The organism is Vibrio sp. 10N.247.310.24, from assembly GCF_041467175.1.
GTDB lineage: Bacteria > Pseudomonadota > Gammaproteobacteria > Enterobacterales > Vibrionaceae > Vibrio > Vibrio tasmaniensis_A.
This window is the reverse complement of the sequence record NZ_JBFSUD010000033.1, coordinates 1-52701: the sequence shown is the minus strand read 5'-3', so window position 1 is coordinate 52701 and position 52701 is coordinate 1. Positions and strand designations below refer to the sequence as shown.

The window sequence follows — 52701 nt, the reverse complement described above, 5'->3', positions numbered from 1 at the left end:
TGGTTATCCCCCACATCAAGGCAATTTCCTAGGCATTACTCACCCGTCCGCCGCTCGACGCCCATTAACGCACCCGAAGGATTGTTAGTGTCGTTTCCGCTCGACTTGCATGTGTTAGGCCTGCCGCCAGCGTTCAATCTGAGCCATGATCAAACTCTTCAATTTAAAGTTTTGATTACCTAAATTAATAGGTGTGACTCAACGAATACTGACTTCAAAACTATTCTTTATAAATAAAGAGTGTAATTTTAAAGCTATTACCATTCCAACAGAATGGTAATGAATTGACTGTGCCAAAATTAAGTAAACTTAATTTTGTATTGGTCACTCAGTTCATTGAAATCAAGTTTGTTACCGAAGTAACTGCCATTCCTAAGAATGACGTTTTGATATTCATCAACGAGTGCCCACACAGATTGATAGGTTTAAATTGTTAAAGAGCTTCTCTTCGTTGTGACTTACATCACTTCGGAAGAGGCGGCCATTCTAGCGTTTTAATTCTCAGTGTCAAACACTTTTGAAAATTAATTTCTACTTTCTAAAAGTAGAAGCGAATTATCGCTTAAAGCTAGTTGCCTTACTAACATTCTTCGCTGAAGCCTTGTGGCGTCTACCGTGTCAGTGAGGCGGCATTATAGAGATGTTCCTCACATTGGCAAGTGTTTATTAAAGAAAAATGTAAAAATAACGGTTAGATGACGAATAAACACTCAAAGCCTTATTTGTGCAAGTTTAACTACAAAGTACCTACAGAATAACCACAGACTTATCCACAATTGCTCTAATTTTCACCCTAGAAAACAAAAAACTGCCTTATGGCAGCTTTTTAAATGGCAATGAGTCTAAATCCCAGAGCCATATTGCTCTCCATCGTCTTCATGGAGACCACATTCTCGTTTTAGACCATTAAAACGGGTTTCTTCTTCAGTCATACCCGGTTCCCATTTCTTAGTAGTATGAGTATCTCCAACAGAAAGGTACCCCTGATCGCGAAGTGGGTGGTAACTGAGACCATGCTCCTCTAAGTAATAATGAACATCTTTATTTGTCCAATCAATTACTGGCAAGAACTTAAACACACCATTTTGGATAGATAAGATAGGTAAGTTTGCACGCGATTGAGATTGCTCTCTTCTCAACCCAGAAAACCAAGTGCCTGCCTCTAGTTCATCCAACGCTCTTCTCATCGGTTCAACTTTATTAAGCTTGTTGTACTTCTCTATCCCTTCTATACCTTGATCCCAAAGTTTGCCATATTGCGCTTCTTGCCAATTAGGGCTCTGCTGAGAACGAAAAACTTGAAGGTTTAGAGTCAACTTCTGACTTAACTCATCGATAAATCGATACGTTTCCGGGAATAGATACCCAGTGTCCGTAAGAATAACCGGAATATCTGGTTTTGCTTGAGTCACTAAGTGCAGCATCAACGCCGCTTGGATTCCGAAACTAGAAGACACCACATGTGTTCCTTCTAAGTTTTCCAGAGCCCACTTCACTCTTTCTAATGCGGTTAGCTGCTCTAACTCAGCATTAATTTGTCCAAGACGAAGTATCTGCTCCGTCTTAGTCAATGCGAGTAGCTCTGCTAACTTCAGTTTTGAAGCGACAGAATTATGCATGCAGATCCCTCTTTGAAATGATCACCTCTTCGATGATGCCAGCTCGGATTGTAAAATCACCGAACCCTTCATTATCCGTTCGTTCTGTAGCCCAACGTCCCACCAGCGAATCAATCTCTTCTAAAATCTGAGCTGACGCGATGTTCTCTTTATACATCTTCGGGATACGAGTTCCGGCTTTGTTGCCACCTAAGTGCATGTTGTAACGCCCCGGAGCCTTGCCGACTAAACCCAGTTCAGCCAACATTGCACGACCACAGCCGTTTGGACAGCCTGTAATACGAAGGATGATGTTATCTTCTTCTGGTAACCCGTGTTTCTTCAGAATGTCTTCAACATCCGTTACAAACTCAGGAAGAAAACGTTCGGCTTCTGCCATTGCTAACGGACATGTTGGGAATGCCACACACGCCATTGAGTTCTTGCGCTGTTCTGAAACGGCATCATCCATCAGACCGTATTGACGTGCCAGCTTTTCAATTTGTGCCTTTTGGCTCTTAGGTACACCTGCAACAATGAGATTTTGGTTCGCTGTCATGCGGAAGTCACCTTTGTGGATCTTCGCTATTTCAGCAACACCTGTTTTCAGCGCTTTACCCGGAAAATCAAGTAAACGACCATTTTCGATGAATAACGCTAAGTGGTGCTTACCATCAATGCCTTCCGCCCAACCGATACGGTCGCCACGGCCAGTAAACTCATAAGGACGACTTTCAGAAAACTCAACGCCTGCACGTTTTTCTACTTCTGCTTTGAATACATCAATACCAACACGATCGAGTGTGTATTTGGTTTTGGCATTCTTACGGTTTGAACGGTTACCCCAATCACGCTGAGTCGTTACCACCGCAGCGGCGACATCTAACGTTTTCTCTAATGGCACAAAACCGAAATCGTCAGCTTTACGTGCATAAGTAGAAGTATCGCCGTGCGTCATAGCAAGACCACCGCCCACTAATACGTTAAAGCCCACCAGCTTTCCGTCTTTAGCAATCGCGATAAAGTTAAGATCGTTAGCATGAACATCTACGTCATTTTGTGGAGGAATTACAACCGTCGTCTTGAACTTACGCGGTAAGTAATTACTACCTAAGATAGGTTCTTCATCTGTTGTTGCGAGCTTTTCACCATCTAACCAGATCTCAGCATAAGCACGTGTCTTAGGTAATAGGTGTTCACTGATCTTTTTCGCCCACTCATAAGCTTCTTGGTGTAGCTCGGACTCTACCGGGTTTGTGGTACACAAAACATTTCGGTTTACGTCACCCGCAGTAGCGATTGAATCTATACCAATACTGTTTAGTGTTTGGTGCATTAACTTAATGTTTGGCTTCAACACACCGTGGAACTGGAAAGTTTGACGTGTTGTTAGACGAATTGAACCGTAAGAGGTACTTTCATCTGCGAATTTATCAATCGCCAACCACTGCTTAGGAGTGATGATGCCGCCAGGCATACGCGCACGTAGCATTACATTATGTAAAGGTTCTAACTTTTGCTTGGTACGTTCGTTACGAATATCACGGTCGTCTTGTTGATACATACCGTGGAAACGGATCAGTTGAAAGTTATCTGCGGTAAAACCACCAGTGATACGGTCTTGAAGATCTTGTTCAATCGTACCGCGAAGGTTTTTACTTTCACGCTTCAGACGTTCATTGTCAGCCAAAGGTCCCAGTACTTGACCTAGCACTTCTTGCTCTATTACTTGCTTGCTCATTAGTACACATCCCTTTGGTAACGTTTCGCTTTGCGTAAATCATTAATATATTGTTCAGCTTGTTCGCGGCTCTGGTTGCCATGTTTTTCCGCTATCGTAACTAACGCTTCATGGACATCTTTTGCCATTCGAGTTGCATCGCCACATACATAGAGGTACGCGCCCTCTTGAAGCCATTGCCAAACCTGCTCTGCCTGCTCAATTAATCGGTCTTGAACATAAACCTTTTCTTTTTGATCACGACTAAACGCAACATCAAGCTTGGTTAATGCACCAGATTTAAGATACCTCTGCCATTCAACTTGATATAAGAAATCTTGAGTAAAGGTACGGTCACCAAAGAACAACCAGCTTTTACCTTCAGCGTCATTGTTTTCACGCTCTTGAACAAAACTACGGAAAGGTGCGATACCTGTACCCGGGCCAACCATGATGATTGGTGTGTTGTCGTCTTGCGGCAGTTTGAAGTTATTGTTGTTCTCTACAAACACCTTCACTTCACCACCTTCTTCAAGGCGTTGAGCTAAGAAACTTGAAGCGCCACCCAGACGAGATTCATCGCCCTTTTGGTATTCAACCAGACCAACCGTCAAGTGAACTTCTTCATCTACTTCTGCTTGGCTTGACGCAATAGAGTAGAGACGTGGAGTTAACTTACGTAGTAGGCCAATCAATTCATCAGCCGATAGCTTGGTTTTCTTCTCAGCTAAAACATCGACAACTTGAGTATTACCCGCGTATTCACGAAGCTTGTCTTTATCTTCCACCAGCTTGATTAACTTCTTGCTGCCCGAAAGCTCAGCAAACTTAGTCACTAGCTGAGGGTTTGAAGAGGTAATCTCAAATTTGCTGACGAGTGCGCTATGCACAGACAAGTTATCACCATCGACATCGACACTTTCGATACCAGACAGCCCAACCTTAGAAAGAATTTGATTTGCGAGTTCTGAACTGTTTTCAAACCATACGCCTAGCGCATCACCCGGTTGGTAAGTAATACCCGACTCATCAAGATCAATCTCGATATGACGAACATCTTTGCCCGAATCACGACCGGTGATCTTTTGGCTCGTTAATAGTGTCGCGGTGTATGGGTTTTGCTTGGTGTATTGCGAATGACCGGCAGCCGCTTGACCGACGGGCAACTGAACTACATCGGCTTCAGTGCCTGTCGATAGCGTCTCTTTTACTTGCTCTAATGCTTTAGCGCGCCATTCCGTTGCTGACTCTTCGTAATCAACATCACAATCAAGACGGTCGACAAACGATTTAGCACCAAGCTTAGTGAGGAAATTATCGAAGTCTTTAGCCGTTTGGCAGAAGAACTCATAGCTTGAGTCACCTAAACCGATCACACCGTATTGTAGGTTTGATAATTTTGGCGCTTTCTTCGATTGAAGGAATTCATGCAACTCAATAGCGTTATCAGGGGCTTCGCCCTCACCATTGGTTGAAGCCACAAAAATGACGTGTGTCTCTTTGGCTAGGTTCTTACCTTTATAATCACTTGCATCGAAAAGCTCGACAGCAATCCCTAAGGCTTTCGCTTCTGCCTCAAGCGATTCGGCGACACCTTTCGCATTACCGGTTTGGGATGCGAAGATAATGCTGAGCTTACCCGCAGGTTTTGCGGCTACTGCAGCGGCTGCTTGAGCGATTGGCGCGGCGGCACCCACAGGCTGAGTTTGGCTCACACCCCAAAGGTAACCACTGACCCATGCCAGTTGTTGAGAAGATAATTCAGAAACAGTTTGCTGAAGATGACCCAATTGTTGGTCATTAAGTGGTGCTGCTAGCCCAGGTAACTCATTAGCCCCAGACTGTGCATTATTATTTTGTGAAGACTCTTTCTTATTTAAAGACATGGTCACGACATCCCTAATCATTGCGTGACGATAGATTAACCACTCCTTTTAATAACAAGAAAGAATAGAAAAGTATGTTTTATAACTTTTTGGAAGTAAAAACCGATTGAAACGTCAATTGAGTTACTGGTTTTCAATACGAACTTGTTGAAAGCCAACCGCCATTGCCGACTTAGATGCTAGGTCTAAATCCGCGTAATGACACTCTTCACCATGAACATCAGTAAGCAAAACAAAGCCACCGCCCATATGGCGAAACTCCACAACCCAAGACCCCTCTTGAATTGAGGGCTCTATGATCGCTTCAACCAACAGATTTTCTCGATATAAATTTCGTAATTCATTGAGTGTCATATTCCATCCCTTGCTTTGACCTCACAACATAGACCTTATAAGAATAGACGCTAATTAGGTCTCTGTATTAAGGATGGTCGAAAGTGATGAATGTGCTAACTAATTCCAGAAAAGTATATACCCAAGTAACTTCAAGATGCTTGGGTATAACCAATAGATATAAAAAAACGCCACTTCATAAAGTGACGTTCTTAAATTTCGTTCTAGATTCGTTTTAATTGCCTAAAAGCGTACTTCTACGCCAGCAAACCAACCATCAACCATAACAAACGATTTAGGTGGCCCTGGCTTTGGGTCATCTAACGGATCCGGTTCTTTGTCTGTCTCAAGAGGTTTGTTCAGCTCTGAAGAGAAGAATTTGTCCGAATCAAGGTCGATCACACGATAGCCACCACGAAGTGCTATTTCAGTATCTGCCACTGGAATACGGTACTGAACTCCCGCCATCAAATCGGTACTCTTAATACCATTGCTATCACCAAATTCCATCGTACCAATGATATCAAGGTGAGTATTAGGGACATTGATTTCTGCGTTACCGTAGAAGCTCCAAGTAAACTCATCAAAACTTGTCGTTTTCGAACTGTACGGATCTTTGTAATGTGAGTTTGCATACTGAGTAAATGTCACACCCGCATCGAAGTTCATCAACTTGTGATCCAACATTGTGTAGTAGAACGTGTAGTCATACTTATCAAACGCTAACAATGTTGTATCAACAGTAGAGTAGCGGAAACTCGCATTTGGCAGCTTAGGGGCATTATGCTCAAATGCGAAATACAACGAAGGTGAGTTTGAGTCACTCGACCTAGCTTCATTCAGCTTTGTACTTCCCCACCACATATCAGCACCGCTCTTAGTCGTGTAAGAAAACTCTTCTTCAGCGGACACTGCCGAGCTTAAAGAAAGCATTCCCACTAAAGCAATTAATGGCATTTTATTCATTTGAGATAGCTCCAATTCCATATCGTTGTGCTAATTGTATGCACATTCATAGATTATTGGGGAAAATTCTACCACACATCTTAAATTCTAAAACGATAAACCGCTGACGAGTAAAGATTTGACGACACGATGACCTTAATAACGTCTTTGGTTAGAGCTGTGTACATAGTTTTTGAAAAACCACACACCCACTGCAATCACGATCAGCCAAGGCAGCAGTTTAAACACAACCCCCATCATACCTAAGACCAGCATGACCGCTAACGCGATTCCGGTTGCCGCTAGTACCGTCATAAACGTAATACCAGTAACGAGTAAAGTTGCGACGAAAATAAGAACAAAGATTAATTCAAACATAATGGTCTCCCTAATGAGTTCATGACCTATCTTTCCTACTTTCTAACATTGCAGCTTCCATACCAAGTTAGATACAACCATAAACTCCTTATTTATCAGACAAATAAAAAGCCACACATCTTCATGCGTGGCTTTTCGGAAACTCACAATGGTAAATTTAGCCTCTAATGGCGAATTTAGCCTTGTTCTTTAAGCTTTTAACTTTTAGTTCTTGGCTTTTGCTTTAACCTTGAGGGTGTCTATACGTTTAGCTCTTTAGGGATCTTAGCCAATGCCGTCTGAATCACCTCAATGCCCGCGCCTTTCTTATGTGCATTCTCACTGATGTAACGACGCCATTGTCTTGCACCCGGCATGCTTTGGAACAAACCCAGCATATGACGAGAGATATGACCAAGGCTCGCTCCATTCGAAAGCTGACGCTCAATGTACGGGTACATCTCTTCAACTACTTGTGAACGCTTCTTGATTGGCGTGTCTAAACCAAAGATCTGCTGATCAACTTCAGCCAAGATAAACGGGCTATGGTATGCCTCACGACCAATCATCACACCATCAAGGTGCTGCAAGTGCTCTTTAGTTTGTTCTAATGTAGTAATGCCACCATTTACCGCAATCACTAGATCTGAGAAGTCTTTCTTGATTTGGTATGCACGATCGTAATCTAGCGGTGGGATCTCACGGTTCTCTTTCGGGCTAAGGCCACTCAACCACGCCTTACGCGCATGGATAGTAAATTGCTCACAACCGCCCTTTTCAGAAACAGTAGAAACAAACTTAGTCAGAAACTCGTAAGAATCTTGGTCGTCGATACCAATACGCGTTTTTACCGTAATTGGAATATCTGTGACTTCTTTCATCGCTGACACACAGTCTGCCACCAGCTCGGGCTCAGCCATTAGGCAAGCGCCAAAGCGACCATTCTGAACTCGGTCTGAAGGACAACCTACATTGAGGTTCACTTCATCATAACCACGCTCACCAGCAAGCTTGGCACAAGCCGCCAAATCAACCGGGTTTGAACCACCAAGTTGAAGTGCTAATGGGTGTTCTTGCTCGTTATACTCTAGAAAGTCGCCCTTACCATGTAAGATCGCACCAGTTGTGACCATTTCCGTGTACAGAAGCGTCTGCTGAGATAGCAAACGGTGAAAGTAACGACAGTGGCGGTCAGTCCAATCCAACATCGGAGCAACGCTAAAACGGTTAGCCTTAAACTCATTGGGATTCGTTGATTTGTCTTGGTTCATAAAGGATTTACTCAAACTTTGTTTTACTGCGCTTTGCGTTAAATTGCTTAGCTTTGCCGTTCGTGGTACACCTATAGTACACCTTTAATTCACCTAGTCGGTACGCCTTTACAGGGATAACTATGGCTTCTTTTAGCATTCAAACTCGGACGCTCACCAGTGGCGAGAAGCGATATAAAGCGACAATTACTGTCAAAAATAATGGGCGAATTGTACACCGATTTGCCAAAACACATAAGAAAAAAGCGATAGCTACTGCTTGGGCAAAGAATCAAGTTAGTGAGATAGAGGCCAAAGGCTTTAAATCTCAACGTGCTACGACTATTTCGGAGCTGCTTGACTTATTTATCGCTGAGCGTGATTTGTGGGACAACACAGGGCGCACTAAGCAATACGTCATAAAAATGCTTCGTGATTGCAATATCGCAAATGTGCAAACCAACAGCTTAACGACTGCCGATCTCATTAAACACTGTAAAGATAGAAAAGGTGCAGGCGCTAAGCCAGTAACCATTTATCATGATATTGCTTATCTACGTTCAGTGATGAAAAAGGCGAACCCTGTTTTTAACATCGAGGCGAACTACGCTGTCTTTGAAGAGGCGGTGCCAGTGCTTATTGATATGAAGTTAGTCGGCAAATCGGACAGGCGTACCAGAAGGCCAACCGAAGGCGAACTTGAGAAGTTAAAGCAAGGGTTGCTTGAGCGTGAGGGCTATCGCAGTAATGGGCCAACCCGTATTCCATTTACCGACATTCTAGACTTTAGCGTATTAACCTGTATGCGAATTGGTGAAGTTTGCGCTATTCGATGGGAAGACTTAAACGAAGAGAATAAAACCGTCATCGTTCGCAATCGTAAAGACCCACGAAAGAAAGAAGGCAACCACATGATTGTTCCTTTACTTGGTGAGTCTATGGATATTGTTTTACGCCAAGAACGACGAGGCGAACTGATATTCCCGTATAACCCTAGAAGTGTTTCGGCAGGGTTTCAGCGAGTACGTAATAGTTTAGGAATAGAAGATTTGCGCTACCACGATTTAAGACGTGAAGGAGCAAGCAGGCTTTTTGAATTGGGTTACTCGATAGAAGAAGTCGCTCAAGTAACTGGTCACCGAAACCTAAACATACTTTGGCAAGTTTATACGCAGTTATTTCCACATAAGTTGCACAGTAAACAGATTGTCACTACATAGTTGACTAGCTTGCTAGAACGCAATTTAAAGTAGAATTTCGCGTAATTACTGGACATATTGCACAAAATGATACCATTATATCATTGTAGCCTGCTGGCTAGTCTGATAGCATCTTCGCCCCAGACTAAACGGCTATCCCTAAAGCGCTCAATGGAAACGCTAAGGAGGGGGATATGAAATGGAGTCTTACTATGGGTAATATTTTAAGAATGATTTTGGGCCTACCTAAAGCCAAAGTGGAAGGAAAAACTCAAAACTATAGCATCCGTCCAAAGATGCGAAGCCATGATCTTGTCGTAATGGATTACAAATCATTCAGATCAAGCAGCAAGGTTCAAGCTCAAGTTAAAGCTGCAAAGACTTCTGTGCGAACTTAAGGTTCATTGACTCATTATACGAGAGGTGCTTTAGCACCTCTTTTTGTATGTGTTAAATAGGGAAATTTACGTGCCTAAACCAACTTCATTATTATTTATTTTAGTACTGTGTATAGCTGGGTACTATCTACTAAATAAGGTACACCGCTTCCACTACTCTCTAAAGAGAAGCAACGGCTATCATACTTTCCTGAGTTCAGCTACTGCTGGCTTAACCGTTTGTGGTTTTGCTGTAGCTGTCTATGCAATCACCGATCTTATAATGAGTGGAATCGGTTGGTATTTCTCTCTAGGCGACATCGTTCTAAACAATATATTGAGCTACGATGCAACGAGCAATAGTGTTGCCTTATTTGATCTATGTACTATTACCATTGCAATGTGCCTAATTTTCCCAGTAGTGCTATATCACTTCAGCTTAGAACGACAATATTATTGCTTTCTTGAAGAGTTCGCACAGGATGGAGAGAGCCCAGAATTTACTCAGCTTTTTTTTAGGTCTTACGAATTCGGATTACCGATATTATTTACAATGTCTGATCGAAAAGTCTACATTGGCTACGTAACAGAAATTCATTCAAAGCCGTTTAATGACGTGCACATAATCCCAATAGTGAGTGGATATAGAGACAGTTCTGATCTAAGACTTGTTCCTGTAACACCTTACCAGGACATTATTCACGATGTAGAAAACGATGATGAAAAAGAACTGGATTTCGAAGCGTTTACCGTCACTCTACCATTGAGAGAAATTGTTTACGCCCATCTACATGACTTTGAAAAATACGAAGAATTCAAACAAGCAGAGAAGCAACTAGATTTCAGTCAAGGCAACTCATATAAGTTCAATAATAAGTTGCTAGATTTCAAAAACTAAAAAAGGAGCCGATTGGCTCCTTTTTTACAAGTATATTGCTGCAATCTACAGTCCTTCTTCATTCTGAGCGGCGATCATCATGGGTAATCAATCCCCCCGAACGGCTGTTTACAGCGACCTATTCTTTTAAAGGCCATTCGCCAACCTTTAAGAAAGCCGAATTTTTGTAACGCTAAAATCGCATACTCAGAACATGTAGGCTTATACAAACAAGCCCCTCTTAAGCGATGAGGGGCAATCAATCGATAGAGACCAATTAGCTTTATGGATAAGTAAACTAGCATCAAACCTCTTTGCGGAAAGAAATTACATAGTAACTAGCGTTCTCCATTTTTCTTCCCTTAAGTGCATCCATACAACCAGGCTGAATCTGAACACCAATAGTGTCAACACGATGAAACTCCCAGCCTTCTCTCGCATACTGGTTAACAACATTCTCCAAATACCTTGCTGCGTCATCCCCTTGAGAGTCTTTCATATCAACAGCAATGTTAGGTGGAATTTGAACCATCTTATATTCGTACATACCTTTCTCTTTATATTTTTATCAATACCAACAAAAAAAGGCATCCTTTCGGATGCCTTTGCTTTTCTAAATTACCGCCTTCATGACGGTGGTGACTACTTTTCCTATTACTGCGAACTCTTCGAGTTTTTCTCCGTTCACAATAAAGGGTGAATATTCATCTTTGTTGTCTGAAATGACTTCGTAGCCTTCTGCCATGATGTCGTACTTCAAACGCTTTATATAAACATGCTTACCAATACGTACTACATACACACCATGATTTACTGGGTGTTCAAGTTCTCTGATATCGACAAGCACTTCATCACCGTTACTCAATGTGTCTTCCATCGAGTCACCGTGACAAATAACAATTCGTGCGGTGCTTTCTGTTAAGCCATGCTGATTCAAGCGTGAACATGGCAACAGTTCTGTTCTTAATTGGTATTCCGCATCGTTCTGAGCGCCAAAACCGCAAGACGCATAAACGTTATAAACAGGTACAGCGCACAAGTCATCTGCCTGATAAAACGATTTTACGGCCTTTACATTTGAGAGCTCGGTCACATTATCAGGTATTACTTCAGAGCCGAACTTTTCTCGTAGTTCTGCTAGATCTTCCTCGTTAAAACTGGAGATGTGGTATTCAAGCCCACGCGACATTCCCCTTGCTTTACGGGACTTCCAGTCCTCTCTTCTAGCACGACTAGACACGCCAGCTCTGGTGCTTGGCATACCAGGTAAGTCCATTAAATCCGAACTCTGAAACCATTCTTTCATAAAAAGCTCACAAACCCTCATTGACAACCAGTGGCAACGAACGAAAAATAAAGTAAATCAACGAAACATAACGACAACCCAAGAAGTTCAGTGTCAATTAACTTGCTTTAGGTTGCAGTAAATTACTTTACCACGCTTTTCGGCGTGTCTCTATATGAGGTGATGTATGAATATCAAATATGCGCTCCATGCAACTTATGGCAAACCAATCATTCCTGTTAGTGAAATCTGTGAAGAGTTCTTTGGCTTACGTATTAAAACAGCTAACGAGCGAATCCGTGCACATACCTTTCCTATCCCTGCCTTTAGTCTTACTGGTAAGAAAAACGGCGACTACTTCATCAATGTTGATGAACTGGCTGCTCATATTGAAAAGCAACAAGCCAAGGCAAAAGAAGAGTGGGATGAAGTGCATTCTACGCACTAATTCCATTCATTCCGTTTCTCTTCCTACAGGGTAAGTATTAGATATGAGTGCGAATAGTTCAATGTGTACATTTTTAGCTAACACACAAGAAGAGTACAACGAGGCCTGCGCCATATTCCGAGCAAGGCACAAAGTCAGTGTTATTGCTCAAGCTGCTGGCCTATGCCCTAAGCTGCTACGCAATAAGCTAAACAAAGAACAGCCACATGTTCTTTCTGTACCAGAAATGATGGCTATTTCTAAAGCTGCGAATGATTACGTGATTTTAGAAGTGGTACTTCGTCGACTGGGGCTAGCGACAGCCAACATACCAGAAGGGAAGGAAGAGTCATTTATCAAGCGAGCTTTAGACAATTCAATTGTGGCAGGTGAAATATCTCAACTTGCATTAGACAACGCGAGTAAAAGAGCCCTGCCTCTATCCGAACGCAGTTCAATTATTAAAACAGCCCAAGCAGGTATTAGTAACTTGGTGCTGCTCATTAATGACCTAGAAAACCGCACTACTGGCGCAACCCCGTTCTTGAGTATGGGTGTCGATTTTATTGCCAACGGTGCACCAATCCCCGGCTTAAGTTAGAGGAATTTTGTATGTCAGTTGCAACAGTAGAACATTCAAGCGTAGCGATACCACCATTAGAAAACCCATGCCCAGATTTGCCGTGTTGGTCTTTGAACCGCGAGCAAAAGGAACGCGGCCTAACGTTTTTGGAGCGAACAAGGAAAGAGCTTGGCGAACGCCAATTGCAGCCACTTCGTTCACGTAGAGCAAAGCTACAAGCTCAATACACCAAGAGTGATTGCAACGCAGAACGAAAGCGCCTTTCACGTGAGATTAACCGAATTGATGCCAACGCGCAGGATGTACTTTCGCGCTGGTCATAACCGAGTTACACCCAAGCCAACCTAGCCACTAGGCATTTTGCCTACACCCCTTATCCCTCTTTGATTTAAAGAGGGAGGGTTTTTTATATCCAAAATCTGAGGAATTGATGATGAAAACACACGTAATGCTCGATCTAGAAACAATGGGAAATGGTAGCAATGCTGCGATTGTTTCTATTGGCGCCGTCGTTTTTAACCCTAGCAATGGTCAGCTAGGTGCTGAGTTTGAAGAGGTGATTAACCTTAATAGCGCGGCCTATTACAGTGATATTGATGCACCGACCGTAACTTGGTGGTTATCACAAGGTGATGAAGCTCGTGCAATCTTCCTAAAAGAAACGCCAAAGTCTTCACTTAAAGATGCCTTGCTTGAGTTTAACCAATGGTTAGCTGATTTAGGTGAATCAAAAGATATCTGTTTATGGGGCAATGGCGCAGGCTTTGACAATGTGATCCTAATGAACTCTTTCAAAGCGACTCGCATTCGTCCTAATTTCATTCATTGGAATGACCTTGATGTGCGAACCATTGTGAGAATGGGCCGTGACATTTTAGGTATCAACCCCAAAGAAACGTTAGTTCGTGAAGGTGTTCATCATTCTGCGCTAGATGATGCGAAGTTTCAGGCTAAGTATGTTTCTGAAATTTGGGGCACGTTTTATATGGTGGCGAGCTATGCCGCTGATACACAAGCTGCCTTAGAAGCTGAGGTGACAGAATGAGTTACCAAAATGCCCACAACCATATGTTCAACCAATCATGTGAACAAATCGTTGAGCGCTTTAAAAGTGCTAACCAAGAGCAGCAAGAAAACATTCTGATTCAACTCGATGCTATCGCAAAGAAGCAAGAACCTATCGCAACCCACCGAGCACAAGAAGATGTTTTGGCCGATATCAAAGAAGCAATGACTGGTGATCGTGCTCGTGTGTTCTTTGGTCATTCATTCCCAAGCTGGTATCGCAACGGTTCAATTGAGCAGGTTTCACAACTTCACCATTGGGCGAACTTAGATATGAGTAACCGCTACCTGTTCCTTGAAATGCTTGGCCTCCGTGACTTAGGCCACTTTGATGATGAAGCGTTATATCAATTTGAGCAGTACTGCTTAGAAGTCATTGGTAAGTAAGGGGCAGCGCAATGTTATTACATCTAGTACCGAAAATTATGAATCGTTATTCGAATGTTGAGTTGGAATTAATCGACGTTCAGATTCCAGAGCTAAATGTGACTCTAACGGAGGGGAAAGACCTTGTAGTTAGAAAGCCATTTCCAAACAAATCCTACCATGTTGCATGTCGAAAGGTGGGACGCAAAGCAATGCATGGTCTGTACTTGGAAGTTGATAAGCAACTAACGAATTTCTCAGTGATTACGCACTGGAAAGCTAAGTGTGCCAATTGGGCAGATGAACAAGAGAAGACACTTACTCATAGAGTTAATTACACCGTTGCTGATACTGATTTTGATGCAATCAGTGACGATCATACATTGCAATATGGGCAGTTTGGGTTTGAAAGTCGTTGGCTTACAGATTTTAGAATTAACCCACCAGTAAAAACACAACCTCGCATGGATGTTCTTATATGTGAGTACCACAAGCGTGGTGAAAACATTTCAATAGAAGATGAATATCAAGATGTTGTGATGGTTAACAGAGTTGAAGAAATCACCCTACCAACGGTCGAGAAAGAAAGACTAATAAAGAGCGCAGCCCATAACGACCGTTTACCTACTTTAGAACAGCGATTCATTGTGGAAAGTTCAGAGGTGGAAGCATGAGCATCATTACCGTATTCCGAAAAGATTTAGAGCACGGTCTTCATGGTGAAGGCTTTACTTCTCGCAAAATTGAGCAGTTCATTCGCGTTTTCAATGACGTAGATTCTAGCCAAGGCGTAATGCTTCAACTTGATTCTACTCGTGCCATGTTGGTGAACGTGAACGGCACTGAGCAAGGGCTATGTCTTGAAGACTTCATCACTGCTTGGTGGGTTTTCTGGGTTGTGGTTTACAACACAGCCAATGACTTATCTGCCGAGCTTCAAGCTTTAGGCGCAATCCGTGCACTCTTCTTCGTTTCTGCCTGTACCAAAAGCACTAGCCAAAACGCAACTATGCAAATGTGGTGGCGTGACTGTGAGCCTATTCACGGCTACCCAACTGTGGAGGCTGGCTGATGCTGAGTTATGTAGCAGTTGCACTTAATAACGGTGGCGGTGTTGTTCGCCATAATGAAACCAACGAAGTGAAGAACGTGTTGCTAGGTGAGTTTGAATCACTAGAGCCTGCGATTAATACGGCTTGCGAGCTGTTCAAATGCCATCACGTTTTGAAAGGCGTGATTATCAAAGGTAATCACACTGGCGGTCATATGATTATGGATACGCAGGAGCTAGCAGGGTTATGACACACCAATGTGAATACCAAGGCTGTAAAGGCGTGAAAGCCATTGCTGAAATGTTCGGTGTTAACTACTCCACTTTATTGAAGCGTTTACAGCGAGGCTTTGATATTGAACAAGCAGTAACAATGCCTCGTTGCGCTCAGCTTGCTCAAGTCAAATATGAGTACAAAGGGCAAAAGGGGATTCGAGCTATTTCTAAGTCGGTTGGAATTTCGGAGGCTACTTTATACGGTCGCTTGTCTGAAGGGATGACTTTAAAAGAAGCCATTGAAATGCCTAAACAGAAAACAGGCATGAGCGAAGAGCATCGAAAAGCAAATCAAGTCGGTATTAAAAAGCCTGATGCTATGTCTAGTCACTGGGCTTCAGTGTTGGGAGTTCAGCTATGAGTGAAGCTCTGAAAGTTGCGGCTGAAGCACCTGATTATATTGAAACCCTATTAGTAGAAATGCTCGAAGGTGATCACTCGGATAATGAAGTGCTGTTGGGTACTTTGCTCTCTGGTGATGAATCTATTCAAGTTCAATTAAAAATCACACGCAACCCTGCTGATTTTATGGATGACTGTTAGTGACTTACTATCAACCTGTTAAACCATTAAATCGCTTTTGGTTATGCCCTTTACCTGCCATAGATGAAGGGCTTGCTTGCGTACCTAGCGGATATCAACCACCTCACGTAGAGCCAGAAAATCAAACACTAATAGAGCGCATGCTTTATTCGGTAAATAAAACCCCAGAGGATGCCGAGTGGCTGTCTGAGTATTTTGCCGACCTCCCAAGTTACTTAACTAAGTATTTTGCTAAGCGCTATATCGAGACTCATAAAGAGCAAGGCGCTCAAGCGGCTAATTCATACATTCGCGAAAAGATGCGCCCAGCAAGTGAGCGCGTGAAGCTTGTTATGGATAGCTATAAACACCTACCGGATTCGAAAAAAGTTGCTTCCCTTAGAAAAAGACTCGACGAATTAGACGACGAAGAACAGTTCAATTCTAACGTAAGCATCTTTACATCTAATAAATATCAATTGGGCTTTGATTTTGATTTATCAGAAAAGCAAAAGACTAAGCAAAAAAAGCAGGTCAAAGTTCGAATCCTTGCTGAATTAGAACTCGATGAGCTGCGTGATATGGCTTTCACTATTTCTAATATCATGAATAAACGTGCGCAGTTAATTGGAGTTCAACATGGTAAAGAAACCGAAGAGCAATTAGACGAAGCTCTTCCCTCGATTTATGAAGATGTTGCAACGTTAGTTCGTGAGCTTGGCATTACCCCACCGCGTAAATATAAAGAGCAAACTGCAGAAAGCGCAATCACTGACATATCAAGGATGGTTTGCGAAAAGTGGTGGTTTGGCCGCCTTAAATCTATTCGTAAGATCATGCGTGAACACCTAGCCATTGCCATGGGGCAAGTGTCGGCTAAGGCTTCACCTTATGCGTCATGGGATTGCATTCGAGAACATCAAGAGACACAAAAGAAAAACTGGGAAGTACTTCAACAGCGTTTATTGAAAGATGAAGAAACGGGTGAAGAAGCTGAACTGTCTGACACGGTTTTAAAAAGCGTATCTAACCCTGCTATTCGCCGTCATGAGCTAATGACTCGATGCCGTGGCTGTGAAGATGTCGGCAATATGCTTGAGCTTCAAGGCTTGTTTTTAACCCTTACCACTCCCTCCGTTTTTCACAATCACTACAAGAAAGGCAGTTTTATTCCGCATTGGAACGGGGCTAGCCCTCGTGGTGCTCAAGAGTATTTGAATAATGTTTGGCAACGAATTCGCGCCAAGCTAGGCCGTGATGAAATTCGTTGGTTCGGTATTCGTGTAGCCGAGCCACATCATGATGGTACGCCACACTGGCATTTGTTGATTTGGGTTCAACCTGAACATGTAGCGAAAGTGCGTGACGTGTTTATTAGCTATGCGATTAAGGAAGATAAAGAAGAGCTTTACCCTTTCTTTGATCGCAATGAAAAACGTGCAGCCAAGAAGCGATCTATTCAAGGTCCTTTTAATTATCGTCCTCGCTGTGACTTTGGGCTGATAGACCCAGAGAAAGGTACAGCAACAGGCTATATCGCTAAATACATATCTAAAAATATTGATGGTTTTGCAATGGATGGGGAAGTTTCAGACGAAACGGGTAAGTCTGTTCAAGCTATGGCCAAAAACGTTAACGCTTGGAAGAGCCGTTGGGGTATTCGTCAATTCCAATTCTTTGGTGGTGCTCCCGTTACCACTTATCGTGAATTGCGCCGCTTCGCTAATCAGAACAAAAAAGCGTTTATGGAATACGTTTTTGAGCAAGAGCGTAGCAACTTAATCACTATTTACTTAGAGGCTTACCGTGATTTAGTTGGCCCATTCAAACCTGCTGATGTAATGAAAAACGCAGAATTGCTTAAGGCTATTGCTGACAATTATCAGCCATGTATGGAAACAGATAACACTTCTGTGACCGACACAATGAAAGCCGCTGATAACGGCCATTGGAAAGGATACATCATGGGACAAGGTGGCCCATTCGTTAAGCGTGAAGATTTACTTATTACTAACTCTTATGAAGTGTTGCCGTTTGCCTCTCCGCACGGTGAAGACGTTCGTAAAATTGAAGGTTTTGTCGCTTCTGGTGATCTAGTTAAAACACGTTTAAGAACCTGGACTATCACAAAGAAAACTAAGAAGAACACCGAAACAGTTTACGAGTTTGATAAGCCAAGCGAAAACCCGATTACATGGAGGTTAAAAGGTAAAAAAGTTACTTCCAAGGAAACGATAGAAGCTGAAGCGGGGGCTCCTGCTCTTGATCTTGCTCTTTCTGGAATCTTTGATTCCTCTCGGAGTTCTGTCAATAACTGTACGCCATCGCAGAAAGTACAGGTCAGCGATCAGCTTAAGCGATTATTAGAACCTTACTCAGTAGGTGGTGGTTTACCGCCAAATATTGATGATTCAGCCCTAATCGCGCTGCAACAAGGTAGTTCAATTCGAATAGATGATGAAACGAGCATAAGAATCCGCCCTGCGGAGCACCTACCCTGCGGCAAGGTTCGCCCTGCCCAGCTCGTTGAAGAGTACCAACCCACGCCAGATTTAAGCTGGTTAGATGATTTCGAGGCTAAACAGCCTGAACCTCTAACCGGAGAAGATAAAGACCACCAATACCAACAGCCAAATCTATCTGACATCACTGTAAGTAAGCGCCCGAGTAAATCGTGGGCCGATTACTTAGAAATCGTTGAGTCTGATGAGTGGCCTATTTTTGAGGAATGATGAAATGAGCGAAAGAAAACTAACGTTAAATATTCAAGTTGAAATTAGCAATAAAGATGGTTGGCTTGGCCTTGAAGATTATCAAGATGCTTATGGAACGAGTGATCTGGCTTCGACAGTTCAAGCCATCATTGATGATGAATTCCAAGGTAACGCAATTCAATACGTGGATGAGGTTATGTCTCGTGGTAATCGTTCACGTTTAGTCAGTGCTAGTGAACTTAGTATTGTTAATTTAGCGATTGAAGGAATAAAAGTAGGTGTCGTTAATTCTGAAATAGGTGTGTTTCAAATGAATGCTGCCAGCTATTCATTCGGTGAAAGAGCAATGATTTTAGCGAAACTGGGAAAAGAGGGATATTACGCTGTAGGTAGTGAGCATTACATCACTTGTAATAAAAATGGTGGTTCAAAATGATTAAACAGCTAAATCAATATTTAGTGTTCGCCTTCGTTCTTGGCTTTGCATTCGAATTTGGTGGTCAGCTTGCTTGGATATTCATGGACGGTGTGAAAATGCTTTTTAACTGGCCTTTGGGTTAAACGTATCGAGTGTAGTTATTTATGACTATGTGGTACCAGAAAGCAAGAGCCTTAATTTGCTCGAGCATAGTCATTTATAACTACGTTGGCCACACGATGAGAATTTTAGGTGAAGTGGGATTTATGGGGTATTTAGGTTCAAAAGGTGGAAGTGGTGTTTATCAAACCATTATTAATTTGATGCCACCGCATGACACTTACATTGAAGCGTTCTTAGGGACCGGAGTTGTCTTAAAGAGAAAAGCGCCAGCCGCTAACCAAATTGGTATTGATATTAACTCAACATGTATCGATGGGTTCAATTCTTCTTCAGCAATAGACGAATCTGACTTTACTGCAGCTGATGTTTTTCAAGCTGATGCATTCGACTTTCTAAGCTCGTTTGATTTTTCCCAAAGTGGAAGATCCGTTGTCTACTGTGATCCACCATATGTGCATTCAACCAGAACCAGTTCAGCTAGATATGAAAATGAATTGACCGATGATGATCATAGACGATTACTTGAAATGCTCGATTCACTACCCTGCTTTGTGATGGTTTCTGGTTATAGAAATGAAATATACGATGACCTATTAGCAGATTGGTGGAGTGTGGATTTTCAAGCTATGACGCGTGGCGGCGTAAGAACCGAAACAGTGTGGTGTAACTTCACGCCAGGTGATGTTCATTACCACTGTTTTGCAGGTAAAGACTCCACTGACCGCCAACGTATTCAAAGAAAAGCTAAGCGATGGGCGAAGAACTTTGAGGCTTTACCTAGTGGAGAAAAACAAGCCGTGTTTAGTGCAATGCTTATGACGATGGAGAATAACTAAAATGACAAGCAAACAAAAACTTCAGGTCATCGTAGCTAAAATAATCCAAGAATTAAAACACCAAAATGACAACGCAATCATCATACTTGACCGTGGTCTGATGCATGAAGAACAGTGGCTTAATAATCAACTTAACAAGAACATTGATGGTAAAATATTGAGAGAGGGTTGGGTGTGTAAAAACGAACGGCTAATTGGAGTTCGTCATGAATTGGATAATACATTTGCAGGGTTTAGTGGTCACAATTTTACCATTTCAAATGGTGTAGTAAGCCAAGAATTAGAACAACTGGCGGAAGGTATATCCATTTTAGAAAAACATAACGTTTGCCACTACTCGCTTGAATGTATGGCAAAAATGAATGCGCCGGAAGTTTCTGCGCTGCAATGACATGAAAGGATTAATACAATGCTCGTAACCTGCCCGAAATGTGAAACTAAAACGCGTATCGCAACCTCTCGTGCTATCAGTTCTGAAACGAGAGAGCTGTATTGCCAGTGTTTAAACCTGAATTGCGGAAGTGTGTTTGTTGCTCATACGTCGTTCTCGCACTTCATTGAGCCGACAGGTCAGAAGCCAAGCTCAGAGTTACAACCGGAGCTCTGCAAAGGTGACATCAACCAAATCGATATATTCGGGCAGATGGAACAACCAAGCGCTTAAACCAGAAGCCTAGACTACGGATATTTAAAGCCAGATGAATCTCATCCCTAAGCAGCGCCTTGATGCGCTGCTAGAAATCCTACCTGAACGAGAGATGCCAGAGAAAACCAGAGAAGCTGCAAAGCTAGTGTTTGAATCTGGCTGGTCTTATGAATCAGCATCGCGTAAAACAGGCGTATCAAGTAAACGTGTTTCACTGGCCGCTCGTAAATTAACGGCTATGGATGCGTTATTACTTCAAGCCTATCGACTGTAAAAACCTGACGATCACCTTTTTCTAAAAAACGCACAAAAACGATCTCGGACGATCTCTAAATCCCCCATATAAAACAGCCCTCGATGTAGATACATCGGGGGCTGTGTTCCAATACAACTACCGAAATGAAATGCGATTCTAAGATCGCATAATTGCAGTGTGGAATTTTGGTGTGGAGGGGAGGGTGAGTCCGAACAGGGCCTGAGCGTCCAACTCCATCACTCATTTTATTCTCGCTGCCTAATTCTGATTTTATTCTGTAGTTGGTGGCTTTTTGATGTGGGAACGACAGTACGAGCACGCTAGATGGAATGGGCTTAAGCTCAATATCCTCTCGACCGCCTTTGATGGTGGTAAACGCTTGCAAGTGAGCGAAATCCCCTACGCAGAGCTACCACACATCAAAGTTATGGGAACAAAAGCCCGTACCTACACGATTGAAGCGGTGTTCGTTGGCTCTAGTTCTCTGGCCGATGCCAATACCCTCATTGAAAACCTAGAAGCAACACCAACAGGCGAGCTAGAACATCCTTGGTTGGGTGAACTGCCGCTTGTCTTTGAAGATGTATCGCAAAGCATCAGTACCAAGAAAGGCTTGGTCACGCTGAGCCTGAAGTTTGCTCGCGCGGGCTCTTCCCCTTCAATCACTGCACCGACTTCCGTTCGCACAAAAACACAGGCCAACATGGTCGAGAGCTTATCGAAGCGTTCTTTCGCAAAACAAGTTAAAGGCTTGGATGTATCGAACATTCACCGGGTTCAAAATGATGCCATCAGCGCCCTGAACGTGTTGGTCGACATCACCAACCGCTTAAAGCTTGAAGATGAAAGCCTTCAAGACATTAACCACGCCATTAATAAAGCATTCTCGGCAGTGAGTAGTCTCAGCACCAACCCAACTGAGTTCGCTGATCTGTTTTCTACGTCAGTGGATGCGGTAGCCGATGGTGTTCAAGCTGAGCCAAGCTCGGGCAATGAAGCGGTAGACAACTCGCGCAGTGCTCAAGCTTTACTACTAGGTGAAGTGAAACCGGACACGCCAACTCAGCACCATAATGTGCAGATGGTGACGGGCGCAGTGAAGATGAACAAAGACATCACACACCTAGAAAAAGGCGACCGCTTTGATATTACGAAGTCGGTTAAGCAGCCTGAAACCATTAAGAATGATCTGTCGACTTTGATTGTCGGTATCGATGAGCGCATCAAAGAAACTACTAAAGTGTCGACGCTTGAAAGCATTGAGTTGTTCGACGCGGTCACGACATTGAAAAGCAATGTGAAGGTTCAGCAAGATAAGGTGGTCAGCGGTACCGCACCCCATAGAACGGTGCAGTCACCACGCTTTCAACCTGCGCTGGCGATTGCGCACGATGAGTTCACTCAAGAAAAAGTCATCACCAAAATGAATGCACTGCAGCACCCGCTCTTCATTCGTGGTGACATTGCCGTAAGGGATGTCTCATGAACACGCTAACGATGCACATTGATGGCAAGCCACGCACCTTCTATCAAGCGAATCTCAACTACTCCATAGAACAGCTGGCCCACACGTTCAGTTGCTCAATTGAGCCTATGAGTATTGAAAGCCCATTGTCGGTTGAGTTCTTCCTTAACGACAAGCCGATTCTGACTGGTCAGATTGATGGTGTGGATTCAAACACCGATTCAAGCACTCACGCTGTTTCCATTTCAGGCCGTTCAAAGAGTGCCAACATGATTGATTCACGCATCACGATGGATGCGCTTTATAACTTGAACGTAGAAGAGCTGCTTCGCCATGTCGCCAAGCCATTTGGTTTGAAAGTGAAAAGCCTAGTGAAGAGTATGCCGGTCATCCCTGAGTTTCAGATAAATGCGGAATCACCTGTAGAGAACGTGGCGCAACTGATTCGAGAGCAAGGTTTTATGTTGGTTGAACGCAGTGGCGTGTTGACCATTGAAAACACCGCGCATGCAACTATCAGCAACATCGGCCTAGAAACGGGCAATAACATCGACAGCCTGAACATCAAGCGCACCTTCAATCAGCAATTTCACACCATTGATGTACAAGGCCAGTGGGATGACGCAAGCGCACAGGTCATCAATCCAAACGTCGAGAGCTCACGCACCATGGTGATCACCTGTGACCAATTACAAAACCGTGAAGCTTGCCTGTCTCGTGCTAAATATGAGCGCAACCTTGCCATTGCTCAAAGTCTGACAGCATCAAGCATGATTGCCGACATCTTCCCCGAATTGGCCATTGATGGTTTAAACCGCGTGATTCGAGTGGCAGACCAAGAGCAAAGCTTTAGTGAAATGTTGGTGATCAAGTCGCTTGGCCTATCAGTGTCTGAAAGCTCTACGGAAACTTCGATTGAGTTGTTTAGACCGTTTAAGGAGCAAAGCTATGTCTAGTGCTCTGCAGCAACAACAGCGATTAATGGCCAGAATCAAAAACGTGATTGGCACCGGTACTGTCACGGGTGCAACCACAGGCCGATTACAAATCAAAACCGCGACAGGCCGAACCAACGACAAGATAAAACGCGTGCACAACTACGGGTTTATGAGCCATCCATTACCAGGGGCGAAAACTTACAACCTGTTCATTGGTGGAACCACATCTCGCGGCATCACCGTGAACGTTGAAGACGAACGTCACCAAATAGAGTTGCAGCCTGGTGAAGTCGCGATACTTGATGACAAAGGCAACCTTGTTCATTTCACGCAACAAGGCATCAAGATAAACGCCTGCGCAAAGTTAGAAGTCATATCGGCACAAGAGACCACAGTGAACGCAACGGCCGTGAACGTTACTGCACCTAAGTCCAAGTTTTCTGGTGATGTAGAAATCGGCGGTAATCTGAAAGTAACAAAGAACGTTGATGTCACCGGTTCTGTGGGTGGTTCATCCGGTACGTTCGGCGGAGTGAAAGTCGAGAAACACGACCACGACTACAAAGACGACGGGACAAACAGAACAACCAAGGGGCCAAATAAAGGATGAGTCATTTCAATTTAACCGCCCTGACAGCACAACTCAGCTCTAAAGAAGGATTAACCCATGCTGTGCTTCAGAGTGTTTACAACTATGCCGAATCGACTCAAAACGATCGCGCCCGTATGGCAAGCAATGAGCGTGGCGGCACTTGGAGCAATGAGTTGATAAACGTGGTCGGCTCTCGTGACTGGACACTCAAGCGAGCAAAGCTCACCGACGAAACATTAAGCCTTGCTAAACGGTTTTGTGAAGAGTCACTCGCTTGGCTCATTACCGACGGCCACGCCAAAGCAGTTGAAGTTTCAGTATGGCGAGAGAAGCCAACCCAAATGGGTCGCAATGTGATGATCACCCTAACCGATGGCTCTCAGTTCGATGTTCCACTTTCAAAGGTTAACCAATGAGTACACAACGAAGCCTAGATGATTTGATAGCTCGCGCAGAAGCCAATCTGGTGTCTGCGACAGGGCAAAACAACCCAGCAACCAAAGGGATAGCCGCTGCCATTGCGGGTGTCAGCTATGGGCAATATGGTTATCAAGATTTGCTGTTCAGGCAGCTGCATCCAGAGACTTGCTCTGAAGAGTGGTTATACCTACACGCCAATCGCCATAAAGCCCCTCGACTACTGCCAACATTCGCAACAGGCCGAGTGCAGTTCACTGAGCTTGGCGGAACAGTGGTGATCAAAAAAGGCACCCGCTTAACGCATGCCAATCACGAGTATGAAACAACCAAAGAACAATACAGCAATGCTCCGGTCGAAGTCATCGCGCTTAAATCGGGTATTGATAGCAACTTACCTGCAGGCGCAATACTGACGCTAAGCAAAGGGCTCAGCGGAATTGATCCAAACCGTGTGGTTTCACAAGGGGTGACAGGTGGCGCGAACATTGAAGAACTCAAGCATTGGCGTTCAAGAGTGATCGTAGCGTTTGAGAAGAACGAGCTCATTGGTAAATCAGAAGATTACCAAGCCTGGGCCGTGTCTGCTCACTCCGATGTGGACTTTGCTTGGGCGCTCGACAACACCCCACAACGAGGCATGGTGGAAGTGTATATCGGTGCACGAGAAAACAACCCGACCTTAAGTGCTGCAGTAGTCAAATTAGTTCAAGACACCTTTGAGCGTAACCGACTGGCAGGTTGTCATCCAATCGCGCATTTACCAAAGCAAGTGCCACTCAACATCGAGATACAAGGCATTCAAGACCAAGCCATACGTAATGATGTGGTCACTGCACTGGAGAATCTCGTGAAAGGGAAAATGGGCAAAATTGACCCGATAACCCAAAAGCCGGAATCCATCACCAACACTGAGATTGTATTAACCACTTCAACCGTAACTAACAACTTCATTGTTCGTACACCTGTTGGTGAGGTCGCCATTGATAAAAACCAGATACATGTACTAGGAGGCGTAACGTGGACACCGCCGACTTAATTATTAACTACAGTGCCGGTGATTTTGAAAACGCCTACCGTGGGCTATTACCCAAAGGCGAATATTGGCAAGACACGGAGAACGTCGAGCTGGCCAACACCATCAAAGGCATGGCCAAAGACTTCAAGCAAACCCATGACGATATTGAACTGTCGCTATTAACCGAGTTTGAAGAGCAGCAGTTTGGTTGGAAGATTTCAGACTATCAACGGCTCTTGATGATCATGGGCTCTAAAGGTGTGGTATTTGATGAAAGAGCGAATCCAAACCTCATCAAGATAAACCTGTACAGCTACAACAATGACGCGGCCTTTAAAGCGTTAGAAGAAAAGCGACTGCCGCACACCGAGTTTCATTGGATTTATCCGTTTGATGCAAAGACACAATTTGAACTGGCTACGGCCTTAACCATGAAGCCAGAGTTTAGCTCTCAGCTTGAATTAGAAGCTGAAGCCCCCTTTCTGTGCTGCACCGCCATCACATGGCAACTTGAAATAGGAGACACCGTATGAGCACACTGCAAGCTATTCCGACTCAGCACGGAATAGACATTTTAAACGGTGAGCTGAAAAATACTGTAACCAAGTATCGGCTCCTTGGTGCGTTAACCCATGACGCACCAAGTGAATCACTGTATTCATTCTATGAAAACACCATTGAAACCAGTTACTACGATGACAATGGCGTACTAACCTTCATCTTGAATCTGCCTATTGAGCAGCACTTTGATGAGTACCTACACCAAGTCCATGTGCTTGATAGCAATAACCAGGCAGTGATCGAATGCTCGACACCAAAAGTGGCACTCGCCAAAGGTATCGGCGGTATGGTGACATTGAAAGCGTCGATATCTGGTGAAGCTGGAGATGTTATCTTTAAGCACGGAGAGTTTGTGACTGAAACTGAGTTAAATGAATTGCACTTAGCGCCTATTCAATCTGATTTAACTCAGCTCAAAAATGTTTTAACTCAAGAGGTATTCGCAGTTGGGTTTATTGATAATGCAGCATACCAAGTGTTTCACCCTATACCAGGTGCAGTCTTAACCGTTCCGGAAACGGGGAAGTATCTTCTTAATGCAGCAACACGTTGCTGGGAGAAATTAAGAACAGGCGACTTTGCATTTTGGTCAATGGCTGTGTTTGTTAATGGCCAACAACGTTCCGAGCTAAAAGCTTTCGGTGTGAACATTCTTCAAGCATATTCAAATAAAGATACAACCGCATCACTCAGTCATCCTGTTGAATTAAACAAAGATGATGTTCTTCAGATTCATGTCTTTATTTTTGGAGCCAATGGCTCACTGTCATTTTTTTATGGTGATAACGACAACGGTGGAGCCTGCATGTCATTAATTAAATTGGGGGCGTCATGAAGATAATTTTTGAATATGATTACCCTGTTGCCTTTGGAACCCATGGTATAGACACCGACATTCCATTTGAACACGCACGTAAAGTGGGCGGGGAAATCGTTGATGTGAGTATGGATACCACGTTTTTCATTGATAGTGGTGGTAGGAAGCATGTGCTCAATATAGATAACTATCAACAGTTGGATTGTCATATTAACGATGAATTGATTTTAGATAACGGCATTTGGCGAATAGAAACTGCGAGTGATGTGTATCAAATCAAACGAACCGATATAGCGCAGCAGCGGCAGTTAGAGTACACACAAAGAGTACGTCCATATCTTGAAGAAGCTGAAATCAAAAAGCACATGGGAGATCAATCTGAATATAATCGACTCATGGACTTAGCGGTTGAAGAAAGAGAAAAAGTTCAAACACAAAACCCGTGGCCAACACCGCCTACCAGCTAATCCCAACCCTATTAAACCCAGCCATTGTGCTGGGTTTTCTATTTCTTGCCTTCTGAACTTCTATATCTCCGCACTAGAAATGCCATAAGTCCCCTTTAAAACTCAACTAGATACACTGTTTATGGGGGAACTAATTAACTAGCCATAAGAGAGAAATCAATGAATGAATCAGAGGCAAAGGCACTAGTCGTATCACTACTAGATGTCACTGGCCTAAAGAAAATCTTAGCTTCCATTAGTGCAACCCTAATCAGTTTTGGTGTAAATGACGTACTCCAAGTGTTGTCTGTTGCGGTCGGTATTGGCGCGGGCATCATGGCGATTCGTCACTACGCGATTGCAACCAAACTCAGCCAAGCGCAGTTAGACAAATTGAACTCACAAAAAGAGGGTTCAGCATGAGCCTAAAAACCAAAGCAATACAGGCGGTGGTGTGTTCTGTGGCTTCCGTTCTTGCCATTGTCTTTACTATTGATTCAAAGCTAATAATCAGTGAGAACGGCCTTAGCCATGTAGCGAATGAAGAAGGCTGTAGGCTGAAGCCCTACCAATGCAGTGCTGATGTTTGGACTGCAGGGTTAGGTCATACGCAGGGCGTAACGGAAAACACAAAACTCACATTGCAGAAAGCCGCTGAGCTATTCGTTAAAGATGTTGCTGCCGCTGAGCGTGTCGTCAATAAACACATCACCCAAACACCAAGCCAAGGTGAATACGACATGATGGTGAGTTTTGTCTTTAACCTTGGTGCAGGTAACTTCACACGCTCCACCTTATTGAAGAAGTTTAACCAAGGTGATCATCAAGGCGCTTGTAACGAATACCCAAGGTGGGTGTTTGTGAATGGTAAAGACTGCCGACTCAAGCAAAGTAACTGTGCCGGTATTCCTAAACGACGAGCAACAGAACAACACGTCTGTTTGAATGGGTGGTGATCATGTTGACCCAATATCTAACTCTATTTAAAGCCATTGCGTTTGCTTCCGTTCTTAGCGGTGTCGCTTATTACTCTTATGACTACGGCGTAATAACTACCGAAGCCAAAGCACTAAAAGCGCAAAACGTACTCTGGGGAAAAGTAGAGCAGAAACAAGATGAGGCTTTTCAACTAGCCGTAAAACTCGCTAACCAAAAGCCAGATATTCGTATTGAATTTCGAGAGATTGAAAAAGAGGTGATCAAGTATGCTCAAAAGAACAATGATAAGCAGTGCGTTGTTAATGATCCTGACTGGATGCACATCCGTGCCCAATCAGTGCGAGCGCATAATAGAACAATCGGTATTCAGCAACCCTCCACCCTCCCTGATGGTGCCGCCAAAACCGCTACAGGTTACGAGCGAGACGCCGAAGTCTTAGCGGAAGATGTAGCGAACCTGCAAACCTGTGCTGAAAATGCTCAGAAGCTCTTATCGCTACAAACTTGGATAAGAGCACAACTGCAACACTCACTGCAGTAAAGACGAATCTGTCTATACTCGATACTAAGCCACATCCAAACGTTTATATTCTTTAGGGGTAATAACCTGTTGCCCCACAAAATCATTCAATTCTTGCATCATATCAATCAACGGCAGCAGCTCGTTCTTGTGGAACAGCCAATCTACCTTGTTCAAATCCAGTGACGTAATACTCTCGCGTCGAATGCTCATCAACTCGATTGGCACACGGTGAACCGAAAGCACCTCGTTCATGGTCTGGTTCTTCACATCGCGGTAAGAGTCTTTGGCTTCCACCTGACCAATTGGCTTGAGCTCAGGTGCTTTGGTGTCTTTACCTTTTGCATTCACAAACAGGTTTTTAAACGCCATGCCTTCTTGAGCTTGCAGCTGCTTCTTGATTGCCTTTTCTTGCTTCTCAGTCATCGAAGGCTCGTTCATATACAGTAAGTAACCTGCATGGTTACCGTTACGGTAATACTGACGACGAAACAAGGTAGCATCATCGTTCAGCCAAATAGACGTCAAAGAGCTAATGTGACTCGGCAAGCCATACAGTTCTTGAGCAACGTCATAATCACCCAAATAGAACACTTGGTTATGTTTGTAGTCGATACGGCCATCATCATCGTAAGCTCTTGGCTTATACGTCCATCCCAAGTCTTCACGCCTACGCATGTAAAGTGTCGGTAAGTGCTTGAGCTTAACGACTTCGCCTAAACCTCTATAATCCCGAATCACCTGCAGGTGAGCACCACCAAAAGTGAGGTAGTCTTGAATAAAGCGCTTTGCATCTTGGCGTGAAAGTAATCCACTCAACGCAATGGCATGCATTAACGTATTACGCTTAAACTCAATCGCACTCGAATGCATCGGGTTGGTGCGCAGTGCTTTGGCTAGCGTATCTAAGGCGATCGGTGGTTCGTATAAACCATCAACCAACGCCACTTCTAAATAACTGACAATGTCGCTGTTCATCACGCTCACGGGTTTAGAAAATTCAATCTCTATCACTTGGTCTCTCCAAAAATTAGGCTAGAAGAACTCGACAGTGGTGTCGGTGTCGTTATTAATATCAATCGGCTCCCAACGCAGAACGTGCATAGACGCCCAGGCTAAATCCGCATGAGAGCCAATTTTGCTGCGGTTGGAAGTAAAGGTAATTTGGTTACTTACTTTGGTGGTTTGCTGGCGAATCATTAAGAACGAGTGAACGAGATCATCCCACTCCGCTTCAAACTGTAAGCGGCCACTGTTAATAATTTCTCGTGATTTGTACGCCATCAAACGTTTCACTTCGGGTGAGTAATCCAACTCAACCAAAGCGGGATAAAACTTGCGAACAAGCTCAGCAACCGCAGAGCCTACGCCACTGGTATCCATCGCCATGTACACCACATTGTATTTATCGGTAATGCTGCGAATCGTGTCAGCCTGTTGCTCATAACTAGAGCCTTTAAGGCGCACTCGCTCAATCAGTCGGAACACGCCACCTTTGCGTTTCGGCTTCAACGCCACCACAAGGCCAGCATCATCCGAGCTTTCACCCGTTCCGCCGCCTCTTGGGTCATAACCGACCAAAACCTCAGCGTTACCCACAGGCCTTACTTTCTCGTGGTCGACATCTTTCCACAGTGATGTATCGGCCTTACAGGCCAGTAATGCTTTCAATGAGAAGAATGAAGCGCTGTCATCCAAAAACTTACAACGCAGCAGGTTGTCGAAAATCTCTTTAACCGGATACTTACGCTTAAGCTTATCCATGTTGAAGAAGGTCGCGCCCTTCTTAACCGCATCATCAACCGTGATCATTTGACGGAAGATAAAATCAACACCTAAAGCGCCGGCTTTAAGTGCCTTGTGGCTGATATCAATGCCGTGCTCTTTCTTGCCTTGCCATTTCGGGTAGGCTTCATGGGCCATGGTGGAAGGGGTTGAAATGTAAGTGGTGCGGAACTGCGCCTGAATCGACATACCGCCTGCATAATCATCCAACTCAGCAAAGCGAGGGATCCAAAACACTTCATCCCAATACATGTGGCCGTTAAAACCTTGAGAGGTCGCCACGTTGGTCGACATAAAACCAAGTTTTGCGCCGTTGCTTAACTCGATATCGTCCTTACCTTTAAGGTCAATACCACCAATCTCAATCGCGAACTGTCGAATGTAGTTTTTGAAAATATAAGACTGCTTTTTCGACGCAGAGATAAACACCTGGTTGTCGCCAGTCAGCACCGCATCTTCAAACGCTTCAAAGGCAAAATAGAACGTAAGACCAATCTGGCGCGACTTAAGATAAAAGCGCACTTCATTGATCTCATCGTTTTGTTTATGGCCGTGAATTTCCTTTTGGTATTCGAAAAAGGTTTTCTCGCGATACTCGTCCAACATCTCTTTGGTGATATGGGAAACATCGTTCTTCACCTTATTCGACTTACGCCCACGCTTTTGCTCGCCATCACTTCGGCCAGCTGGTCGGTTGCGTCTTTGCTCTGCTTCATCACGTTTGAATTGCTGTTCGAGCAACATTTTGAGCTCACGCTCTTGGCTCTCAAGCTTTTGGTCAACCCACATCAAGTAAGCAATGCGCTGTCTCATCATTAATTCGATGGGCGCGTCATCCCTCAGCGTTTTCCAATCAAACTGAGTTATCCATTTTTGAACCGTGCGAGTGGCCACACCAACCGCTTCTGCAATTTCTGCAGGCTTACGTTGGCGTAAAAACAGTCCCAAAGCTTTCGTTTGGTCGGCGGTATATAGCGGTTCGCTAACAACATTATTTTCCATGTTTGCATAGTGCTACAGCGCCTGTGATTACTCAGCTTGAACGATTTCTATATCAAGCGTTTAGAACTAGGACAAATACAAAAAGGCGGAGGCATTGGGTAAATTGGAATCATCGAATTTAGGAGAGTTTAGGCATGTTCCAATCAGAGCTAATTTGTATTTTACAGGCAGGAGCAACCATTGATGGTCGAGTCATTGAGCAAAAAATCATTGATGAGATTGCAGAAACTTACAACCCAGAAGTCTATACAGCTCGAATCAATGCAGACCATTATCCGTGGAGCAACAAGTATGGCTCAGTCCTATCTGTAGAAAAGAAAGATGACAAGCTATTCGCAGTACTGAAACCAAACTCAATGCTTTTACGTATGGCCGAGCAAGGCCAGCTTTTACATACCTCATGTGAGTTCTATGAAAAGTTTGCAGACACAGGGAAAGCCTACCTGACCGGATTGGCCCTGACTGATGAACCTGCATCGTTAGGGACGACACAGATTCAATTGTCGGCTAACAGCAAAGATAAAGCGTGTGTCCCAACGAGCTTTCAAATCACCTTGGAACAACTCTCTCAAAGCACCGAGGAAGAAGAAGCCTCGATGTTCAATAAATTTAAACGCTGGCTTAAGGGCGAAAGTGAACTTGAGCAGCTCTCACAACAACAGGAAGACGACGACATGAGTAAAGAACTTGAAGAGCTACTCAAGCAAAGCATTGAGCAAGGCAAAGAGAATCAGCAACAACTAAGCCAGTTAAGTGAGCAAGTTGAAAAGCTCAACACCAATGGTCAGCCGCAAGAACCTGAAGTCGAAGAAGGTGCTGAAGTGACTGAGCTGAAAGGTCAAGTCGAGACTCTTTCGTCACAGGTAGAAAGCCTAACAGGTCAAATCGAAAAGCTCAGCAAGCTAACCGATGAAGAGCAGCGCCAGTTAGCAGGCGAAGGTGATGACGACAATACTTATTTATAAGTGTTGATACGTTCTCAATCCATAACGTTTTAGATTAGGTAATAGACATGCAACAGCATACAAAAACAAAACTCAGTGCTTACGTGAAAGCGGTAGCCGCTCAAAACGATGTTGATGATGCAACAGAGAAATTCAACGTGAGCCCTAATGGTACTCAGCGCATTATCGCGGCTATCCGTGAAAGCAACTGGTTCCTAGAAAAAATCAACATCATTTCGGTGAAAAACCAAAAAGGTGAATCCATTGGCCTTGGTGTGACAGGCATGATTGCCAGCCGTACCGATACTTCTGGTGCAGGCAAACGCACACCTAAAGATCACTCAAGTATGGGGGCTATGCCTTACATGTGTGAGCAAGTGAACTTTGATACTGCACTACGTTACGCAAAAGTAGATGCATGGGCGCATCATAAAAACTTCAACACCTTGCTAAGTAAAGCGACTCGCGAACAGATTGATGCGAACAAAATCACTATCGGTTGGTATGGCGAAAGCGTTGCTGATAACACCAATGCAAGCGCGAACCCGAACGGTGAAGACGTAAACAAAGGTTGGTTCCAAGCCATGCGTGACCACAACGCAGCGCGACTTATCAAACAAGGTAAGAACGTGGGTGAAGTGCGTATTGGCCAAGGTGGTGACTTCATCAACCTAGACCTAGCGGTACTTGAAACGAAAAATCTATTGCATGACGCATGTGAAAACGATTCAAACCTTGTAGCCATTATCGGTTCTGATCTGCTTGCTTACGACAAAGCCAAGTTCTACGAAGCACACGGCAACACGCCAAGCGAGAAAGGCAAAATCCAAGAGCTGCAAGTCATCGGTACTTATGGCGGTTTGCCTGCTGTGAAAGTACCAGGCTTCCCTTCTACGGGCATCATGGTCACCAGTTACGACAACCTGTCCATCTACATTCAAGAAGGTTCTATTCGCCGCTCTACAGGTAAGAAGAACGATGAAAAAGACCAGATTGAAAACTTTGAGTCGATGAACATGGCTTACGTGATTGAAGAGCTAGGCAAAGCCGCTGCGATCGAGTTCAAAAACGTGAAACTTTGGATTAACGATGCCTGGCATTAAGCCAAGCACTAAAAACTAACACCCCCTCAATGCAGGCTCTATTGCTATTTCAGGTGCGCTTTGGTGCTAACTGTTATTCGCGATTGTCGGCCTGCATTCCCTAACCCAACAAGGATAAATCATGGAATTTGTCGGCAACAAAAACAAACCGTATCAATCTCAGTTGCCAGAAACGGGCAAATACCCAGTACTGAACATTTCAGAGTTTCAGTCTCTGTACCATTTCCAAAGCAATGAGACAGAGGCAGGCATTCTGCATCACGCGAAGGTGTCACGCATCAAAGTGCATTCTGAGCTTAAAGACACCTTAGTGCCTTTTGCTAGTTTGACAGCATTATCCCAAAAGCGCTTCGATGATGATGACTCTGCCGAAACACTTTACAAGCAGGCCGTGTTCGCACTAACCGCCGCGCAACTGATTAGCGTGCAAATGAGTGGTGACGCCACCGCCGAAGCCGCTGACAGACAAGAAGCGCTCACCAGTAAGAAAGAAGAGTGCGAAGTGCAGTACCGCCAAGCGATTGACCTACTAATTCACGCAGAAGAAACCTACTGCTTCGAGAGAGTGTAATGAAAGCACTGCAAAGCTTAACGGACTTATTCAAAAGCCATGTGACAGACGCGGCCAAAATGGATGTATGGGCAGAGGATGGCGCCTTATTTTGTGGGCAAGGTGCTTTTGTCGATGGATTTGAAATTGAATACACCGCCATCGTTTTCTTGCAAAGCGCCAAGTTAGAGCCGCAAGTTTTGTTTATGCATTTAGTCAGCTGGCTTAATAAGTTCGACCCAGAGCGAGCAGAAAAAGGCTTACCCATGCCGACGTTCGCGCTAGAGCCTCTCGATAAAGGCGCGTTTGATCTCAAGCTGAAAATTGATATTCGCGAAGAGTTCGACCTTCAAGAAAGCGAACAAGGCAATTGGAAGCAAGGCGATACCCGTTATGAATGTGTCAGTGGATTCGAAGCACGAGCCGATGAAGACCAACTCGGTGAATTGGTCCACTTTGTCGGCCACTTAGATGATTTACCATGAGTGAATTAACACTCACGACGCCTGAACAACTGACTCAAGTTGTGGAAAGTTTAGTGCTTACGGCCAGTGATAAGTTTGAGCTGAATAAACGAATGGCCAACCGAGCACGGCAGTTCTTTCGTCAGCAAATTCGCGCTCAACGAGATATAGACAATAACCCGTACCAAGGCCGAACGCGGCGAAAGACAACCCAACTATGGGATGGCACTCAAGCACAGAACACCGTTAACAATAAAAACATGCTGCTCGGTTTTGGTAAGGCATTAAGAACTCACGTAACAGAAGATAGCTTTGAGATTGGCCTAAAAGGCGTCGCGGGTCGCATCGGCCAAGAGCACAACCAAGGCTCTCAAGTGTCATTCACGACTCGCGTTAATGGCCACTACAACAGCAAAACAGGTCAATGGACAGGCGGCGTGAGAACCAAGCGCAATTATCAAATGCCCAAACGAACCTTCATTGGTTGGACACCTGCTCTAGAGCGAGAGCTACTCGCCATGGCAGCGGAACACTTTGCACTAGAGGATGCAGCGTAATGGATAAACAAGTAGATAAACCCAAAGTACCCACCTTCAAGGTTAAGCCCGCCACTAAAGGCTTAATCGTGAAAGACCCAATTACCCGAGAGCCATTGAAAGCAGCAGGTGAAGAAAAGCCTCGCAACGCTTACTGGCTACGTCGACTCGCTGAAGAAAGTGTCGTGGATATCGACAAAACAGCCAAGCCCACAGCCAAGAAGGAAACTAAATAATGAGTATTGGTTTTGCTGAAGTACCAAGCACCGCTCGCGTTCCCGGTGTCTACATTGAAATTGATAATAGCCTGGCCAACAGCGCAGAAGACTTGCAAGTCGTCTTGGCGATCTGTAATGCGGTAAGCGGTGCAACGGTCGCGGCTAATAAAGTCACGCTGTGTATGGATGAAACCATTGCGGCCACTTCGTTTGGCGCGAGTAGCGACATCGTGGAAATGGTCACCTACTTCCGTAAGCAAGATAAAACCATGCCAATTTACGCGATCAGCGTGGGTAGCGGTGATATCGCAAGTGCATTGGCCACGCTAGGTGACACGCAATACCACCACATCATGTGCTCATTAAATGACGATACTACCATTCGCGAGTTGGGTACCTTTCTTGAAAACCGTTATACAGCATTAGAACAAGTGCCAGGTATTGCGTATCTACCGAAGAAAGGCACGCACGCCGAGCTAGTTACCTTTTCAGCAAAGAGCAACTGCCCGTTAATCAACTTCCTGCCAATCAACAACTTTGGTGACTCTAAAGACCAAACGTTGTCAGATGCAGCAGCGGTTGGTGCGTGGGTAGGTCAAATCGCCCCGTCATTGGCCATCGACCCTTGCAGGCCGCTACAAACACTCAAGTTAAACGGTGTTTACTCACTGGCAACGCAAGAGTGGGATTGGGCTGAGCGCAACCTATTTTTGTATGAAGGCTTGAGTACCTACACGGTGAACTCAGCGAATGAAGTGTTAATTGAACGTGCAGTGACGGCTTACACCGAAAACGCAGCTGGCGTAACAGACAACAGTTACCTCGATGTCATGACACCGGCAACCGCCATGTACTTCCGCCAGAAACAGCGCTCATTGATCTTAAGTGTCTACCCTCGCCATAAAGTTGCGAAAGACGGTACCAAGTTCGCCAAAGGTCAGCCGATTGTTACGCCGACCATGTTTAAAGCCAAGCTGTTGACCTTGTATCGAGATCTGGAATACCAAGGCATCGTGCAAGATTTCGATGGCTACAAAAAGTCGCTCATTGTCGAGCTTGATAAAACCAACAAGCAGCGCGTCAACTACCAAGATTCACCGCAGTTCGTGAACGGTTTGATTATCGTTGCAGGCAAAATTCAATTTAGGAAGTAAGTCATGGGAACAAAAATTACTAGCCGTGCCGTCCTTAACGCAGGCTCACTGGGTCGCCTTCCCCTTAAAGAAGGTGCTGAATTTGGAATGGGCAACATGAAGCGCGAAACCGTCATGGGTGACGATGGCCCTTTGGGTTTCTCTGAACAATTCTCAGATGCGCCTTTCATCAAGTGCACCATCATTCACGCTCAAGACACCGATGAAAAAGCCATTGCTGATTTTGTAGGTGAAGACATCACCTTAGAAACGAACACAAGCCGCGCATACACCTTGAAAGGCGCATGGACAGTCGACCCACTTACCGTCGCGGTAAAAGATGGTCAGCTTGAAGTGGTCTTCAACGGTGACGAACTCATCCCGCAGTAAGGAGAAACACCATGATATCCATACTGATGAAACGAGAGGCTCTGAAGGATAAACCATTAACGGTTGAAACCTTTGAAGCTACCGACAGTGTCGACCTTCTCAACGATGTTGGCGCGATTAGCGAATCAGCATTAAGTCAATCTGTTCGCACTGCTTTTGCTGATAAGCCTTGGGAAGAAACACAGAACGTGTTTAAGCAAGACCAAAGCCGCTTGCGTACTTTGTCTGGTTCAAAAGAGAAAGACCCGTACAAACAAGAGCTCATTAACAAGTACCGCCCACTGGTTGAAAAATTACTGGTTACTCACAAAGGCGACTACGGCAACCTTGATGTGATGTGGTGCTTTTATATGTGGCACTTTGACCTTGGCAAGTTTGAAGAGATCCACGATGACTTTCGAGCGGCCATTGATGGCGGGTTAGAAACGCCGGCTAATTTCAAAGTGAACGGTCAAACGGGCTTCTGTGATTACGTGTTTAAGTACACGCACAAAGCGCATACTGAAAAGAAAGAATACAAGCGCGAATACCTGCTTAAAGCCGTGAATGATTTACTTGCGGGTGAGCTTGCTACCAACGCCCCACTCAAAGTGAAGATGTTCCGCCTAGTCGGTAATTGGTACTTCGACGCTGGCGAGAAAGAAAAGGCGCACAACCTGTTTGAGATAGTGATGAAGCTAGATCCAAACAAAGGCGGCGTGAAGAAGAAACTAGAAGCATTACAAAAGGAGCTTGGTTATGACAGCCCAAACTAAAAAAGTACAACTGGCCGTAGCGATTGAACGTGATGGCGCAGAGATAAAAGAGATTGAGCTGCGTAAGCCCAACTCCGGTAATTTACGCGGCCTTAGTTTGGTTGATGTCTGTGAAATGAAATTTGAAGCCGGTGAAGTCTTACTGCCACGCATTTCAAATCTAAATGAACGTGACGTCTTAAATATGCCTGTTGAGAACTGGGCGCCACTACTGACGACCATCGCCTCTTTTTTCGTCAATACGGAACTGTAATTGAGCACGTAGAAGACTATTACGCAGACATAGCCTCTGTATTTCATTGGCCACCAAGCGAAATAGACAAACTCAGCTACAACGACCTCTTGTTGTTTCGAGAGAAAGCCCGGCAAAGAACCGAAACTGAAGAGAGCGAATAAGCTCTCTTTTTTTATATCCGCAAAAGGCAAACGCTATGAAGATGAATTTATCGATTGTTATGGGGATGGTAGATAAAGTATCAGCCAAAGCCAAAAGCATGTCGAAAGAGACAAACCGCTACACGAAGGCCATCCAAAAATCACAAAAAGCTCAAGCTGATGATTCAGCAGCTATGGGAATGATTAACAGCTACAACAACATTAAAAAAATTAAGCAACAAAACAAACTCACCTTACAAGCTGAACAAGAGCAACTGGAAAAGCTGACTAAAAAATCCAAAGCGCTTCAAGCCCCAAGTGCCAAGTTAACCGCTCAAATTGCCAAGCAACAAGCGAAAGTCAGCAAATTAACCACAGAGCAAACTGGATACCAACAGAACCTATCAGAGCTGCGTAAGAACCTGACTAAAACAGGCGTAAAGGTCTATAAGCTCGATAGTGAATATGAGCGGTTGAGCCAAAGCTATAAGAAACATGGCAAAGAAATCACCGCTGTAGAAAAAAAGTATGCTAAGTGGCAGAAAAGGCTCAGCGGTGTTCAAAAGCTCGGTGGGGCAATCAAAATGCCTCAAATTGGCAAGGCCGCGCTTGGTAAAGGAGCGGCATTACTCGGTGGCTTCAGCCTTGCTGGGTTAGTCAGTGAAGTGAACAGCGCTGCAGGTGAAATGGATGCCCTAGCAAAAAAATCAGCAACACTGAAAATGTCTATCAGTGAGCTGCAAGCCATACGCAAACAAGCTTCACATACAGGTGTAGAAGAAGACACGATGTCATCGGCTATGACTCGATTCACTAAGCGGCTAGGTGTTTTACAAACTACAGGTAGCGGAGCGCTTGGCTCATACCTTAAGAAAAGTGGTAATTCTGCCTTCAAAGATCTAGAAGGTGCTGCTAATACTCAAGAAGCGTATGAGACATTACTGCAGTCATTCTCCAAACTAAAAACAGCTCAAGAACAAATGGCCTTTGCTGATGCTGCGTTTGGACAGGATGGCCGTCAAATGCTTCTCTTGCTAAGAGAAGGTACTGAAGGGTTAGCTAAATCACGCAAAGAGTTAGCCGAACTAGGAGGTGGAGCTAGCGCCGAAGATGCAGCAAAAGCCGAAGCCTATAATGATGCAATGCAGCGCATTCAAGAAAGCTATAAATCTATTAAGTTTGCAGCGCTTGCTCCAATCATGGAAAAAGTCACCAATGCCTTCGATAAATTCACAGAGAAATTCAAGAACGCTAAATTTCGTGATGAAACTATCGAGCAAATCACTCAAGCAGTGAAAGGCTTATACAATGGCTTGGAGTTCCTTGGGCGAATATTAGTCTTCACTGCTAAATACTTTAAAGAAATGATCGCGGTTCTTGCCATTGTCAAAGCTGCAATGATTGCCGTGAATGCAATTATTTTAGGTAATCCTATTGGGTTGTTGATAGCAGGCATCATGGCTGCTGTGGCTGCAATTCTTTATTTAGTCGACCACTTCTGGGGATTAGATAATGTGATGAAAGCAATCGGCAACGGCATTCGCTATTTATGGGGAGAGTTTAAGAAACTCATAAATAAACTGCCAGATTCACTTATTCCCGATGGTTGGAAAATCGATACCGAAGATGCGGAAAAATCGGTTGATAACCTCGCAAGCAAAATGAACAAGATTAAAGATAAAAAGGCAAAGCTGGGGGTGACCACAGAGCAAACCGATCGTAAGAGAACCGAGGTCACGACACATTCGTACCTGACAGGTGATTTTTCTCAGCCGGAGGTAGCCAATTCAGATCACCTGCTTAATCAATCCTTTGATAGCCTTGCCAAAAAAATGGACAAGATTAAAAATAAAAATGCAAAGTTGGGGATCACAACAGAACCAAACGACAGGAAGAGAACAGAGCATACGACACCTTCATACCAAGCGGGTGAATTACCTCTTCAGTCATACCAGCCGCTCAAACCTCAGTCCATTAACAACAAGTCAGAAGTGTCACTCACCATAAAGTCTCAAACACCAGTCGCTATAGATAAAGCTAAGAGTGATAAGGGTATAGATTTGAACTTAGACGTGGGGAATATGGCGACGAGCTTTTAAGAACAATGAACTTAAACCAAAGCACCCAACAAGGGTGCTTTTTTATAGCTGCAACATAGTCATGGATAACTACACTCGATAACTTTTGAGATACCGTTGCTTTGCTACCAAAAACACAAAACCGCTAAACAAGGCGGTTTTTCGAGTTCTGAGTTAAGGCGTACTCAACAATAAAAAGGTGTACCGAAAGTTAGAAGATCGCCTATGGTACGCCTAAAACAGCCCAACCCCTTTATTTGCCTGAGAAGTAGATCCCATCCAACATCGGTGCAACAGAAAGTCGGTTTGATTGATACATTAAAATTATTCCTTATAAAGCAACAACTTAGTCAATAACCCTTTGATCGACTGTTGCAAGGTTGAAACACTCAAATACCCCTTATTGTCCCCCAAGGGACATTTTAGGGGACAATTTGAGGGACATTAAAAACGAAATGCGGTGGATTATACACACACTGGCATTTCGTGACAAAACTCACACTAGAAACAGCCTCTTTCAATCCAAAAAGAGGCTTACAATGGCTACATCTACAATAGAAACAATCAAGAGAAAAACGGGAACAAAATATAAAGCTCGTATCCGACTCACTCGCAAAGGGAAAAAGCTGTATGAAGAGTCAAAGACGTTTGATAAACGCACTGACGCAAAAAAGTGGGCAGCAGAGACACTTGAGAACCTAGAGACAAACGGAATCCCTGATGGTAGCGCTAAGTCTAAACCCATTACGATAGGTGATCTCATAACGCTTTATATGAATGACCCCGTTATAGCACCAACCATTGGTCGTTCAAAACATGCAGTATTAAGTCGACTGCGAACATACCCGTTAGCACTGCTGTACTCTCATGAGATACAAGCTTATGACCTCATCAAACACTGCAAAATGAGACAAGCTGAAGACTCGTGTCCTCAGCCTCAAACCATTTATCATGATATTACCTATCTAAAAAGCGTCCTTGATGTAGCTAATGCCATGTTTGGCTATAAAGCCAATACGCAGGCTCACCATGAGGCTATACCATCGCTGATTCATTACGGGCTAATTGGTAGATCAAACCAAAGGGATCGACGTCCAACCCCTGAAGAGCTAAGGATTATGGAGGAGGGTTTACTTCAAAGGCAGCAACATCACGCTTCACACATACCTCTTGTTGATATCTTTCATGTATCTACTAATACATGTATGAGGGTCAGTGAAATTACAAAGTTACGCTGGGATGACTTCAATAGCTCCTCAGCAACTCTTATTGTACGAAATAGAAAGAACCCTCGTAACAAGATAGGGAACAACACCACAATCCCTTTAGACGAGAAAACTAAAGAAATAATCTTGCGACAACCACGAGTCAATGATCTAATTTTTCCGGTTGAATCGAGGTCAATCACCGCAGCTTGGCAAAGAGTCGCTAAAGCTAATGGTATTGATGACCTTAGGTATCACGACTTACGTGCAGAGGCTGCTTGTAGGCTATTTGAAAGAGGATTAGATGTAGTACAGATAAGCAAGATCACGGGACATAGAGACATTAATGTTCTTAACAATATCTACCTTCGGCTAGGGGTAGAAGCCATGCATAACCGATAACTCAGAGCAAGTTAAGCGAGGGCGAATGTGCCCCCGCTTTCTTGGCACTAAAACACCTTATCTCAACTTTGGTACACCAAATCACCTAATTTACTAAAATTATTCGAATTATTTGCTCTGGCAACTGACCCAATTATAAATTGAGTCACAGAAAAAGTCACATACATGAGCAGAGACGACATGGCAACAACAACAGTTGAAGTAGTAAAAAGAAAAGACGAGCTGAAGTACAAGGCTCGTATTAGAAAGTACCTCTTCGGGAAAAAATTAATTGAAGTTTGCAGAACATTTGATTCAAGACAGGGAGCAACACGATGGCTAGAAGAGGCGAAGCAAATTGAAAAAAAAGAAGGCTACAAGGGGTTAGTTTATCTAAAGCTCAACCAAAAAGTTACCGTAGGGGGCGCTTTAGATAAGCTAATGTCAAATAAAAACTTTTTAGATACAACAAGCAAACAAGTCATTTCAAACCTGAAGATGCTAAAGGGATTCTCTATTACCAAAATTGAGCTCGCCTACCTGATGCCGTGCCACCTGATTGAACACGTGAATGAAAGAAAAACAAAAAATCCAGCCATCTCACCTGCGACTATCAGCGTAGATCTTTCTAATTTGAAGTCAGCTCTCAAACAAGCAAAAACTATATTTACTTTAAGATTCGAAGTTGAGGTTTTTGAAGAGGCATGTTTTGTTCTACGCAAACAGAAAGCCATAGCCCAAAGCACACCTCGAGAACGTCTCTTAAGTGACGTCGAGATGGAACGGCTAACTGAATACGTGCAAGCCGAAAATACAACACTTCCTCTAGCGGACATCGTTGGACTAGCCAACGAAATTGGTCCGAGACTGGGAGAAATAACAAAAGTACCATGGGATGACTACAACAGAAAAGAAGGGACTCTAACCATACGAAATAGAAAGAGCCCGAACTGTCGAAAACCAACATCAGTAATACAACTAACAGAATCACAGGTTCATCTAATTGAAAGGCAGATGCCGAAAAAGGTGTCAGGTGATCAGCCTATATTCCCTTACCTTGGAGGCAGCATCACCGCAGCATTCCGTAAAGCTGTACAAAAAGCAGGAATTGAAGACTACCAATTTAGAGATTTAAAAGCCCACGCTGTGACTACCATGTTCAAGGCAGGGAAAACTCTTGAAGAGATTGGAAAAATCACAGGGAATCGGAGTACGAAAATTTTGTATGGGCACTATTTGCGGTTGATCGAACTTTCGACTAAGTAATAAGTTTCGTCGAGATCAAGTTAAGTCTAATGCACCCTAAGTGCCACCACTCAGTTCTAGTTCAGCGAATGGTGACTACTTTTTAAATGGTTAATTGAGCACTGCTAGCTAGCATCAATCAATATAACAAGGGTGTACACGATAACCTTTGACGAGTCGACCGTCATTTTTTGAGGGGATCTGGTCTTCAACGATATAACCCAGTTTTTCTAGCATTTGAATCGCATCAGCACGTTCATATTTGTCTTTCAGATCTTTCCATTTTGCCCACGCAATGTCTTGCGCGGTGAAGTGTGGGTATAAGTGTCTTAGTTTGGACTCCAGCTTCTTCGCAGAGTCGTAACTGATGATTTTAGAGTTTGATAACGCAATAATACGTTGTGCATGCAACTCTAGATAACTGCTCCAACTGATAGCCTGCAATAGGGCACGCTTGGATATGCGCAGCTTCGGCTTAAATGACGTCTCATGTAACTGCTCTGTAGCTTGATCGACAAGGTGGAATACTAGCGCTAACTTGGCACAGTGGGCAGGTCTTTTTCCATAGAACGATTGAAGCGATTCTGTCGCTGATAGTTGCCTTTCTACTGCTTGTTTATTCCAAGTATCCCAACGTTTTTGAGCTTCGGGACTAAAGGTGAATGTCACTGGTTCAAGCGGTGTATCGAATTGGCTAAATAACTCAAAAAATTTCATCACAGCTTTGACGAGGTCGCCATCAATTTTTGTATCTGTAGCTTTAATGTTGTGGATATCAGGCATGACACCCATCTGTAAAAATCGTTCGAGTAACCCGTCGTCTTTGACACCTTTGAGCTTCTCAATAACCTCTCTTCGGAGCATTTTGGGTTGGATACCGCCAACGACAGACATACATAATCGTTTCAGTACGATATTTTTTCTCGTCACTCGATTCTGTTTATATTCACTATTCGAGGCATCATGCGCAGTAAGGTAAAACGCTCTCTCTTCCTCTCGCCCATTTTTCCTTAATGAGTCGAACCACCCGCTCAATTCATCCCTCACACAGAGCACACCACTAGGGTTTGTCTCTAATAACTGACAAGCCGCCTCCATTGTAGTGTCATTACAAACCAATTCGCGCGCTATTGGTGGTTCAGGTTCAATCAAGGTCGACAAACGCTCTGCTAACTCCATGACTAGAGAGTCATCCTCTCGCTCAGTTGCTTCATCTAGCTCAGATATCAGGCGCTTATACTCTTTATCATGGCGTCTTTTATGCGCAACATAGATTATATTCTTGAGCTTATTATCTTCTTCAAGTGCGTTTTTCTGAAGCTCTTGCAAAAATCTGACGCCAGCATCGAGCGCTGGGCTTTTCATGTCTGAGGCATAGCCGACAATCATCGAGAAAAATATTGGATTAAGTGACCAACTATCATTTTGTTTCGGCTGCACCTCCACGTTGCCACCGAGGACAATACTCAAACTTGAAATTAAAGTAACAGCTAAAAAGTCAGGCGCGGTATTGTTAAGTGAGTACGCTGCACTATAGCAATAGGCTCTCAGCGCTTTGGGCAACATTTGCGGGTGAAGAGGCTTTACACTATTTAAGTCAAATCGCTCTTCATCTTCAGGGATTGGTTGAGGAGTTCCCCAAGAAAACTCAACTTTGTTTTGCACTTCTGGTGGGGTTAAAACATTATTCTTTTCTTTCATAAGAATCATTTTTCTTAAACATGAATCTTATTGAACGGCGATGCAAATTTTTTTCGCTGATTTTCAAAAAAGCCGCACTGGTATTGTGCGGTCTATGAATGAACTAAATCAAAGCTAACAGTAGGTCTATCCACATCACCCACATTTTCCACATTGATGGTATTAAGTGCAATTCTGCATTCGCAGAGCCTCGCTTCTTGATCTGCAAACTGCGTTTGCAGCATCAAAAAACGAGGTTGAGTTCTGCTGCTTTGCCCCACCACACACCAACATATCAAACACCAAGCTCGCAACCCCCTTAGAAACCAACTATTCATACAACGCCTTCATCGCTTTTGCTTCACCGCCTAACAAATGCTTAATCTTACTGTTGAAGTGCTCGATGATGGTTTCTACTTTCTGGGCGATATTGTGTGGGTGCAGACGAACCCACTTCGCCATCTTGGTAGCGGCTTTCTTGCTATCGACTTCTTGGTCTGACGCAGGGTTATCATGTGCTAGTTGATAGGCAACTCGATAACTGGTGTAGCAGTTGGATTGCGGTCAGTTTCTGGGTAGTGCTTGACTAGTTTATCCCTCTACTCAGTTTGTGACTGCTTAGCAAAGGCGATGACATATTCAGTATAAAGTGCCAACTCTTTGTTGTACTTATTTGACTCTCCCATTAGCCAACCTTAGACTGCACTTGGTCAAGGATGTCGTTTTGAAACACTTGTTCTTGTGTGATGCTAATTGTCATCATAATGCCCTTGTAGCTGTCTAATACTGAGACTGCTTGCTTGGCTGTTTACCTTATATACTAAACGATCTTTCTGATTGATTCTCATAGATAAGAATTCTGATAGATCACCTGTTAAGCTTTCAATTTGCCCTACGTTAGCGTGTGGGTTGACCCTTATGATCGTGAGTTTATCTCTTAAGCTATTTATTAAAGAGGTATCGTTACGTTGATAAATATCTATTAGATCTGCTTTGGCTCTATCACTAAGCTCTAAGGTAAAACGAAAACGGTCATAGTTCTCACTGCACCAATGCTCAACATTCTCAATGGAGTCGAAGGTTTGATCAATATCCCCCCAAAACTCAGTGTGGCAGCGTGGGTGGTCACCATTACTAATATGCCTAATATTTATTGACTCGGTATGAACTTCACAGGTATCAGTAATAGATTGTTTGTCCATTGATAATTGATGATGATTCCATCTTACATTGGTATTGAAACTGATCGCTAAAGTATCAAAAATGTAGGCGCAGGCTAACCCTGTATTATTAAGAACACCCTCAAAATAAAACTCACTATTTTGAGTGACCTCTTGCTGTTGTTTTATTTCACCTGAAGCGATAAGTGGGGTTTGGTAAACATTGGTGTTATTTGCAAGTTCACTTTTTACTCTACGAGAAAAGTCTCTGCTCTCTTTCGATAATTTACCTAAGAAGGTACTAAAGTTATCTTGCCCTACGAAAGCGTCCATCGCTTTAAATTCTTGATTAACTCTTACTTTCTCAATCCCATTTTGCTTTAACTCTTTGACTACCTGAAAGTAAGTCGTCAACTGTTGCTGGAAATCATGCTCGCACAGAGGCAAAGATGACTCATTTAATGTCACAAAATTAGTCATATTCAATCCCGAGAAGCCTGTCTAACTGGATATCCCATTCATCAAAAAAACCTTCAGGCCATTTGTCTACACTACCGTCATCGTTAATTTTAATTGGAGTAGCTTGTGCTGAAGATTCTCCTTCAGAACGTTCAAAAAAGTATACGCTAGAGTCATCACTTGATAATTCGCCCTCTTTAATCGCAACACGAACTGCATTTAAGATATGATCACTATGAGTCTCGACAACTAATTGAACTTCACTGTTTGCTACAAATGATAGAAAAGCTCCTAGCTGTGCTTGCGCTTTCGGGTGTAGTTGCACTTCTGGGTTTTCAATAAGTACAAGATCACCTTTCTTACTCATTAAGCATATTATGATAACCTTAGCGATATAACTCATCCCTGCGCCAAGGTTAAATGGGGACACATTGCTATCAATATCTTTTACGTTAAAATAAACCCTAACTTGGTCACCAGATTTTTCTGTGATTAATTCCGTCTCAGAACCAGTAATAAAGCTCAACCACTTACCTACTTGATAGGACATTGTTTGAGAGCCATCAAACTTGAGCAAAGATTCAGATAAGATATTCCCTTTCACTTTTTCGAAGGTTGAGAATAGATATTCACCTAAATTTCCTACTTTACGCTCAGACACTTGCACTAAATCTTGAGCACCTATTCGGTTAGCATTTAAGTACAGAAGTTCTTTATCTGTTTCATTTTCTTCTAATTCGTACAGGTAAGGTAGCTGTGAAGACTTTTCAACCCCGTCTGATGTTAACTTTATAGAGTGGTGAGTGTTATCACTGTCGACTGCAGCGAGTTCAATTGACTTAGCGTTATTTTTTTTATTACGTATTGTTGTAAAGTCACTTAAATATCGAACGAGGTCTTCCATGCTATAGCGATTACTCACTTGGCTATTTTTAATGAGCAGCATTAAAGCTTGAATTACCGTTGACTTACCGGAAGAGTTAGCCCCGGTAAGCAATGTTAAAGGGGCGAGTTCTAGAGTAACGGTGTCAATACCTTTTAAATTTTTAATCTCTAGATGTCTAAGCATTGTTTATTCCTTGTGCGATTTCATAAGCAGTTTCAAATCTCAATTTAATATAGTCAACGGTGTCCATTGAACCTGATAAGTAGTCTTCACTATCAATATCCGCTTTATATTGTTCGACAATTTCTTGAGCAGAATCGTATTCAATAAGATTGGTATCAACATAACAAAACGAAAAAGTCAGCATCTCAAATAACCCCATATTCACTGGACGCCGATTGCCGCCAGCATATTTTGGAGCAAAACGGTAAGCATCAGTACCCAAGACTTCATAGACTCTTGCCATTCCTGTAATACACCAAGATTCTACTTCTTCGATTAAGCTATCAGAAGCGGTTGTATTGATAAAAGTCATTACCGAGGCAAGAAAAGTATCAATGTCAGAGCGATATACAATATTCTTGGGTAATTTACCCAGAGTTAGAAGATAGAATGCTATAAACCTCAATACCAAGTACCTATCTCGCATTCGCTCTGAGTTAACCCCATGACCAGTAGCGTTTGCAAACTCGGTTGACTCCGCAATACGCTCCATCAGCTTTGTGGCTTTTCCTTGGTATAGTGCATGGCGCATCTCTTGTTTATTAAGATTCATTCCTCCACGGTTAACACGCTCAAAAATATTAAACTTAACGTATTCCGGTGTCGGAGGTTGAATGATATAAACGTTTAATTGATAGTCTTCTAGCTTTGATTGTAATAAAGGTGGAATGTCATCAAAATGATGATTATTAAGACTTGGTAGCATTTGTAGGTGCTTTAGCGCAAATTCATTATTGATAAAATGTTTTAACGCTGTAGTACGCTGCTTACCGTCAATGATCTGGCGGATACCTAGCTCGTTTTCAAATAGGTAGATCACGGGGATGGGGATACCCATTAGAATCGATTCAACTAACTCAGATTGGCGCTGCACATTCCATACACTATTGCGCTGAAAATCAGGAGATAGAACTAGCGAGCCTCGCTCGGCACGGCGTAAAAACTCAAACACGCTGTAACTATCTTTAGCGATTCGAACCTCTGTATCTGTTCCCATTGGGTGTGGGTGACGATTTAACTCCAGTTCTTCTTGATTTTCTATCTCAATAATGTCGTTGGGATTAGTCATGTCTTTGCCTAACTACTTATATTTTTTAATCCATTCATCGCTTAAGGCAAGCATAGCATTATGCTTCCCAATCACGAACATCAATCTTGCCTGTTACTGATTGTTGTTAGCCGTATCTTGAGACATAGGAAATCAGCACTTATGAGAATAAAATTGTGCTGATTATATCTGAAAAATCAAATATTGATGTGATCTAATCGGGGGAGAGGTAACGAACGTTATTCTCCCTCATATCAATCCAAAGTATTTCAGTAACTAAGGCAGCGACCCTATTAGCACTGCCATCGCTATAGCCAGAGTTTAAGTCCCCTTCGACTTTGATACCTAAACCTTCTAACAGAGGGGGGACCATCATGATAAATGACGCATATTCAAATAATAAGTCGTTTTCTTTGTATCGCTGTCGTAGATTCTTTTCAGCTCTTTCAACAATTGCTTGGCGGTAGCAATAAGGAAAATGTATGAGTTTTGTCATCATTTTTCTTAACTGTAGAAATTTAAAAAAGACGACACAAACTTTTTTTCAGCTCGCTTTCGCTGTTGCCACTTCTCTTGTTATCGACTTGATCTAACAGTTTTTTCAACATTATCGACAACTCTTTATCTTCCACAGAGGCATCTAGGGTGTCGACCACGTTAAGTTCTTTTTTCATACGGTTGTATTGTCGATTCATTTGCCTAGAGTCTTCTGACTTGAATGCTTCTAACCACTTATTTGCCTGACTCATCAGCTTAATTAATCGCTGTGTTGTTTCGTTCTCTTTGTTATCAATTTCTTGATTACGACGAGCGGCTTTAACTTTCCATTGTGGAGCGCGTCTCCTTGCTTGACCAAGGTAATCTTTCTGTAGTGAGTAGCTTCGATGATCGATGTTCATCACTTCGAGTATCGCAGTATTGAAAGCTTGTTTTACAAGTCTCGTTGTAGACTTTCTTTGTAGATCTCGCAGATAAACTAAGTCATTAGTGAACTTACCCAAAAGCAGGTGCAAATGGTCGCCAGCACCTCGCACCTCTTGAGATTGGTTCTGTTGATGTACTACCGCTCTCGTAATCTGAGCTAAGTCCTTGCCAGTGACGTCAAGAGAGCAGGCAAGATTGCGCATAATGATGTTGAGTATCTTACGCCATTCTTGGCTGTTGGGGCGAATGCCTTTGGGGAGAGTACAAACCAATTCAATCGCAGCCTTAGGTGGGCGACCGCCTTTGCGTTTGTGCGCTTGACGAAGAGAGTATTTGTCACAATTTCTTATCATGTTCAGCGATGTGTCCTCGCTGCCAAATAGATTCAAAATTGCTTCTGTATTGCAGTGGTTTTTGTGCTTTACGTCGTTCAGATACTTCTCTCTAGCAAGCACACACTTTGCTGATTCTGTTATAACTGTCCAGTTTTTTAGCATCTCTTTATTGTAATGATACAAATAAAGCCAATGGTTTCAAAACTTTACTCTCAATATGCGGCAGTCAAGATAGGCAAACCTAGCAACAAGTTGCTTCGTCCTGTTTGCCATCTTGCGGGGAGACCCTGCGACCCCTGCTCTACCATTTAAAATGGTAGTTCAATTTGCTTACCCATCAACACTTGAGCTGCATCTTGCACTATTGACTCAGCCAACTCTTGAGACTCTTTTTTCAGCCGAGAGAAGTCGTCAATATCTCTCAATGGCTTTATAGTCGGTGCAGCTAGAATCATCGCAGGGAAGTCTCTATTAAAAACCCTTTCTAGAAACTGAAATTCTTTACTTTTTTGTCGTATATCTTGCTGATCTAGGTAGCCTTTCTCTATGCATTGCTCGATGACAGCTTCCCATGTCATGACTTTAAAGTTTTCAAATTTATGAAATTCACACGCAACGAGAAGTCGTTTCGTAAATACAAAATGGTTGTCGCTCATAGTTTTATTTAAGCGTACATTTTTTTCCTAAGTGCACAAAAATTTTATTTGCAACTGCACTTCACGTTGTCGTCACTACTGACTGAGAGGTGATGTGGGTGATGTGGGTGATGTGGGTGAGGCTACTCTAATATAAAAAGATTAAAAGAGAATTGTCCCCCAAAAAGATCCTACTGTATGATGAAGTCGGCTGTTTCAAATTTGAGAGTTTTTTATCCCTCAAATGTCCCCCAGAGTGTCGGCTCAATCTTAAAGCTATGATTTATAATGCTATATTCAGCAGTTGCACATATCCAACATGGGTGCAACGGATAAGCGGTTAGCCGCGTATTTACTGGTATTGTCAGGTTTCATAAAGCGTTACTCAAAATCTATACACTGCATATATATACAGAAACTCGCTAGTTCAGCCGCAAGCTCCCCCACTCAGTACGCTTATAGTACGTATTGATGGAGTGGAACGAAGGCATCTAGCATTAAAAAGAACACTTCAAAGCGGTGAATCACGCTTCACAGTGGACATTGTAGTCAAAAATAATTCGGCGATTATACACAGGGAATCGAAAACATTCAGGAACAAAGACCAACTTATTTTTCCCTACAACTCACGAAGTGTTAGTGCAGGCTTTCAGCGAGTGAGAAACGAATTGGGTATTGAGGATTTGAGGTATCACGACCTACGAAGAGAGGGAGCAAGTCAGTTGTTTGGAAAGGGCTACTCTATTGAAGAAGTAGCTCAAGTGACTGGGCATAGATATCTAAATATTTTGTGGCAAGTTTATACTCAATCATTCCCAGCAAACCTTCATAAGAAATCATTAAACGACTGATAAATAAAAAGTAATAACCCCACACAAATGGGTGGCAAGATTATCAATAAAAACAAGACCTTGAAAGTAACTCTAGGCAACCCAATATTGTCAAAAAGTTAATATGCACACCAAGAGGCCACTATGGGAAAAGGACTTAGCGAAGCTCTGAAAGAAATTCCAGAGGATTACGAACATGAATATAACGCTTACTATCTCGCTAAGGATTTTTATTCTCCGGGTTTTTTATCAACACTAACAGCGTACCTCAAAGACAAGAGAACTCCTGAGCGTAATTTTGACTGTGATCCAAAAATAGCTGGATACCTCAGAACTTTAGGTTTGAACCATATCCTTTGGAATTGTCCGGAACCGGTAAGAATAAAGAATGGAGTAACTTACACTCCTATAACCCAGCTATGTTCAGCAGAAGCAACTGACGATGTAACTACATCTATAAACAGCTGCTTACGTCATTTCACTGACAACGTTGAAGGTCCTTCTCCCGACGGGTTAGTTCAGCTGTATCATGTTGTAGGCGAGTTGCATGACAATGTATGGTCACATGGCCAATCAACGGGCTTTTCTATGGCGCAAAAAAACGCAGTTCCTGGGACTAACAAGACGGACTTTCACTTAGAGTTTGCGATCGCGGATAAAGGCTTAGGTTTCTTAGAAGAAATGAGACGTTCAGGCAAAGCTCAGTTACACGGCATCACATGTGATCAAGAAGCGTTGCTTTGGTGTATAGAAGAAGGGAACTCAACAAAGCATGCAGATGACAGCGACCCATGGGCTCAACAATTACCACCAGAACACATAGGTAACTCTCCTTACGGTGGTGGTATTGGTTCAGATTATACAGTAAACCACCACCAAGGCTTGGGCTTAGCTCATTTGGTTCGATTAATTGAACAATTCCAAGGAACGCTGACAATCGCTTCTGGAAGATGCCTCTTAAATATCAATGAAGATGGTGAAAGAGTACAAGAAACGCTTCCAACTTATTGGAAAGGCGTTGCAATAAGCTGTAAATTTAAGCTATCTTTACTTTGTGAAGAGATAAACGATACAGTCGATGAACAACTCTTAGCGTTGATGGAACAACTCAGGGGGGGATGATAATGAAAACTAAAATAGCAATAAATAAAAGTGATTTAGCTTCAAGAAGAACAGCCTCGGTAGAACGTAAGGCTCTTGAAGAAGCAATACTGTTTGGCGATGCAGTTGAAGTAGATCTAGAGTCCGTCAACTCCATATCTGAATCATATTCCGATGAGCTTTTCGGCGTATTAGTGGCCAAGCATGGTCTTGATGCCTTCGTAAAACAAGTGACTATTCTGAACGCTAAAGAAAGCATCCTGAGAAGCATAGCTAAAGTTATTCAACGTAGAGAAATTGAGCGAAAAAAGCCCTTTGAGACTGCAGAGAATGTCGCTATGGCTTAAATATACATTACCAACAAAAAAGCCCCTTTTCAGGTAATGCCGTTCACTTAAGAGTGAACGGCATTTTTGTTCTTAGCATACCGTTGT

At 43.4% G+C, this 52701-nt stretch carries 67 protein-coding genes, 1 rRNA gene and 1 pseudogene; 48 read left to right on the top strand and 21 right to left on the bottom strand.

The window, feature by feature from the left end; translation table 11 throughout:
- From AB6E08_RS12330 to dusA, 8 genes are all read right to left on the bottom strand, one after another.
- Positions 1–165: ribosomal RNA gene (locus tag AB6E08_RS12330) — 16S ribosomal RNA — on the bottom strand; the annotation flags it as partial.
- A 677-nt stretch (positions 166–842) separates the two neighbouring features.
- Positions 843–1619 carry a phosphoadenylyl-sulfate reductase gene (locus AB6E08_RS12325; RefSeq protein WP_017101844.1) on the bottom strand — a complete coding sequence of 259 codons (777 nt, stop codon included), beginning with the start codon at positions 1617–1619 and terminating at the stop codon, positions 843–845.
- Positions 1612–3339, bottom strand: coding sequence for an assimilatory sulfite reductase (NADPH) hemoprotein subunit (gene cysI, locus AB6E08_RS12320; protein ID WP_017101845.1), 1728 nt, complete (start codon positions 3337–3339; stop codon positions 1612–1614). Before cysI ends, AB6E08_RS12325 begins: the two co-directional genes overlap by 8 nt.
- Positions 3339–5204 (bottom strand): assimilatory sulfite reductase (NADPH) flavoprotein subunit, encoded by a 1866-nt coding sequence (locus AB6E08_RS12315; protein ID WP_032499456.1) that lies wholly within the window; start codon positions 5202–5204, stop codon positions 3339–3341. Before AB6E08_RS12315 ends, cysI begins: the two co-directional genes overlap by 1 nt.
- A gap of 123 nt (positions 5205–5327) precedes the next feature.
- A complete protein-coding gene (locus tag AB6E08_RS12310; protein ID WP_004735813.1) occupies positions 5328–5558 on the bottom strand; it encodes a hypothetical protein in 231 nt (76 codons plus the stop codon).
- 222 nt (positions 5559–5780) lie between these two features.
- Positions 5781–6503, bottom strand: a complete 723-nt coding sequence (locus AB6E08_RS12305) for a TIGR04219 family outer membrane beta-barrel protein (protein ID WP_372065443.1) — start codon at positions 6501–6503, stop codon at positions 5781–5783.
- 135 nt (positions 6504–6638) lie between these two features.
- Positions 6639–6860 (bottom strand): envelope stress response protein PspG, encoded by a 222-nt coding sequence (gene pspG, locus AB6E08_RS12300; protein WP_009847904.1) that lies wholly within the window; start codon positions 6858–6860, stop codon positions 6639–6641.
- A gap of 239 nt (positions 6861–7099) precedes the next feature.
- Positions 7100–8110 (bottom strand): tRNA dihydrouridine(20/20a) synthase DusA, encoded by a 1011-nt coding sequence (dusA, locus tag AB6E08_RS12295; RefSeq protein WP_372065446.1) that lies wholly within the window; start codon positions 8108–8110, stop codon positions 7100–7102.
- A 122-nt stretch (positions 8111–8232) separates the two neighbouring features.
- Here dusA and AB6E08_RS12290 point away from each other — a divergent pair, with 122 nt between their 5' ends.
- From AB6E08_RS12290 to AB6E08_RS12280, 3 genes are all read left to right on the top strand, one after another.
- Positions 8233–9309: a tyrosine-type recombinase/integrase gene (locus AB6E08_RS12290; RefSeq protein ID WP_372065449.1), complete on the top strand. Its 1077-nt coding sequence runs from the start codon at positions 8233–8235 to the stop codon at positions 9307–9309.
- 173 nt (positions 9310–9482) lie between these two features.
- Positions 9483–9686 (top strand): hypothetical protein, encoded by a 204-nt coding sequence (locus AB6E08_RS12285; protein ID WP_372065452.1) that lies wholly within the window; start codon positions 9483–9485, stop codon positions 9684–9686.
- A gap of 70 nt (positions 9687–9756) precedes the next feature.
- The gene (locus AB6E08_RS12280) at positions 9757–10563 is read left to right on the top strand and encodes a hypothetical protein (RefSeq protein ID WP_372065455.1); all 807 of its coding nucleotides are present in this window, start codon (positions 9757–9759) and stop codon (positions 10561–10563) included.
- A 77-nt stretch (positions 10564–10640) separates the two neighbouring features.
- Here the strand turns inward: AB6E08_RS12280 and yidD are convergent, their stop codons facing one another.
- The 3 genes from yidD to AB6E08_RS12265 all read right to left on the bottom strand — a co-directional run bounded on the left by yidD (position 10641) and on the right by AB6E08_RS12265 (position 11848).
- Complete coding sequence (gene yidD / locus AB6E08_RS12275; protein ID WP_372065458.1) at positions 10641–10847, bottom strand: membrane protein insertion efficiency factor YidD; 207 nt, start codon at positions 10845–10847, stop codon at positions 10641–10643.
- The gene (locus AB6E08_RS12270; RefSeq protein WP_372065461.1) at positions 10847–11089 is read right to left on the bottom strand and encodes a DUF4177 domain-containing protein; all 243 of its coding nucleotides are present in this window, start codon (positions 11087–11089) and stop codon (positions 10847–10849) included. The genes yidD and AB6E08_RS12270 overlap by 1 nt, the downstream gene beginning before the upstream one ends.
- Positions 11090–11155: 66 nt before the next feature.
- On the bottom strand, positions 11156–11848 hold the full coding sequence (locus AB6E08_RS12265) for a S24 family peptidase (RefSeq protein ID WP_372065464.1): 693 nt from the start codon (positions 11846–11848) through the stop codon (positions 11156–11158).
- Positions 11849–12014: 166 nt separating this feature from the next.
- Here AB6E08_RS12265 and AB6E08_RS12260 point away from each other — a divergent pair, with 166 nt between their 5' ends.
- From AB6E08_RS12260 to AB6E08_RS12125, 28 genes are all read left to right on the top strand, one after another.
- Positions 12015–12275, top strand: coding sequence for a pyocin activator PrtN family protein (locus AB6E08_RS12260; RefSeq protein ID WP_372065466.1), 261 nt, complete (start codon positions 12015–12017; stop codon positions 12273–12275).
- A gap of 43 nt (positions 12276–12318) precedes the next feature.
- Complete coding sequence (locus tag AB6E08_RS12255) at positions 12319–12855, top strand: phage regulatory CII family protein (protein WP_102538722.1); 537 nt, start codon at positions 12319–12321, stop codon at positions 12853–12855.
- 11 nt (positions 12856–12866) lie between these two features.
- On the top strand, positions 12867–13160 hold the full coding sequence (locus AB6E08_RS12250) for a hypothetical protein (RefSeq protein WP_065679542.1): 294 nt from the start codon (positions 12867–12869) through the stop codon (positions 13158–13160).
- Positions 13161–13270: 110 nt separating this feature from the next.
- A complete protein-coding gene (locus tag AB6E08_RS12245; RefSeq protein WP_372065471.1) occupies positions 13271–13882 on the top strand; it encodes a 3'-5' exonuclease in 612 nt (203 codons plus the stop codon).
- A complete protein-coding gene (locus AB6E08_RS12240; protein ID WP_372065474.1) occupies positions 13879–14289 on the top strand; it encodes a hypothetical protein in 411 nt (136 codons plus the stop codon). Before AB6E08_RS12245 ends, AB6E08_RS12240 begins: the two co-directional genes overlap by 4 nt.
- Before the next feature lie 11 nt (positions 14290–14300).
- On the top strand, positions 14301–14942 hold the full coding sequence (locus AB6E08_RS12235; RefSeq protein WP_372065477.1) for a DUF6012 family protein: 642 nt from the start codon (positions 14301–14303) through the stop codon (positions 14940–14942).
- Positions 14939–15340, top strand: coding sequence for a hypothetical protein (locus AB6E08_RS12230; protein WP_372065480.1), 402 nt, complete (start codon positions 14939–14941; stop codon positions 15338–15340). Before AB6E08_RS12235 ends, AB6E08_RS12230 begins: the two co-directional genes overlap by 4 nt.
- Complete coding sequence (locus AB6E08_RS12225) at positions 15340–15570, top strand: hypothetical protein (protein ID WP_372065483.1); 231 nt, start codon at positions 15340–15342, stop codon at positions 15568–15570. Before AB6E08_RS12230 ends, AB6E08_RS12225 begins: the two co-directional genes overlap by 1 nt.
- Entirely contained in the window at positions 15567–15956 is a 390-nt protein-coding gene (locus AB6E08_RS12220; RefSeq protein ID WP_372065486.1) for a hypothetical protein, read from the top strand. The genes AB6E08_RS12225 and AB6E08_RS12220 overlap by 4 nt, the downstream gene beginning before the upstream one ends.
- Positions 15953–16138, top strand: coding sequence for a hypothetical protein (locus AB6E08_RS12215; protein ID WP_372065489.1), 186 nt, complete (start codon positions 15953–15955; stop codon positions 16136–16138). Before AB6E08_RS12220 ends, AB6E08_RS12215 begins: the two co-directional genes overlap by 4 nt.
- A complete protein-coding gene (locus AB6E08_RS12210) occupies positions 16138–18849 on the top strand; it encodes a replication endonuclease (protein WP_372065491.1) in 2712 nt (903 codons plus the stop codon). Before AB6E08_RS12215 ends, AB6E08_RS12210 begins: the two co-directional genes overlap by 1 nt.
- 4 nt (positions 18850–18853) lie before the next feature.
- Positions 18854–19267: a hypothetical protein gene (locus AB6E08_RS12205; protein ID WP_372065494.1), complete on the top strand. Its 414-nt coding sequence runs from the start codon at positions 18854–18856 to the stop codon at positions 19265–19267.
- Positions 19264–19392 (top strand): hypothetical protein, encoded by a 129-nt coding sequence (locus AB6E08_RS12200; protein WP_258186669.1) that lies wholly within the window; start codon positions 19264–19266, stop codon positions 19390–19392. Before AB6E08_RS12205 ends, AB6E08_RS12200 begins: the two co-directional genes overlap by 4 nt.
- Positions 19393–19488: 96 nt before the next feature.
- Positions 19489–20208 carry a DNA adenine methylase gene (locus AB6E08_RS12195; protein ID WP_372065497.1) on the top strand — a complete coding sequence of 240 codons (720 nt, stop codon included), beginning with the start codon at positions 19489–19491 and terminating at the stop codon, positions 20206–20208.
- A gap of 1 nt (position 20209) precedes the next feature.
- Positions 20210–20599, top strand: coding sequence for a hypothetical protein (locus AB6E08_RS12190; protein WP_372065500.1), 390 nt, complete (start codon positions 20210–20212; stop codon positions 20597–20599).
- Positions 20600–20617: 18 nt separating this feature from the next.
- Positions 20618–20872, top strand: coding sequence for an ogr/Delta-like zinc finger family protein (locus AB6E08_RS12185; protein WP_065679533.1), 255 nt, complete (start codon positions 20618–20620; stop codon positions 20870–20872).
- Positions 20873–20906: 34 nt separating this feature from the next.
- The gene (locus AB6E08_RS12180) at positions 20907–21128 is read left to right on the top strand and encodes a hypothetical protein (protein WP_372065503.1); all 222 of its coding nucleotides are present in this window, start codon (positions 20907–20909) and stop codon (positions 21126–21128) included.
- 277 nt (positions 21129–21405) lie between these two features.
- Entirely contained in the window at positions 21406–22596 is a 1191-nt protein-coding gene (locus tag AB6E08_RS12175) for a DNA circularization N-terminal domain-containing protein (protein WP_372065506.1), read from the top strand.
- Complete coding sequence (locus AB6E08_RS12170; protein WP_372065508.1) at positions 22593–23531, top strand: phage tail protein; 939 nt, start codon at positions 22593–22595, stop codon at positions 23529–23531. The genes AB6E08_RS12175 and AB6E08_RS12170 overlap by 4 nt, the downstream gene beginning before the upstream one ends.
- Positions 23524–24123: a phage baseplate assembly protein V gene (locus tag AB6E08_RS12165; protein ID WP_372065511.1), complete on the top strand. Its 600-nt coding sequence runs from the start codon at positions 23524–23526 to the stop codon at positions 24121–24123. Before AB6E08_RS12170 ends, AB6E08_RS12165 begins: the two co-directional genes overlap by 8 nt.
- Positions 24120–24521, top strand: coding sequence for a phage GP46 family protein (locus tag AB6E08_RS12160; protein WP_372065514.1), 402 nt, complete (start codon positions 24120–24122; stop codon positions 24519–24521). The genes AB6E08_RS12165 and AB6E08_RS12160 overlap by 4 nt, the downstream gene beginning before the upstream one ends.
- The gene (locus AB6E08_RS12155; RefSeq protein ID WP_372065517.1) at positions 24518–25561 is read left to right on the top strand and encodes a baseplate J/gp47 family protein; all 1044 of its coding nucleotides are present in this window, start codon (positions 24518–24520) and stop codon (positions 25559–25561) included. Before AB6E08_RS12160 ends, AB6E08_RS12155 begins: the two co-directional genes overlap by 4 nt.
- The gene (locus AB6E08_RS12150; RefSeq protein WP_372065520.1) at positions 25543–26073 is read left to right on the top strand and encodes a hypothetical protein; all 531 of its coding nucleotides are present in this window, start codon (positions 25543–25545) and stop codon (positions 26071–26073) included. The genes AB6E08_RS12155 and AB6E08_RS12150 overlap by 19 nt, the downstream gene beginning before the upstream one ends.
- Positions 26070–26936, top strand: coding sequence for a hypothetical protein (locus tag AB6E08_RS12145; protein WP_372065523.1), 867 nt, complete (start codon positions 26070–26072; stop codon positions 26934–26936). Before AB6E08_RS12150 ends, AB6E08_RS12145 begins: the two co-directional genes overlap by 4 nt.
- Entirely contained in the window at positions 26933–27385 is a 453-nt protein-coding gene (locus AB6E08_RS12140) for a hypothetical protein (RefSeq protein WP_372065526.1), read from the top strand. Before AB6E08_RS12145 ends, AB6E08_RS12140 begins: the two co-directional genes overlap by 4 nt.
- A 159-nt stretch (positions 27386–27544) precedes the next feature.
- Complete coding sequence (locus AB6E08_RS12135) at positions 27545–27787, top strand: hypothetical protein (RefSeq protein ID WP_065679523.1); 243 nt, start codon at positions 27545–27547, stop codon at positions 27785–27787.
- Complete coding sequence (locus tag AB6E08_RS12130) at positions 27784–28320, top strand: lysozyme (protein ID WP_102258104.1); 537 nt, start codon at positions 27784–27786, stop codon at positions 28318–28320. Before AB6E08_RS12135 ends, AB6E08_RS12130 begins: the two co-directional genes overlap by 4 nt.
- 2 nt (positions 28321–28322) lie before the next feature.
- Positions 28323–28844, top strand: a complete 522-nt coding sequence (locus tag AB6E08_RS12125; RefSeq protein WP_372065529.1) for a hypothetical protein — start codon at positions 28323–28325, stop codon at positions 28842–28844.
- 24 nt (positions 28845–28868) lie between these two features.
- Here the strand turns inward: AB6E08_RS12125 and AB6E08_RS12120 are convergent, their stop codons facing one another.
- Entirely contained in the window at positions 28869–29837 is a 969-nt protein-coding gene (locus AB6E08_RS12120) for a phage portal protein (RefSeq protein WP_372065532.1), read from the bottom strand.
- A 21-nt stretch (positions 29838–29858) separates the two neighbouring features.
- Positions 29859–31610, bottom strand: coding sequence for a terminase large subunit domain-containing protein (locus tag AB6E08_RS12115; protein ID WP_372065535.1), 1752 nt, complete (start codon positions 31608–31610; stop codon positions 29859–29861).
- Between the two features lie 134 nt (positions 31611–31744).
- Between AB6E08_RS12115 and AB6E08_RS12110 the strand changes: the two genes are divergently transcribed.
- From AB6E08_RS12110 to AB6E08_RS12045, 14 genes are all read left to right on the top strand, one after another.
- Entirely contained in the window at positions 31745–32575 is an 831-nt protein-coding gene (locus AB6E08_RS12110) for a GPO family capsid scaffolding protein (RefSeq protein WP_372065538.1), read from the top strand.
- 47 nt (positions 32576–32622) lie between these two features.
- Complete coding sequence (locus AB6E08_RS12105) at positions 32623–33657, top strand: phage major capsid protein, P2 family (RefSeq protein WP_372065541.1); 1035 nt, start codon at positions 32623–32625, stop codon at positions 33655–33657.
- A gap of 121 nt (positions 33658–33778) precedes the next feature.
- Entirely contained in the window at positions 33779–34228 is a 450-nt protein-coding gene (locus AB6E08_RS12100; RefSeq protein ID WP_372065544.1) for a head completion/stabilization protein, read from the top strand.
- Positions 34228–34692: a phage tail protein gene (locus AB6E08_RS12095; protein WP_372065547.1), complete on the top strand. Its 465-nt coding sequence runs from the start codon at positions 34228–34230 to the stop codon at positions 34690–34692. Before AB6E08_RS12100 ends, AB6E08_RS12095 begins: the two co-directional genes overlap by 1 nt.
- The gene (locus tag AB6E08_RS12090; protein WP_372065550.1) at positions 34689–35228 is read left to right on the top strand and encodes a phage virion morphogenesis protein; all 540 of its coding nucleotides are present in this window, start codon (positions 34689–34691) and stop codon (positions 35226–35228) included. Before AB6E08_RS12095 ends, AB6E08_RS12090 begins: the two co-directional genes overlap by 4 nt.
- Positions 35228–35443 (top strand): DUF2635 domain-containing protein, encoded by a 216-nt coding sequence (locus AB6E08_RS12085; protein ID WP_372065553.1) that lies wholly within the window; start codon positions 35228–35230, stop codon positions 35441–35443. Before AB6E08_RS12090 ends, AB6E08_RS12085 begins: the two co-directional genes overlap by 1 nt.
- Positions 35443–36579, top strand: coding sequence for a phage tail sheath subtilisin-like domain-containing protein (locus tag AB6E08_RS12080; RefSeq protein ID WP_372065556.1), 1137 nt, complete (start codon positions 35443–35445; stop codon positions 36577–36579). The genes AB6E08_RS12085 and AB6E08_RS12080 overlap by 1 nt, the downstream gene beginning before the upstream one ends.
- 3 nt (positions 36580–36582) lie before the next feature.
- Positions 36583–36948 (top strand): phage tail tube protein, encoded by a 366-nt coding sequence (locus tag AB6E08_RS12075; RefSeq protein WP_065679511.1) that lies wholly within the window; start codon positions 36583–36585, stop codon positions 36946–36948.
- Positions 36949–36959: 11 nt separating this feature from the next.
- Positions 36960–37703: a phage terminase small subunit gene (gene gpM / locus AB6E08_RS12070; protein ID WP_372065559.1), complete on the top strand. Its 744-nt coding sequence runs from the start codon at positions 36960–36962 to the stop codon at positions 37701–37703.
- Positions 37687–37956: a phage tail assembly protein gene (locus AB6E08_RS12065; RefSeq protein ID WP_102561764.1), complete on the top strand. Its 270-nt coding sequence runs from the start codon at positions 37687–37689 to the stop codon at positions 37954–37956. Before gpM ends, AB6E08_RS12065 begins: the two co-directional genes overlap by 17 nt.
- Positions 37902–38099 (top strand): GpE family phage tail protein, encoded by a 198-nt coding sequence (locus AB6E08_RS12060; RefSeq protein ID WP_306345587.1) that lies wholly within the window; start codon positions 37902–37904, stop codon positions 38097–38099. The genes AB6E08_RS12065 and AB6E08_RS12060 overlap by 55 nt, the downstream gene beginning before the upstream one ends.
- Positions 38100–38134: 35 nt before the next feature.
- The gene (locus tag AB6E08_RS12055; RefSeq protein ID WP_372065562.1) at positions 38135–40177 is read left to right on the top strand and encodes a hypothetical protein; all 2043 of its coding nucleotides are present in this window, start codon (positions 38135–38137) and stop codon (positions 40175–40177) included.
- Between the two features lie 518 nt (positions 40178–40695).
- On the top strand, positions 40696–41763 hold the full coding sequence (locus AB6E08_RS12050) for a tyrosine-type recombinase/integrase (protein WP_372065565.1): 1068 nt from the start codon (positions 40696–40698) through the stop codon (positions 41761–41763).
- A gap of 180 nt (positions 41764–41943) precedes the next feature.
- Positions 41944–43008, top strand: coding sequence for a tyrosine-type recombinase/integrase (locus tag AB6E08_RS12045; RefSeq protein WP_372065568.1), 1065 nt, complete (start codon positions 41944–41946; stop codon positions 43006–43008).
- Positions 43009–43122: 114 nt separating this feature from the next.
- On the opposite strand, the gene AB6E08_RS12040 is transcribed toward AB6E08_RS12045, so the two are convergent.
- The 8 genes and pseudogenes from AB6E08_RS12040 to AB6E08_RS12005 all read right to left on the bottom strand — a co-directional run bounded on the left by AB6E08_RS12040 (position 43123) and on the right by AB6E08_RS12005 (position 50357).
- Entirely contained in the window at positions 43123–44688 is a 1566-nt protein-coding gene (locus AB6E08_RS12040; RefSeq protein WP_372065571.1) for a DUF3987 domain-containing protein, read from the bottom strand.
- A gap of 327 nt (positions 44689–45015) precedes the next feature.
- Positions 45016–45216 (bottom strand): annotated as a pseudogene (locus AB6E08_RS12035) (hypothetical protein); the annotation flags it as partial.
- 200 nt (positions 45217–45416) lie between these two features.
- Complete coding sequence (locus AB6E08_RS12030; protein WP_372065574.1) at positions 45417–46307, bottom strand: type II toxin-antitoxin system YoeB family toxin; 891 nt, start codon at positions 46305–46307, stop codon at positions 45417–45419.
- The gene (locus AB6E08_RS12025) at positions 46300–47355 is read right to left on the bottom strand and encodes a DUF3696 domain-containing protein (protein ID WP_372065577.1); all 1056 of its coding nucleotides are present in this window, start codon (positions 47353–47355) and stop codon (positions 46300–46302) included. The genes AB6E08_RS12030 and AB6E08_RS12025 overlap by 8 nt, the downstream gene beginning before the upstream one ends.
- Complete coding sequence (locus AB6E08_RS12020; protein WP_372065580.1) at positions 47348–48463, bottom strand: DUF262 domain-containing protein; 1116 nt, start codon at positions 48461–48463, stop codon at positions 47348–47350. Before AB6E08_RS12020 ends, AB6E08_RS12025 begins: the two co-directional genes overlap by 8 nt.
- A gap of 193 nt (positions 48464–48656) precedes the next feature.
- Positions 48657–48941: a hypothetical protein gene (locus AB6E08_RS12015; RefSeq protein WP_372065582.1), complete on the bottom strand. Its 285-nt coding sequence runs from the start codon at positions 48939–48941 to the stop codon at positions 48657–48659.
- A gap of 19 nt (positions 48942–48960) precedes the next feature.
- Positions 48961–49719 carry a hypothetical protein gene (locus tag AB6E08_RS12010; RefSeq protein WP_372065585.1) on the bottom strand — a complete coding sequence of 253 codons (759 nt, stop codon included), beginning with the start codon at positions 49717–49719 and terminating at the stop codon, positions 48961–48963.
- Between the two features lie 290 nt (positions 49720–50009).
- Positions 50010–50357, bottom strand: coding sequence for a hypothetical protein (locus tag AB6E08_RS12005; RefSeq protein ID WP_032549883.1), 348 nt, complete (start codon positions 50355–50357; stop codon positions 50010–50012).
- 515 nt (positions 50358–50872) lie between these two features.
- Here AB6E08_RS12005 and AB6E08_RS12000 point away from each other — a divergent pair.
- The 3 genes from AB6E08_RS12000 to AB6E08_RS11990 all read left to right on the top strand — a co-directional run bounded on the left by AB6E08_RS12000 (position 50873) and on the right by AB6E08_RS11990 (position 52614).
- Positions 50873–51187, top strand: a complete 315-nt coding sequence (locus AB6E08_RS12000) for a tyrosine-type recombinase/integrase (protein WP_009847902.1) — start codon at positions 50873–50875, stop codon at positions 51185–51187.
- A 123-nt stretch (positions 51188–51310) separates the two neighbouring features.
- Positions 51311–52288, top strand: coding sequence for a hypothetical protein (locus AB6E08_RS11995; protein ID WP_009847901.1), 978 nt, complete (start codon positions 51311–51313; stop codon positions 52286–52288).
- A gap of 2 nt (positions 52289–52290) precedes the next feature.
- Positions 52291–52614, top strand: coding sequence for an STAS-like domain-containing protein (locus AB6E08_RS11990; protein WP_232281817.1), 324 nt, complete (start codon positions 52291–52293; stop codon positions 52612–52614).
- Positions 52615–52701 lie beyond the last annotated feature (87 nt).

What these genes read in the sequence shown, in the direction of transcription:
- AB6E08_RS12225 (WP_372065483.1), top strand. Translation starts at nt 15,340, where the DNA reads ATGCTGAGTTATGTAGCAGTTGCACTTAATAACGGTGGCGGTGTTGTT.
- AB6E08_RS12090 (WP_372065550.1), top strand. Translation starts at nt 34,689, where the DNA reads ATGAGTGAATTAACACTCACGACGCCTGAACAACTGACTCAAGTTGTG.
- AB6E08_RS12195 (WP_372065497.1), top strand. Translation starts at nt 19,489, where the DNA reads ATGAGAATTTTAGGTGAAGTGGGATTTATGGGGTATTTAGGTTCAAAA.
- AB6E08_RS12080 (WP_372065556.1), top strand. Translation starts at nt 35,443, where the DNA reads ATGAGTATTGGTTTTGCTGAAGTACCAAGCACCGCTCGCGTTCCCGGT.
- AB6E08_RS12165 (WP_372065511.1), top strand. Translation starts at nt 23,524, where the DNA reads ATGTCTAGTGCTCTGCAGCAACAACAGCGATTAATGGCCAGAATCAAA.
- AB6E08_RS12170 (WP_372065508.1), top strand. Translation starts at nt 22,593, where the DNA reads ATGAACACGCTAACGATGCACATTGATGGCAAGCCACGCACCTTCTAT.
- AB6E08_RS12050 (WP_372065565.1), top strand. Translation starts at nt 40,696, where the DNA reads ATGGCTACATCTACAATAGAAACAATCAAGAGAAAAACGGGAACAAAA.
- AB6E08_RS12075 (WP_065679511.1), top strand. Translation starts at nt 36,583, where the DNA reads ATGGGAACAAAAATTACTAGCCGTGCCGTCCTTAACGCAGGCTCACTG.
- AB6E08_RS12255 (WP_102538722.1), top strand. Translation starts at nt 12,319, where the DNA reads ATGAGTGCGAATAGTTCAATGTGTACATTTTTAGCTAACACACAAGAA.
- AB6E08_RS12005 (WP_032549883.1), bottom strand. Translation starts at nt 50,357, where the DNA reads ATGAGCGACAACCATTTTGTATTTACGAAACGACTTCTCGTTGCGTGT.
- AB6E08_RS12045 (WP_372065568.1), top strand. Translation starts at nt 41,944, where the DNA reads ATGGCAACAACAACAGTTGAAGTAGTAAAAAGAAAAGACGAGCTGAAG.
- AB6E08_RS12010 (WP_372065585.1), bottom strand. Translation starts at nt 49,719, where the DNA reads ATGATAAGAAATTGTGACAAATACTCTCTTCGTCAAGCGCACAAACGC.
- AB6E08_RS12175 (WP_372065506.1), top strand. Translation starts at nt 21,406, where the DNA reads ATGTGGGAACGACAGTACGAGCACGCTAGATGGAATGGGCTTAAGCTC.
- AB6E08_RS12040 (WP_372065571.1), bottom strand. Translation starts at nt 44,688, where the DNA reads ATGAAAGAAAAGAATAATGTTTTAACCCCACCAGAAGTGCAAAACAAA.
- AB6E08_RS12095 (WP_372065547.1), top strand. Translation starts at nt 34,228, where the DNA reads ATGAAAGCACTGCAAAGCTTAACGGACTTATTCAAAAGCCATGTGACA.
- AB6E08_RS12065 (WP_102561764.1), top strand. Translation starts at nt 37,687, where the DNA reads ATGACAGCCCAAACTAAAAAAGTACAACTGGCCGTAGCGATTGAACGT.
- AB6E08_RS12270 (WP_372065461.1), bottom strand. Translation starts at nt 11,089, where the DNA reads ATGTACGAATATAAGATGGTTCAAATTCCACCTAACATTGCTGTTGAT.
- AB6E08_RS12230 (WP_372065480.1), top strand. Translation starts at nt 14,939, where the DNA reads ATGAGCATCATTACCGTATTCCGAAAAGATTTAGAGCACGGTCTTCAT.
- AB6E08_RS12020 (WP_372065580.1), bottom strand. Translation starts at nt 48,463, where the DNA reads ATGACTAATCCCAACGACATTATTGAGATAGAAAATCAAGAAGAACTG.
- AB6E08_RS12260 (WP_372065466.1), top strand. Translation starts at nt 12,015, where the DNA reads ATGAATATCAAATATGCGCTCCATGCAACTTATGGCAAACCAATCATT.
- AB6E08_RS12125 (WP_372065529.1), top strand. Translation starts at nt 28,323, where the DNA reads ATGTTGACCCAATATCTAACTCTATTTAAAGCCATTGCGTTTGCTTCC.
- AB6E08_RS12235 (WP_372065477.1), top strand. Translation starts at nt 14,301, where the DNA reads ATGTTATTACATCTAGTACCGAAAATTATGAATCGTTATTCGAATGTT.
- AB6E08_RS12160 (WP_372065514.1), top strand. Translation starts at nt 24,120, where the DNA reads ATGAGTCATTTCAATTTAACCGCCCTGACAGCACAACTCAGCTCTAAA.
- AB6E08_RS11990 (WP_232281817.1), top strand. Translation starts at nt 52,291, where the DNA reads ATGAAAACTAAAATAGCAATAAATAAAAGTGATTTAGCTTCAAGAAGA.
- AB6E08_RS12200 (WP_258186669.1), top strand. Translation starts at nt 19,264, where the DNA reads ATGATTAAACAGCTAAATCAATATTTAGTGTTCGCCTTCGTTCTTGGC.
- AB6E08_RS12015 (WP_372065582.1), bottom strand. Translation starts at nt 48,941, where the DNA reads ATGATGACAAAACTCATACATTTTCCTTATTGCTACCGCCAAGCAATT.
- AB6E08_RS12240 (WP_372065474.1), top strand. Translation starts at nt 13,879, where the DNA reads ATGAGTTACCAAAATGCCCACAACCATATGTTCAACCAATCATGTGAA.
- gpM (WP_372065559.1), top strand. Translation starts at nt 36,960, where the DNA reads ATGATATCCATACTGATGAAACGAGAGGCTCTGAAGGATAAACCATTA.
- AB6E08_RS12250 (WP_065679542.1), top strand. Translation starts at nt 12,867, where the DNA reads ATGTCAGTTGCAACAGTAGAACATTCAAGCGTAGCGATACCACCATTA.
- AB6E08_RS12085 (WP_372065553.1), top strand. Translation starts at nt 35,228, where the DNA reads ATGGATAAACAAGTAGATAAACCCAAAGTACCCACCTTCAAGGTTAAG.
- AB6E08_RS12220 (WP_372065486.1), top strand. Translation starts at nt 15,567, where the DNA reads ATGACACACCAATGTGAATACCAAGGCTGTAAAGGCGTGAAAGCCATT.
- AB6E08_RS12325 (WP_017101844.1), bottom strand. Translation starts at nt 1,619, where the DNA reads ATGCATAATTCTGTCGCTTCAAAACTGAAGTTAGCAGAGCTACTCGCA.
- AB6E08_RS12215 (WP_372065489.1), top strand. Translation starts at nt 15,953, where the DNA reads ATGAGTGAAGCTCTGAAAGTTGCGGCTGAAGCACCTGATTATATTGAA.
- AB6E08_RS12290 (WP_372065449.1), top strand. Translation starts at nt 8,233, where the DNA reads ATGGCTTCTTTTAGCATTCAAACTCGGACGCTCACCAGTGGCGAGAAG.
- AB6E08_RS12190 (WP_372065500.1), top strand. Translation starts at nt 20,210, where the DNA reads ATGACAAGCAAACAAAAACTTCAGGTCATCGTAGCTAAAATAATCCAA.
- AB6E08_RS12185 (WP_065679533.1), top strand. Translation starts at nt 20,618, where the DNA reads ATGCTCGTAACCTGCCCGAAATGTGAAACTAAAACGCGTATCGCAACC.
- AB6E08_RS12305 (WP_372065443.1), bottom strand. Translation starts at nt 6,503, where the DNA reads ATGAATAAAATGCCATTAATTGCTTTAGTGGGAATGCTTTCTTTAAGC.
- AB6E08_RS12105 (WP_372065541.1), top strand. Translation starts at nt 32,623, where the DNA reads ATGCAACAGCATACAAAAACAAAACTCAGTGCTTACGTGAAAGCGGTA.
- AB6E08_RS12180 (WP_372065503.1), top strand. Translation starts at nt 20,907, where the DNA reads ATGAATCTCATCCCTAAGCAGCGCCTTGATGCGCTGCTAGAAATCCTA.
- AB6E08_RS12115 (WP_372065535.1), bottom strand. Translation starts at nt 31,610, where the DNA reads ATGGAAAATAATGTTGTTAGCGAACCGCTATATACCGCCGACCAAACG.
- cysI (WP_017101845.1), bottom strand. Translation starts at nt 3,339, where the DNA reads ATGAGCAAGCAAGTAATAGAGCAAGAAGTGCTAGGTCAAGTACTGGGA.
- AB6E08_RS12265 (WP_372065464.1), bottom strand. Translation starts at nt 11,848, where the DNA reads ATGAAAGAATGGTTTCAGAGTTCGGATTTAATGGACTTACCTGGTATG.
- AB6E08_RS12100 (WP_372065544.1), top strand. Translation starts at nt 33,779, where the DNA reads ATGGAATTTGTCGGCAACAAAAACAAACCGTATCAATCTCAGTTGCCA.
- AB6E08_RS11995 (WP_009847901.1), top strand. Translation starts at nt 51,311, where the DNA reads ATGGGAAAAGGACTTAGCGAAGCTCTGAAAGAAATTCCAGAGGATTAC.
- AB6E08_RS12145 (WP_372065523.1), top strand. Translation starts at nt 26,070, where the DNA reads ATGAGCACACTGCAAGCTATTCCGACTCAGCACGGAATAGACATTTTA.
- AB6E08_RS12315 (WP_032499456.1), bottom strand. Translation starts at nt 5,204, where the DNA reads ATGTCTTTAAATAAGAAAGAGTCTTCACAAAATAATAATGCACAGTCT.
- yidD (WP_372065458.1), bottom strand. Translation starts at nt 10,847, where the DNA reads ATGCTAGTTTACTTATCCATAAAGCTAATTGGTCTCTATCGATTGATT.
- AB6E08_RS12310 (WP_004735813.1), bottom strand. Translation starts at nt 5,558, where the DNA reads ATGACACTCAATGAATTACGAAATTTATATCGAGAAAATCTGTTGGTT.
- AB6E08_RS12130 (WP_102258104.1), top strand. Translation starts at nt 27,784, where the DNA reads ATGAGCCTAAAAACCAAAGCAATACAGGCGGTGGTGTGTTCTGTGGCT.
- AB6E08_RS12030 (WP_372065574.1), bottom strand. Translation starts at nt 46,307, where the DNA reads ATGACTAATTTTGTGACATTAAATGAGTCATCTTTGCCTCTGTGCGAG.
- AB6E08_RS12285 (WP_372065452.1), top strand. Translation starts at nt 9,483, where the DNA reads ATGAAATGGAGTCTTACTATGGGTAATATTTTAAGAATGATTTTGGGC.
- AB6E08_RS12155 (WP_372065517.1), top strand. Translation starts at nt 24,518, where the DNA reads ATGAGTACACAACGAAGCCTAGATGATTTGATAGCTCGCGCAGAAGCC.
- AB6E08_RS12110 (WP_372065538.1), top strand. Translation starts at nt 31,745, where the DNA reads ATGTTCCAATCAGAGCTAATTTGTATTTTACAGGCAGGAGCAACCATT.
- AB6E08_RS12135 (WP_065679523.1), top strand. Translation starts at nt 27,545, where the DNA reads ATGAATGAATCAGAGGCAAAGGCACTAGTCGTATCACTACTAGATGTC.
- AB6E08_RS12140 (WP_372065526.1), top strand. Translation starts at nt 26,933, where the DNA reads ATGAAGATAATTTTTGAATATGATTACCCTGTTGCCTTTGGAACCCAT.
- AB6E08_RS12025 (WP_372065577.1), bottom strand. Translation starts at nt 47,355, where the DNA reads ATGCTTAGACATCTAGAGATTAAAAATTTAAAAGGTATTGACACCGTT.
- AB6E08_RS12245 (WP_372065471.1), top strand. Translation starts at nt 13,271, where the DNA reads ATGAAAACACACGTAATGCTCGATCTAGAAACAATGGGAAATGGTAGC.
- pspG (WP_009847904.1), bottom strand. Translation starts at nt 6,860, where the DNA reads ATGTTTGAATTAATCTTTGTTCTTATTTTCGTCGCAACTTTACTCGTT.
- dusA (WP_372065446.1), bottom strand. Translation starts at nt 8,110, where the DNA reads ATGAACCAAGACAAATCAACGAATCCCAATGAGTTTAAGGCTAACCGT.
- AB6E08_RS12055 (WP_372065562.1), top strand. Translation starts at nt 38,135, where the DNA reads ATGAAGATGAATTTATCGATTGTTATGGGGATGGTAGATAAAGTATCA.
- AB6E08_RS12205 (WP_372065494.1), top strand. Translation starts at nt 18,854, where the DNA reads ATGAGCGAAAGAAAACTAACGTTAAATATTCAAGTTGAAATTAGCAAT.